This window comes from Dyadobacter sp. 676, assembly GCF_040448675.1.
GTDB lineage: Bacteria > Bacteroidota > Bacteroidia > Cytophagales > Spirosomataceae > Dyadobacter.
This window is the reverse complement of record NZ_CP159289.1, coordinates 7,223,177-7,280,847: the sequence shown is the minus strand read 5'-3', so window position 1 is coordinate 7,280,847 and position 57,671 is coordinate 7,223,177. Positions and strand designations below refer to the sequence as shown.

Genomic DNA, 57,671 nt, shown 5'->3' with positions numbered 1-57,671 from the left:
TTTTCTCCGAGGCAGTTCTCCGGCACTGGCATCACAGGATTGAATTCCGGAAACATCACAAGCTTAAACATTGACGCTATGGAGATAACCAAGGAGTTGGTCTTGAAGCTACATGAGCGGAAAGACCCCAAGCGCAAGCGAATGCTTTTTGAGCTTTATCGAGATCTGTTTACGTCCAGTATGTCCGCAAGGTTCCTTGTGGACGTGATTAACGAGAAGCTCTCGACCGAGGCGGTATCGCTGTATGACATCAAATACATCCGCGCTAAAATGAAAAAGTGGAGCGTGCAGCAAATGCCAGTTAAACAAAGTGAAAAGCCCGAAGCTGAGGCTCAACCGAAAGCGGCTATGAAATTTCCCCGCTCGGAGCCTGAGCCATATGTTAAACCATCTAAAAAATACTAACCGATGAAAAACTTACATTTTATAGTGCAAGCTAAAGGAGGCGTAGGCAAATCTATTTTGATGTACCTGTTTGCCCTCAAACACTACCAAGATCCCAAGTGTCTGTTTATAGACGTGGACGCTTCAACACAGACCAGTACACGTCAGCTCAAATTCGTCCATCAGGATCAATCCGATGTTGCCAGCTTATTAGACGAGAAAGGTCTTTTGATCCGTGACAATTTGCTAGCCTATTTGCAGAGCATCGCAAAGGAAGATTTCGAAGACGCTTATTTTGATTTCGGTGCTCCTGAAAGCGAACAGCTTCCAGCGTTAATTGAATACGACATCCCGCTGAAAGATTTTGCAGAAGGGCTCGGTTTTGAAATCACATTTCATATTGTGATTGGCGGTGGAGGTGCTTACAATCCATCCATCGACTATTTGCTGAGAATGTTTGATCTTATTAAAACGGACTTTGAAATCATCGTATGGCAAAGCATGGCCACTTTTCGCAAGTTTCCGCATTTGACCCAGGAGCTAAGGGAAAACTGCAAGGACTCAGGGCTCGTGTTTCGCAGGTTTGGAGATTTCGAGTCTGAGTCATTTCTAGGGGCAGAAATCCTAACTGGGATCCGCAAAGGCCTGGCGCTGGATACCTACACCATTGGGCCGAGACTAAGACTTCAAAGAGAACTTCAAATCAACTTTGCCGATGTCTAGCCAGCCGATCAATAGACAAACCCTGGCCAGGATCAAAGCGGAGTACCTGGCCAGGTACGAAATCGAAATGGACGACTGGTCGGCAATTATCTTGCTAGACAACCAGGCCCAGTTTCAAAACATGGACAGCCAGCTCCGGGCAGTTCTGGAGCAGAACAAACAGCTGAGCGGCAAGATCAAGGATTCCGTCAAGACGGTACAATTCGGCTCCATCCTGGAAGCTTTCATCCACGGCTTAGGTAAGGGATTGCCGTATTCGGTTATGGCACTTGTTCTTGGAATTCTGTACTACGTATACATGAGTACGTATGTGGATTACCAGCGGATCGAGGATTTTGTTACAGCTTACAAAAATGCACCGGACTATGTGGCCTTGATCCGAGAAGGTGAGACGGAAACGTCAGGTGGCATTGAGTATCTCATTCTCTCTCCGTCGAAACGCGGCAAATATGTATTTGGAAAGAGCTACGAATTCGACTCTCGACGAAAATTGGTCAAAGTGCCTTTGCAGAGGAAAAATTGATCCAAAAACGGTACGGAAAGGATCGAATGCGCTCCAAAGGAGTCTTTAAGGGGTATTAAGAGTCAGAAAGCGCTCCAAAGAGTCAAAAAGTAATCCAGAAAAATCATTAAAACGGAAAATTGAGCCAGAAACGGTCAGGAAAGATCCTGCACGGTGGTTTCCTCCACAGCCAGCTATCGCCGGTACGTCGCAAAAAGCGTCGGAGCGACGCTCGCCGACCGGCGGGAGCTGGCCATGGGAAACCCCTGGACCCCTGCTATTCGCCTCCGGCTCATAGCTAATCAAAAAAGATACGTGGAAAATCAGAAACTTGGGAGCGACCTTTTACTTGTCGCGGCAGTATCTGGTCATTGTCGCAACGGCGTTCCCGGGTCTTGCGAAGAAATGGCACCCGTTTAAGTACTGGGTAGGACGCTACTGAAATGGGAAGTCCCTAAACTTCACAAAGTGCATTGGAAAATGAGACGGGTGTTAGCAATGCTACGGCAAAATAAATCTGGCCAGTATATCAAAGGTTTGCTTGGCTACTCGGCTGCCACAGTTACCTTGCGTGAACACTGCGACGAGCTGCAATTGCTCGATAATGATGATGTACTGCCCGCCATTCCCTGAGGCGAAAACCATATTATAGCTGCCCGTTTTTGTCTTTATTACTTCATTGTACCATTGGTAGCCATAGTAGGCAGGCTGTGGCGTGGCAGCAGTCGAGCGGCTGCTTTTCACAAAAGAGCCGTCGGGAATCAGTATTTCCGCGTGAGTCGACTCCCTTATCCACTCGCGGGAGACAATCCGTTTTCCACGGAACTCGCCCCTGTTAAGTACCATCTGCCCGACTTTGAGCATATCCGCAGACCTGATATAAAAAGATCCAGCAGTCATACCATGCCCGCTCGGATCGATCGTCCATTTATAATTTGTGATGTCCAGCTTCGAAAACAGATATTCCTTAGCAAAACGCATGACCGACATGCCACTGGTTTTCTCGATGATACCACTGAGAATCATCGAGGCGCAGGACGTATAAGCCCACATGGCACCCGGCGCATTTTTCATAGGAAGCGCAAGCGAGAAATTTAACCCAGTCTGAGGCCTTTTCCAGTTCAGATTCACAGTCACGGGTACCGATCCATTCTTCGCAGTCCAATCCCGTTCGCATTTCAAGTAAGTTTCTGATAGTCATTTGCCGTTTGAGTGGGTCTAAGTTGAATGCTGTATCCCGGGGAAAAAAGGTACATACTTTCTGATCCACATTCTTGATCAGCCCCTTATCTATCGCGATGCCTACTAGCAAACTCGTAATGGACTTAAAAGAAGAGCGGGTATCATGCAGGGAATCTCTTCGGTAGCCATTGAAATATTGTTCGTAGATGATTTTGCCATTCTGAGAGACGAGGACGCTGTGAACTTTCGGATAGAAGCCGGCCGTAATAGCCTGCTCCATTTTTGTGAAGCCCCTTTGGGCATTTGAGCCAGTCGATATGGAAACCAGTAGTAGGAAAATGATCAATCTCATAAGCATAAAATTTACAAAAAGATAAACATGATCCTGGTATTGAATTTAGGCTGGAAAAAGAAAAGGCTGATTCTCTTTAGCCAGGAACCGGGTACATTCCCGATGAATTGTTTTTCCAGATCATTGCAAAAGCATCCTAATTAAACTTAATTTCATCCGTCCGCTGTCCAGCGAACAGGGAGTATTTCACACCAAGTACAAGAAATGAATCAACGAAAAGGCTGACCAAATAGGCCAGCCTTTTCGTTGAAGCGTTGAAATAGGAGTTACTTGCTGATCTTGAGGAGGTCCGTGACCAGCCCTCCGGCGGTCACATTCACGATTTTTTCGGACTTGCCTGTTGCAGGATCGTACTCGTAGTAACCATTCTGGTTCAGCGACGGGTTATAAACCGGCAGAAAGAATTTTCCGTCGTATTTGTGGGTGTTGGGGTAACCATAACCAGCCGTGAGCGGCAGATCGGCGATGACTGTAGCAGTTTGCGCGTTCAGGTCCAGCTTGGCCCAGCGCTGTACCGGACTGTAAAATGCCAGGTCCGAAAGCTCCTGATATTCCGCCGCGGTAATCGAATTCGCGGCCAGTTTACCGATCAGTTCCAGCAAACGCGGTGGGTAGGCGGCGGCAGAAATACAGGCATAAGCTACTCCGTTCGCGTCATATATCGCCCCCAGCAGCAGTTGGAACAAAGAATTTTGCTGCCCCACGGCATTGATCGGGTTGAACGCGTAAGTCGAGTCGAAATCGGTTTTACCGGCCGGAATTTTTAAAATTTGTGGCCTGGAGCGCTTGGCAGCGTTAGGTCCCAGTTGCCCATCCAATCCATATTGTCCCTGGGTGACAATGTAAACCTTGCCGTTTTCGTCCACAATGCTATTTTCCAGACCGCGTGTCACCGGGTAAGTGGCCTGTTTGAAAACCGTGGTTTTCTCCCACTTTTTAGTAGTCAAATCTACCACTTCCACATAAATATCCTGTGCATCGTAGAACTGGCCTGTCTTGCTGCTATTCGTGTAAAGCGTGGCGAAAAGCTTATTATCATTGGGCCGGTAGGACAGGTGTGCGTAGGTATTCGACTCATTTTCAGGAAAATTCTTAGCCTTCGACATATCGATCTGTCCAAGGCTTTCCATGGTCGTCGGGTTGAACAGGAACAGTGAGCGGTTTCCCGATGTAGAGTAAACGCCTAGGTTATCGTTGATGATTTTCACTGCTTGCAAATACTCCAAAAGCGGAATGCTGGCCACTTCCACCACCGCGCCCGACGATTTCAGGATCGCCTGTTTAGACATTTTTTTATTGCCATCCAGCGCGAAACTGTATAGATAATTTTTGTAAGATGCCCGGGTTAGCAAGGAGCTGTAAGCGGTGTTTTTAGTAAGGTCCACCTCACCGGAAGGCTGCTGGGCGAAAAATCCCGCGTAGTAACTGTACCCGGCAGTAGATTGCGAAATGCTGGACAATAAAAATCCTTCTTCCTGATAGAGCGACTGCGGTTCAGGCTCTTGTTTGGGATCGTCATCACTGCAAGAGAGCAAAGTGGCTGCCAGCAGAACAGATAATAGCAGATGAGTTTTTCTCATTTTTTGTTAGTTTAAAATAAAAGATGCTTTGGCCTTAGCCGGCGTTAAAAGTTCGAAATCTCGTAGATCAGTTTCACGTTGAAATTTGTCCCTGCCCTGGGCACCAGGTAGTTGTCAAAAAGTTTTGCATTGAAAACATTGATCACATTCAGCGAAGCCGTGAGCCGGTTTTGAGGGAATTTGTAGGAGAAACCCGCGTCCAGCCTGTGCTGCACTGGAACGTAGGCCTCGGGCGTATTTTCAATGCTGTTCCCTTTTCCCACCGTAATGTGGTTGAAAGGCGCGATGTAGTTATAAAAAAGGTAGGCGCGGAAACGGTCGCTGGTTTTCAGCAGGTTCCCTTTCTGCCACGACAGCTCCGAATTACCGTAGAAATTCGGATTGTTCGGAAAAGCGGTACCGAGCAGGAACTGGCTTTCGGCCAGCTTCATTTTAGTAAAGGTCTTCCGCAGGAAAGTCACATTGGTTTTCAGGCTGAACGCCTTCCTGAATGTCAGCGCCACGTCGCCTTCTACGCCCAGTGTCCGCACCGCATCGGCATTATCATATCGTTTGATGACGCCATTTCCGATGAAAATAATGTCGTGCTGCTTGCGGTAGAAGCCGTTGATAATGGAGGAAAGATCGAAATGGCTGCTCAATGTGCGGGTGAAGGCGACGCCCAAATTCAGGTTATCGCTGCTTTCCAGCAGCAGATCGGTATTCCTGACAATGTCGGCGCCATTACCTACAAATTGCGCAAACAGCGGAACGAGGTACCCTTTTTCAAATGAAGCCCGGGCGAAAACGCCTTCGGAGATGTCGTATTTGAGAGCTGCATTGTAGCCCCACATGCCGCCCTTCTTTTTGATCAACTCGAATGTGTTATTCTCTGCGCCATCAAGGATGTAGTCGAACCTTTTTAATGCGGCCGAAAAGTTGAGCTTATTCCAGAAAACACCCTCGTACTGGGCGCCAGCGACATTTTTGGTGAGATATTGCGGAATGCGCAGGTAATCTCCGGCCGGATCTTCTTCCAGATTGTCGACGCCCGTCAATTTTTGTTTGGCATATAAATTCGAAAACAACAACCGGTGGTTCGGACCGAGCTTGAATGTCAGGCTGGTGCGGTTGATCCAGCCGTGAATGTAGGTATCGGTGTTTGCCTCGTAATACTCGCCTGCGTTCTGCTTTCTGCCGATGATTTTGCCACTCCAACTGTACACATTCTTGGTCGTATCGACATAATTCAATGTCTGGCTGCTGTAATTGGCAGCCGTCGAAAATACCGCACGTTCCTTCCAGAATGATTTTTGGTAGCTCAAAAGCGCCGTTAGGTTCTCAGCTTTATAATTCACCTCACCGAATGCGGTGGAGCTCACCCGCGCGCCATTTTGCAGCTGCTTGCTGCCGCCGGAAACATTCACGGACAATTTCAGCTCATCCGTCCAGGCCTTGCTGTGGGTGCCCACCGTCACACCGCCGAAAAAGATCTTGTACTGATCGTGGAAGCGCTTGACGTGGGCGATTTTATTACCGTTTTCAAAAATTGGCGCGTCCATGCCGTAGCTGTTATCCGAATAATTAACCGCGCTGGTTACATTCAGGAAATAATTGTTTTTGTTGGCCAGCCCCAGGGTAAAATCGCCCAGGTGCGTGTTGTAAGACCCGACATTGTACGACGCCCGTAGCGAGTTATACGATTTCTGCTCGGTCACCAGGTTAATCCCGCCGCCCAGCGCATCCGTCCCAACGTCCACCGGAAGTACGCCTTTGTACACGTCTATGCGTTTCAGGTTGCCGATCGGCAAAGTAGAAATGTCGAAATTAGGATAGATGAATTCCATCGGCAGGCCATCGATATACAGTCGTACTGCATTGCCCCTGAGTCCATTAATCGAGATATCGGAAGGTTCGCCCAGCGAGCTCGACCGCCGGATACGCACGCCGGAAAGCCTATCGATCACATCGGTGATCAGCAAGTTCTGGCTTACCACATTCTTGATCTCCACACTGGCGATTGTAATCGGCTTGGTTTCCTGGACGCGGGTTTGCTTTTCGGTTTTGACCAAAACCTCTTCCAACTCTTTGGTATCGCTGGTCAAAACAATGTCTACCGTCAGATTGCGGCTGCCGATGTGAATGTCCTTTTCGAAATTCCTGAAACCGACATGACTGACTGCCAGCTTGTAGTCACCCGCGGGAACATGCGAAATCCTGAAAGTACCGTCCGCCTCTGAGGTAGTAACGTATTTTGTATTTTTTAAAGAAACAGAAACAAACGGCAAAACTTCCCCGTCACCGGTTACCACTTTGCCGGAGAGGACATACACCTGACCGAAAGAACTTCCGGCAGTTGTCAGTATTATAATCAAAAGTAAAATTGATCTCATAAGCGGGTTGACGTAAATTTTTGACAAATGTATGTACTTATTTGTATTTGGTATAAATAAAATCAATATTTGGAAAAATATTTTTTATGACGCAGTTTTATTTGATCCTGGCAGGGATGTACCTGTACTATTCCAATTCGAGGTATTTCCCGGACTTTCTTTTCAAGCCTGATTTACGCTGGATTCAGCTGATCGGCACCTTGCTGAGCGGCGCCGGTACGCTTTTGTATATATGGTCTGACGGTTGGGCGGGTGGCTTGCTGCTGGCGCTGACGGCCTGCACCCTGGCGATGTGTATAGTGCAACTGTTCGGCGTGCTCGGAAAGGCGTATTTCTACGGACTGGCAGCCGTTGTGCATTTTTTACTGATTCTGGACCTGCTTTCCTATGCCCGCTAAAAAAGAGTATCTGGCCTCGAAAAGCCAGCGCGCCCTGAAAATCACCGCCGGATTATTGGGCGGCTATTTCCTGGCGATCTCCATCCACATGCTCCTGGCCGTACTGCTGCCCTACCGGATCGAAGTCATCATTACCGGCGCATTCTCGGTTTTTTTGCTCTGGACGGCATTCATGGTCACCGCATTCCTGGTTCGAAATGGTTGGGTTGTATGGGGCATTTATCTGGTATCCATTCTTTTCTGCGCCTGGTTGGTGTATTTTCTTAAATAGCTATGAAACTGAAAGGTCTTCCTCCCCGGCTTTACAACATTACATTCAGCACCCACACGGTTTCCGGGATCGTGATCAGTTTTGCCTTGTATGTGATCTTTTTTGCTGGTGCATTCACGCTTTTCAAGGACGAGTTTTATCAGTGGGAAAACCCACTGGCCCGCCAGAAGCTGGCAACCCCGGTTGATTATGACCAGGTTTTGCTAAAACTCAAAACAGAAGAGCCGAGGTTTGATTTGTCGGAAGACATTTCAATCGTGTCCGAGTCAGAAGAAATGCCGCTGGTGAAGGTATACGGGCATTTGATCGTGCAAAAAGGCGAGCCCGAAGAACATTATTACACTACTTATTCTCCCGCGACTGGAAAATTCAGCCAGGAGGAAACGACGACGATCGGCGAGACGCTATACCGCCTCCATTTCTTTGACCAGATCCCAATCCTGGGCAGGTATCTGGCTGGTTTTGTGGCGCTTTTCTTTGCATTTGCCGTGGTCACGGGCGTCATGATTCACTGGCAGAATATCTTCACCAGGCTCCACGGGTTTTCACTGAAAGGATCTTTAAAAAATCTCTGGACGAGCTCTCACACGGTATTCGGCCTGCTTGGGCTGCCGTTTCAGCTGATGTACGCGATCACCGGGGCCTACTATATGCTGTCGCTCCTGGTGCTGCTGCCGGTCGTGGTCGCTTTTTACGGCGGAGACCAGGAAAAAGCGCTGAAAGCCATTGTTTCCGACAGGTATATGGAGGTCAACGCAAAGTCGCCGGTGACAGATCAGAAAGTTAAAATGACGGATTTGCTCAGCCAATTTAGAAAGCAAAATCCCGAGCTGGATCTAAAATATATTCAGGTCAAACGCTACGACCGGCAGGACGGTATACTTTCGGCTTCGATGGAAAACCGCATGGTTTTCGCAGGCAATGGCTCGATTACAGCGCGACTACGTGATGGTAAAGTAATCTCCGATCTTTTGCCTGGGAAAAGGACGTATGCGCAATCCGTTCTATCTGGGATCGGGAGGCTGCATTTCGCCACATTCGGCGGACTAGCGCTAAAAACCATGTTTTTCCTGATGGCGATTTTCACTTGTTTGGTCATCATCAGCGGCGTGCTGCTCTGGAAAGAAGCGCGGAACAACAAAAATTACACCGACAGCCAGAAACGATTCCACCACCGGGTAACCATGTGCTACCTGGCCATTTGCCTTGCGCTTTTTCCGGCTGTCGCCGTTTTGTTCAGCGCGGAATTATGGCTACCTAATGTCGAAAACCATGTTTTTCTCGTGCGGACCGTGTTTTTCGTTTCCTGGTTGGTGTTGGGCATCGCTGGTTTGCTGTTGAAAACCGAGTCCCGCCAGACCTGGTTTTACCTGTTGACGGGCGGAATCTTGTCGCTGTTGGTGCCGGTCACCAACGGGATTGTCACAGGAGACTGGATTTTCAAAACCTGGGCGAGTGGCAATTACAATGTAGCCATGACGGACTCTTTCTGGCTGCTCGCCGGCATTTTATCACTGGCCGTCACATTCGTGATAAAACCGCAAAAGGAAGTCAAGAGGAGCAAACACCCCAGAACTGTTTCAGTCGCCTAAGGTCGTTGCTTCAATTATAGTTCGAACGAGTGCATGTTTCGAATACCTCTGCCGAATGCTCGCAGACCGATTTACTTAGAACATAAACCTTTAAGACAATACGCTGACGTGAAAAAACATGGAATGCTTTCGTCAGTTCTTAGCACGGAAGCGTAAAGCGATCATGAAACGGGGTTAATCAGCCGACCTGGCATTCTGGATAAAGGTTAGAATTTTCCTTGCGGTATCCGAAGTAGACCTTTATGAACTTTTACGACCAAACGCTGGTATTTGTAAACTTTCGTATGCATAGAAAAGTCTCAGAAAAGCTATTTTTTCGACGGATGGATAGTGCGGTTAACCGCACAACGGGTTATAATATCTTTATAGTCAGCTGCTTTTTATGGCTAGATCATTCCCGATCATATCCGAACCCGGTTTTCGTCGGGCGAATAAAATAAGCATTCTTGCTTTCGGTGTACAGGCTCATCGTTCCCATAGCTTCCGCCATATCGGTAATATTTGCTTGCAGTACCTTAGCCACCGCCGAGCAATCAAAATCAAGACAATTTCGGTTGCCCATGTTAAAATAAGGGTAGACAAACCACAGTTTTTTAACCGAAGTGGCTGTTTTGGATACTTTCCAGTGCCCTTCCGTTAATTTGATGTTCTTATTGATCAGATCTGCGACTTCTTTTTTTAGCGTCCCTTTATAAAATAAACTGTCTATTTTTCCCTGTCTGGTCACTCGAAAAAAGAAAACTCCCCATGTTGCCAAACTGTCTGACTTTATTTTGTCAATGTCTTTCTCTAGAAAGGAATACATGTCCATACCCTTACCAGCTTCTTTACTAACATCTTCAATATAGAATTTTGGCACCGCCCAGTCTTGGGCGACAGCGAAATCAGATAAAAATAGAATTAGTGCTAATATTTTAAGGACACGCATGGCCATATTGATGATTATATCCATTATCCAAATTCTTAAACCTATCCCCAATTCCTTTGTAAGATAGCTGTTCGCTAGGCGACAAGGCGTTCCACGCCGGAGTGCCTTTGAGACCAGACCAAGCCAAACCCCTGGCGTCGGTAGGACTGAGCGAAAACCAAGACATTAGACCCTGCGCCATTGGTTCAACAAATTTTGTAGCCATTGTATTGTGATCGGCCTGATTTGTTTGTCCGTTAAGAAAAACATGCAAAGCTTCATGATAAATAACCTTGGCTATAAATTCTTGTGATGCATATGCAAGGGCGTTCGTGTTGAGAGTGATTAGCGGCCCGGCAGCCGATACTGTGACGGTAGCATTTGTATTCTTATCGGCCATAAAAGCTTCATCAATTGTAAATTTAAAGCTACTGGATAGATCGAAATTCGTAAGAATTTGCTGAACTTTATTGTCAAATCGTCCTTTCCGCATTTGATTGAAAACACTTGATAAACATGGATTGTCCAATAGATCAACGGCGTAAGTGCTGTATGGATAAATGACAGTGCCGTTGTTGTATGACTGATTCCCACCCCAATAGTCTGGAACAAATGGGTCGTTATTTGCGGGCGCTGTACCAATAATGGTTACTTCATCGAAGGTGTCCCACCACGCGTAGTTATGACAGCTTCCACAATTATGTCCTCCGGCTAACACCCGACCTCCTCTGGCACTATCAGAATGTCTGGGGAAGTGAATATATTGAACTGACGGGAGTAACGCACTATAAGGTGGACCAAAATTTTCTATTTTAATTGTGAACAAGTTTCGCCCGTTTATCCGCTTGGCTGTCAAAGTTCTCCGCTTGAAATTCTTTTCCTCAAATGGCACCTCGAAAACAGACGTGTCCCCCTTTGTCAACGAACGAGTCTGATCCCATATCGGATCTTCTGTATATTCTTTACTTAGCGGCAGAGACAACATATAGGTATGAAACTCTGATTGCACTCCTGCCATTTGTTCTTTTAAGGTCAAGGCTAATTTGGCATTTGGATCGCTATCTAAATTAACCGCATTAGACTTTTGTGATGGAGCCAGTGAAGCGTTCTCTTGACATGACGTGGTAAAAAGCAGCCCTAGAAAGCTACATATAAGTAGAATTTTTATCTTCATGGGGGATATTTTTATTTGGGACAATTATAAATAATTTTTTTATAATGGTAATAACGTAAGCTGAATTTTTATAAAAAAAATACTATAGAGCCCGTAAAATCCGGTAATCTAAATAATTGGAAAAGTTTGACCAACTCTTTGGGAATCTCCCGCCCACGACTACGGAGTGAACAGGCGGGCCAGATCGGCCCCCGGGCCGCGGTTGTGATACAACCGGACATCTGGCCGGACACGGAAACACAGGTGTTTAATGGAAGTTTAGGGCTTTGCGGACATAGAAGATCCTTTTTGGTCTAAATTGATCATCTTTTGATCAGAAATAGGCCAAACAAGTGTTTTGGACTGAAAATAGACGCTTTGAGATCAAAAATAAATTATTGAGTCCCATAATTGACTTTTTAAGAACAAAACTGACTTTTCGACACACGAGGGCATTTTTCTGAATGCCGGGTAGTACGGTGCAGAGTTTAACGGTGCTGGTTGCATCGATAATTTCTCAAATTTTTCTTACAACTCCCTCTCATGAGTACCCGGGGGATTGTAAGAAAAATTTGAGGCTATTGGAAAGATGGAAGGCGATAACTGAACCGTCCTAATACTTAATTGCCGACAGACAGATATCAGCTTATGCTGATCATTGCATTGATCGGTGTTAGTTTCGCCCTTAAGACAAGGTTTTTCCACTAATTTGCGGACCTCAATAAAGGTTGCACTTGGGAGTATGCTGGTGACAAACGACGGAGTTAAGAAATGCGATGAATCGAAAAGCAATTTTGGGAGTAAATACTTGCTTTCGCGAAAGTAATATATATTCGCAACAAACAATCAATCGCACTCATGAAGTTAAAGGCAATTAAATTCTTTTCCCCGGAGGAAAACGTGTTGAAAACCAAAGTGGCCTCTAAAGTAGCACCGCTTCCAACAGGCTACATTTCTAACTCCGGCAAGCTGGTTTTTCCCGCTGCCACATTACGCGATCTAGGAATTGATCCGGAATCTGCCTATTTTAAAATCGGTAGTCAGGAGGCGAAGCGTAAAATCAAATCCCTATACCTTATCACAGCTGCCAATTCGGATCAGACCTTTTCGTTCGAAAAAAGCGGCCGTGGCCATGTAATTCCGCTTTCCGGTATATTAAAAAAGGCGGAGTTGATTTTGAAAGTCAAAAGCTAATTTTCAAAATCTCGACTTTTGATTTCGACCAGTCCACCAAAGGTTATGAACTTGCTATTGAAAACGAAGTACCAAAACCAGAATATACCGGCAAGCCTCGGGGACGAAAGCCTCGGCAGTAAGGGTATTTACCAAATAACGAAAGCCGCGGTACCGTGGCTCTCGTTATTATTTATTCTTTAATAGCTCGATTTTCTCACGTTCGCTTTGAAGTAGCCGCTCATATAGTTCAACGATTTTCTCGATAGTGTTGAAAGTCGGCTGATAGTTTAGCGCGCTGGCGATGAGTGTTGAGTTGTCGTTACTGGTATTATTAAAAGTATTGGCAATAATATTAAACACAGCTTCTTCGCTGAAGTTCTTAATTCCTTCCGCTGAAACGCCGAGAATCTTACCGATCTGCTCGAGTAACTCCTCATCAACTGTCTCACTCTGCTCAATTTTTGACACGGTTTGCTGGCTAACCTTCAGTTCATGTGCGACAAACTCTTGCTTAAGACCGCGCAGTTCGCGAATGCGACCGATCTTGTAACCAATATGATTAGTTTTTGTTGCTGTGCTCATGGTTACAAATAAAAGAAATATCCTGGCTAAGGTCAACAGTCGCCGGCAAGTGTTTTACTGCGGCTGAATGGTAGACTACAACTGGATATGGTTCGCCACCCGGGCGGCGTCTCCGTTTTTTGCTTGAAAAAGACAAGGATATGGAGCCAGTTATTTCAGCATCGAACGAAAGTCCGCTTAGCAATGCGCAGAAGCTTGCGGACGCCCATCAGATAATTGTCGACGTTTTTCACGAATCCGATCTGGATCATATGCGCACAGAGCTGTGGTATTTGTTAAAAGCTGTTACCACTGATCAACCATTTTCATTTCAGGGCGACCCCTCCGCAGTCCTGTACCTTGGAAGGCAATTAAGTAGCATAATCAAGGCGAGCAAGCTCATGCTTGAAGTAGCGCGCGAGCAGAATGAAGTTTTTCCCACCGGTAGCTTCCCTGCGTTCAGTCCGGAGCGAATTGCGGCAGATCGTCAATACCTTAGGGACATAGGGGCTCTAAACGAACAGTACGGCGGGGCGATCCGCAGGTTAACGTTCGCGGAAGCCGAGCGGCCGATCCTGGCGATAAAGCGTGTTTTCGACAGTTACGACTATGACGACTGGCAGCGGATATTAGAGGACTGGATAGAATATGGGTTAGGAAGGGTCAGTATATGCGAAGCAACCGGGGAATGCGTAGAGGTTGTTCAGTATGAACTATTAGAAACACTTTTGGAAGCGATTTATCTTGTGCACTCACAAGGCGAGCGGAATTTATCCTCGGTCCATACTGCTGCATGGTCTGCCGCGAGCCGGGCGATAACCGAATTGCTGAAATCGGCACTTCAGCCAGAACTGCTATTCGAGATACGACATTCTGCTGTCTTGTCAGCGGCAGAGCAAACACCATACCGGGATCTGTTGATAGTGCTGCCAGACAACAATCATAAGCCTTTTAAAGAGCTGGAGCCCATTATTGAGGTGATCACCGCGGGTGAAGATAAAATCTGCTGCACCATCCGAAAGATGGCCGACTTGCGTCACTGCCTTGAAAGCGGGCATATCTATTTTTCGCTGGTGTGCACGGCAGAAAACCTGGTTTATCAGAAAAAGGGCACCGCCATACCCAAAATTGCGCCAGAAAAGCTAACCGAATTGATAGCGAAGTCCAGGCAAGACTTTTTCGCAGGCATGTCCAAAGCGAGGAATTTTTTTCACGGCGCCTGCTGCTACGAAGAGACAAGGGAATATGCGCTATCAATGTTTATGCTTCAGCAGACCGTGGAAATTACATACCGCAGTATGGTAATCTCACTGCTGGGCAATGAAAAGCGTACCCATTCGATCCGGTTGCTTAAAAACTTCAACCACCGGGTCGCGCCCCAGTTGAATGAGATCTTCCCTGGCGGTTCCCCGGAGGAAGAACGGCTCATACAACTTTTGGAAGATGCCTATCTGGAAGCCAGGTACAACTTTCATTACGAGCTTGACAAAGAAGATCTGGATGTGGTTTTCTCGCGTGTGTCCCATTTGCTGGAATTAGCAGAATCTGCGTTTGAAGAGAGAATAAATGCGATTGTCAAGACATCCGCATAGCGTTCCCGCTAAATATATAGCACTGGTTTTACCTGCCTGGAATTCAAGTATGTCTAGGAATTCCCCGTGGCTGCTTTTAGCTTTGGGTTCTTCGGAAAAATAAAACAGTAGAGAGATGGAAGGGATGAGGGGGACAGAATGGGCCAAAGGCGGCCTTTCGCCAGATCAATTAGTGACGCTTTCTGACCTGAGAGATGTCAGGGATGAGCTATTAGCAGAAATCAGAAAAGTCAGAGCGATTCCGATTGACAAGCCTGGGAAGAAATGGCTGAAATCGTCCGAGGTTAGAAAGCTGCTAAACCTTTCCACGGGCAAGTTGTTAGCCCTTAGGGCTAATCGTCAGCTTGCATTTGTTAGATTGGGCGGGGTAATTTACTACGACCGGGACGATATTGAAGCGATGATCCAAAAAGCTAAAATCCCGATCTTGACCGGAAAAGCATGAATCCCGGGCGTAAAAATTCCGGGCGCGGATGTGATGTTCCTCCCCAGCAGAAATACGTGGAGATTTACTTTCTTCAGTGTAAGAAGAGCAAAGAGCAGGCCGCTGAATTCTATCGGCATTACTCAAAGCGGTTTTGGCGCTGTCAGGGTGGAGAGCTCATCCGAGATTGGAAGCGCTCGGCATGGCAGTGGATCTGGAATAAAAGATAAGCGCGGGATGCGGAAGATCACAGGGAATTATTATCCATTCAATTGATCCAATGCCCAAGAACACAATACTTTGCTTACTTAGAAAATAGGCTTGCGCAAGACGGCAATCCGACTCGAACCATTGTCTATTCAATTTTTAGCGCGTTAAGGTGAGGTGTTTTTCTGGCGAATCTTGGATACAGTCCGAACCACTTGCCGGGAGATCCCAGGTCCCTAGTCGGTTTATTTCAGACAATACAATTGGTGCTCCACTTCTTGGGCTTTGATCCGAAGTATCGTTCAAACAACCTTCCAAAGTGCTTAAATTGGTATATTCCAACCGGTATCCGGCCTCAGAGACAGACACGCGCTTTTCTTGAGGAACTAATAGTACTCCTAAACCATTGCACGACTTCTCCGGAGTAAAATTATGATAGAAGGATTTGCCTATCTGGATCAATAGAGCTACTTTTCAATTCCATCGTATCCGCTGAAACTTCTACAATACAAATGCTGCAAGCTCACCCGACCAAGAACGGCACTGGCATATCCATATTCGGTGACTACACGGATCTTAAATGTCTTTACAAGACAGTTCATCAGATTGCCGAAGCGCTCGACCAGGGCAGTAAATGGCAAAATGCCCAGTTTAAATTGCTCATGAACTTTGCCTATGAAATCAGGAAGGCCTATTCAGGCAGCAGGCTTACAGAACAGATTCACATTCCGGGAGAAGATTATACCCTTCATTACTACAGTTTTCAGCTTGTCTGGACTGACGTGTTAATTTTTGTTGCAGTGCTGCGGCACCATGCAGGGTATATCAGACTAATAAGATGCAGCAAGCAAACATCTATTTATTGGAACACGTCGTGGAAAAAGGCCTAGACGATTATGATCCCAAGGGAGCGGCCGAAATCAGCAACTTCGTTGACCGTGGCATCCCCGTAACCACAGAGTATGCTTTTCTGATTTATCAGGCGCTCCACATAGATTATACTTTTGAAAAAGCCGGGAAAACCAGATTCAGGAAAATCCCGCAAATGCTCGTTGAGTATTTTAACTCACAATCGTCAAAATTTAAAGCCTTTGTTGCTTCTTGTCAGAAATCGGCGCTGGAACAGCGTTGTGAGATTACTGATCTTGAATTCAGAGATTTTCCTGAAATTAAGTGGTGACATCGGTAGCCAGTGTCGCCGTTAGAAGAGCCTCATCTCTTTAACGTTATTCAATCCGTGCTGCATTTTCACCTGGACTAGTTTTCTTTCAAATTACCCGGTAAGCGCCTTGCCTTCCCCCTTTCTGCTAAACTCTTTATTTGCTTTCAGAAAGTAGCTTGCCTGTATTTTTGTCGTTATTTAGCAAATTTTCAATTCTATTCACCCGTTCGTTCAATTGAGCAGTCAACTCTTTTTTATCGTTCTCCAGCAATGCCACTTTTTTTGTTAAACTCTTCCCTTTGCTCCAGCATTGCTTGGTTCAAATCTTGTATGGATTGTACCAGCATTGGAACCAGCTTGCTGTAATCTACTTGCCATGGATTGGTCTGAGTACTGTCCCCACCGACCTTAACGGCTTGCGGATAAACCTTGTGCAGCTCCTGGGCCAGAACTCCTGTCGATAGAGCCTTTTTGGTATCTGACTTAAAGTTGTAGTCGTACACTTTAACTTTATTTAGTGTTTCGAGTCCGAATTTCGTTGCACGAATGTTCTCTTTTAGTCGTTGGTCGGAATTTTGGTTGAAGGAGACACCGGTGCCATCGTAGGTAATTGAACCTACACCTGCGTTGTTCACAGTGAATTGCAAGAAAGCATCACCGCTGTTAGCGCTGGCAGTTTTGGTTAGCAACAGACAGGCGCCTCTTCCCGAACGTTGTATACCGACATAGGCATCACCTGTCGCAATATCGGTCACTATCTGGGTGCCGTTACTGTTGGAAGTTCCATTCCAAGTAGCGCCTGTTTGAGGATTGACACTGGCAAGAAATTTCGCACTTCCCCCACGCACATCCAGTCGGGCCTCCGGTAAGGATGTGTTAAGGCCCACATAGCCAGCGCCAGTTCCACTGGCTCCCCCGCCTGACAGCACGAATGCATTAGCAAGCAATGCACTGCTGTTGTCTTTTACTTGTAAACAGATATCGGTGCCTTCATTCCCCCTTATATAGGTGCGCTTGCGTGGCGAGCCGATCTCATAACCCCATGCGGCGCGCGCATTTAATAGGATAGAGGCATTCTCTTCAATATCCGGCCCGCCAGCAGGATCCAGGCGTAAAATAACTCCATTGGCTAGGGCATGGTTTTCAGCCGCGATAGCACGTATAGTAGTAGTGTAGCCCGGTGCTGTGGTACCTATGCCCACACGGCCACTCTGCATGACGACCATGTGTCTATTGCTTACGCCTTCGACATCTAAATTTGCGCCGGGGGTGATCACGGTCGGATTTAGCCCAATTTTTACTTGGGCATAACTAATTTGACTTACAGTTACAGAAGCTAAGACAAAAAATGCCGCCGGAAGTCGAGCTGTCTTCATAGTAAAATTGATTAAAAGGTTCGCTTATTTTTAATAAAAATGAGGTTGTAATACATATTTTGAATGTATCGTCATGACTATCTGCAAAATTTGTAACATCGCAAACCTATCTAATTAGATTGAATCAGCCAATTCATGCGGGATAATAATAGTATAGAACTATCCCTATGATTTGTTCTATTGAATCAGCAAAACAATCTGGAAGTTTGATGCATTATGTTTTGAAGGCTTTGTGGTTTCCTAGGGTTGGCTGATATAATACAAGTCGCTGCTTCTTTGGAATAGGTTTTTAACCTTGTACATTGTGCTTAATAGTCTAGTATGTTATCAAAAGCAAAAAAGCCGAGCTTCTTTGAAGTTGGGCTTTTTACTTTTTGATATCTTACCACACCGAATGTTTTAATCTGGTGACGGTAACCGATAAATGCAGCAGGAATATTGACAGTTTTTTTGAGCGGATGTTGAACCCACGATTTCATCGTGTTACCGAGTACGGGTCTGGATTTCACATTCTCCGCATGAAAATGCCTGATCCTTTCAATACGGTCCCACATCTGTTTAGTGATCAGGTTTTTCATTGAAAGTCATCCTAGAACAACTGCCGTACAGGGAGTACTGATCGCACTTCCGGGTAACGACCACAAGCCGTTTAAAGAGCTCGCAAAGGGATCTGACTGATAAACACAGGGGGAAAAGTGGAACTTCACGAGTTGTCGGACTTGCATAAGCTGTTAGAAAACGGGCATAATGTATTTGTGGTTGACCCTATCCCGAAAAACCTCTCTTTACCAGCGAATTGTTGGACTGCTTCCCCGAACATCGGCCGAGAGATTGTAACAGACTGTACGAGAATCGAAGCAAGATTTTGCAACAGGGCTGACCAAAGCGAAAAAGTCCTTCTATGGAGCCTGTTGTTACGAGGAAGAAGACAGCGCGCCTTGCACATATCTATGCTGAAGCTCAAGCGATGGAGTTTATATATTTCGGACTGAACTACTCCCTATTTTTAAGACCAGCGATTGGCTATTGTTAATTTAAATTAAGCTGCACTCAAATAAAGGTTCATCGGTTTCTTGCGGCCAATACCCTGATGCTTCCTTGCATTGTAATGTGATACAAATCGATCTATCCCTTGGTAAAGGTCAAGGCCATTTTTCTCCGGATTCAGATAGATATATTTTTGTTTTATTGTGCGGAACCACCGTTCGATATGTGCGTTGTCGGTTGCTCTCCCTTTCCCATCCATACTGATCCGGATTTTTAGATCATTTAGTGTGCTAACCCAATGCTCGCAGGTGTATTGTGCCCCCTGATCGCTATTGATGATTTCCGGCTTGCCATGTTGGGATATTGTTGCGTGTAAAAGCTCTGTCTGGGTTTCTTTTTCCAGGCTGTTGGATAGTTGCCAACCGACAATGTAACGGCTGTACAAATCCATAACCGCAGTCAGGTACATAAAGCCGTGCTTCATAGGAATATAGCTGATATCCAAAGCCCAAACCTGGTTGGGGCGGGTGATTTCAAGGTTTCTCAACAGATACGAATGGATATATTTTGCCTTGCCCAATCGACTCAGGTTTCGTTTGGGGTAAATTGGCTCAATAGCCATTTTCCGAAGTAACCGACGAATGCGCTTGACGTTGTAATTCATGCCCATTTCTGCTAGCTCATCTTGCATACCCAGCACGCCCAAAGTTGGGTCCGATAGGAAAATTTTGTCCATTTTTTCCATCAACGCCAGATTCTCTTCTCTTTCACCAGCAGGCCGGTAATATAACTGACTGCGGTTAATGCTTAGAATCTGGGCTTGCCGTCGAATGCTCAATGGATGACTGTTGTCGATCAATGCCATGCGCTCCTTCATAGACCGGCTTTTTTCAAGCTTTTTTTAAGAAGTCGTTCTCCACCTGCAACTGGCCGATCTGCTTAAAGAGGTTGTCAACGTCAACAGATTCCTCCTCTTTTGACGGCTCTTCTCCGAAAGCTTTTTCTGCCCGCTCTAAAAACTCCCGCTTCCATGCCGATACCTGGGTTGGGTGAATCTCAAATCTGGTCGCCAATTCACTCAGAGACTCTCGTTCTTTCAAGGCCTCAACAGCGACCATTGCCTTGAATTTTGCTGTGAATTTCCTCCGGCTTTGTTTCATTGTCTTCATCGGTTTAATGTCAAGTTACTAAACTTAACCGATGGCCTCAATTCTGGGGAGTATTACAGTTATGATTGGAAAGGCGACACTCGGCAGCTACGCCAAAGGGTTAATTGAATATTGCTACTACGACAAACACGTCTCCACAAGGATGCGGCAAAGCCTGGATGAGCAGGATGTCCGAGGGGAATTGGTTTATATCCAGAACCTGGGTATAAAAATGCAGGCAGACGGGAAGTTGGACCTGGACTATTTGATCAACCAGTTTAACAGTAATCATATGCAAAATACGAACCTAAAAAAATTCATGTGGCACCAGTCATTTAGCTTCGCGCCGGGCGAGAAGCCCGGCAACGAAACGATCGCAGAAATCTCCACGGAATATGCAAAGGAGTTTGGGTTTGAACAGAACCAGATGCTGGTTTTCAAGCATGAGGATAGCGCCAATTTGCACTTTCATATCGTTGCCAATCGCATTAATTTCAATGGCAAAAACACCTCCAAGCATTTTCATAACTACGCCAGAACAGGCGAATTCTGCCGAAGAATGGAGCAACGGCTTGAATTAATCCAGGCACCGGAAATGAGGATCAATAAGCGGCTAGGGCTTGAAAATGTCCTGACCGACAAGCAGCATCTGAAGCTCAAGTCATCTATTGACCAGCTATTAAATACGGCAGCATCGATCGATGAGATCAAAGCGAAATTGTTAACCCAGGGGTATAAGACTTATGTTGGAAGAGGGATCGCATTCTATCATATGCGGAAAAATATCAAGATTAAGGGCTCCGACTTAGGGCGCAGCTATTCGCTAGCCTCCATTGAAAAACGACTGGCTCAAAACATCGGAATCGAGGTAAAAGAGCAGTTGCAGCAGGTGCAAAAAAAGACAGAAAAAGCAGGGCCTTGGCATTTAAGTGCCAGTTTCTAGGGAGAATGACTTATTTTAGCCTAAAATAACCCATAACACCATGAAACTGAAAGCTATCAAATTCTTTTCCCCAGAAGAAAACGTTCCCGAGGTCAAGACCGCTCAAAAAGCAGCGCCGCTTCCGACGGGTTACATTTCTAACTCAGGCAAGCTTGTTTTCCCGGCGGCCGCGCTTCGCGACTTAGGAATAGATCCAGAGTCGGCCAATTTTAAAATCGGGACACAGGAAGGAAAGCGGAAAATCAAATCCGTATACCTTGTTCCGGCTGCCATTTCGGATCAGACATTCTCATTCGAGAAAAGTGGCCGGGGACACGTTATCCCGCTGGCCATTATATATTGAAAAAAGGCGGAGTTGATTTTGAAAGCCAAAAGCTGATTTTCAAAATCTCGACTTTTGATTTCGATCAGGCTACCAAAGGATTCGAGCTGGCTATTGAGACGGAAGTACCAAAGCCTGAATACACGGGCAAGCCGCGCGGGAGAAGGCGTCGTCAGTAGGTAGATTCTCATTATAAACAAAGAAGCCGCGTCAACGCGGCTTCTTTGTTATTGCTTGTTTCTAAGTAACTCAACTTTTTCTCGCTCGCTTTCAAGTAGTCTCTCATAGAGCTTTTTGTTTTCTTCGAAAAGTTCAACCAACTTATCTATCGGGTTAAACGTGGGGAAATAATTGAACAGTGAACCATTATCATGGTTGTTAACTGTATTTCCGATGATGTTAAACACAGCGTCTTCGCTAAAATTTCTGATCCCTTCAGCAGGAACGCCAAGGATCTTACCGATCTGTTCAAGCAATTCTTGATCAACAGTTTCACTCTGTTCGATTTTCGAAACAGTTTGCTGACTGACCTTCAGTTCGTGTGCCACGAACTCCTGCTTCAGTCCGCGCAGTTCACGGATGCGTGAGATCTTATGACCAATATGATTGGGTTTTGTTGCTGTGCTCATGGTTACAAATAAAGGAAATATCTGCGCTAAGGTCAACAGGCAAGAGGAAGTGTTTTACCAATGACCGTTGGTAGTATACAACTTGTTGTGGTTCGGTACGCGGAGTCGCAGCTTCTCTTTTGTCAAAAAAAGAAGCCTATGGAGACTGGAAATTTAACAACAAGCGAAAATTGGGGCTCGAGCGAGCAGAAGCTTGCCGATGCTCGTGATCTGATCGCAGAATTCTTTCACGCGACTGATCTTGAATTCGTACGTATCGAACTGTGGCAATTCCTAAAAGCAGTGACGACGGAGAAACCCTTTTCATTTCTAGGAGATCCGTCGACGGTGCTTTGCCTGGAAAGGCATTTAAAGAAGATCATCAGAGCTTGTAGGTTGCTGCTAGATGTTGCCGAAGAAGATGACATCGAGCTGAATACCAGCGATTTTCAGCCTTTCAGTCATGCGCAAATTGAAGCCGATCGGCAGTATATGCGGCATGTCCGGGAGCTCAACGACCGCCATGGCGGCATGATCCGTAGGTTATCCCTCGCTGAGACTGAGCAGCCCCTTCTGGCGATCAAGCGCGTTTTTGATATTTACGGCTATGAGCAGTGGCAAGAGATTCTGGAAGACTGGGTGGACTATGGACTGAGCAAGGTGAGTATCTGTGAAGCTACCGGCGAATGCGTTGAAATCATCCAGTACGAGTTGCTGGAATCGCTTCTCGAAGCCGTTTACCTCATTTCAAGAAGCGATCAAGGGATTCCATTTCAGAAACGTCGGCTTGGGAAGCTGGCGGGGAGCAAAGCCATCATAGAATTACTAATCGCAGCACTCGACCCACTTCTGATATTTGAGGTCAAGCATCCCGCCACTGAATCAACGGAGCAAAAGCCGTACAGGGATCTGTTGATTGTGTTTGCCGATGATAACCAAAAGCCCTTCAAAGATCATCAGCCCATCGTTGAGCTATTCAGTGCCGGTGATGAAAAGCTCTGCTGCTCAGTTCACAAATTGTCTGATATTCATCAGGCGCTTACCAGTGGGCAGGTGTATTTCTCTTTGGCCTGTACTACCGAAAATCTGGTATACCAACGGAGTATTACGCCATTACCGAAAATGCTCCCCGACACCCTCAGGCAACTGATCGAGAAGTCAAGACACGCGTTTGTAGCCGGAATGAACAAAGCCAGAAAGTTCTTCGAGGGAGCAGCGTACTACCAACAAGTAAGGGAGTATGCGCTATCGATGTTTATGCTACAACAAGCCGCTGAAACGACATTTCGTAGCACTGCAATTGCGCTCTACGGAAGCGAACGGCGCACCCATTCCATCAGATCACTTAAAAGGTTTAACCATAGATTAGCACCTCAACTGAATGACATCTTTCCTGGCGGTTCACCGGATGAGGAAAAGCTTTTGCAGTTTTTGGAAGACGCATATCTGGGGGCGAGATACAATCCGGACTATCAGATCGGCGAACAGGAAGTTCATTCAATTTCTTCCCGGGTGTTACGCTTGTTTGAATCGGCTGGAAGCGGTATTTGAAGTGCGAATGAATGCAATTAAAATTTAGCGGGAGAGGTGACTACATGCCTTTTTTAAGTTGCTCGGATTGCTGAAAAGAATCACTAAAAGATGCGTGCAGTGCAAACGAAAATTACAAAGCAAAAAATGACGGTTGCAAGCCTACACTTTGTCATCCGGCTTTTTAGCTGAACCCGCATTAGCCAGCCGCGCCTTAAACCGCCGGATGGGCTTGCAACCAAGGGGACGAGCCCCGTCATTTTTTCATTGAGTGGAAGGCAGCGATTGCCCTGAGCACAAAGCCGGGGCCTTAGCTACTTAAATGCCTTTCAATCATGAAAAATCTCGAAAATGCTCCAAGAATCTATGTAGGAACCTATGGTCAGTACAACAGCGGGTCGCTGTTCGGTAAATGGTTTGATCTTACAGATTATGCAGACATTAAAGAATTTCTGCAAGATTGCCTCGAGTTTCATCGGAATGAGTTCGATCCCGAACTAATGTTCCAAGACTGGGAAAACATCCCGGATTTTTTGATATCAGAATGTAGCCTTCAAAAAGAAGCTTTCGCCTACTTTGAGGCCACCGGTGAAATGGACGATGAGACTGCCGAAGCATTCGAGATTTATTGTAAGCAAATCAACTATTGGCCATCTAACGGGTACGAGCTGGAAGACCAACTTGAAGTTTTCCGGGAAAGCTACCGTGGATTCTTTGGTGGATCGATGAAAGATCCAGAGCTTGAGTATGCTTACCAATACGTCGAGGAGACCGGCTTGTTGTCAGGTGTTCCACAGGCTCTCGAACGTTATTTCGATTACGAAGCTTTCGCGAAGGATTTATTTTTAGATGGCTACAGTGCCTACGAAGGCCATGTATTCGCGGATTATTAAACTCAAAAGGCAGTTCGATGTCTCTGGCATCCAACTGCCTTTCATTCTTTTTGTTCCGCTGGGAAAAAGAGGAAAAAAGTATCAAATGCTGCTCATTATTTTCCGGTCAAAAACATCAACTGCATGTCATAATCGATGTTTTGGATTGGTAACGTAAAATAATGAGCGATGGAAAAGAAGGGCAAACAAACTGAGGAGAGTTCAGCGTTATACACGTATCAATTAGTCACTTTGGCGGATCTGGAAAAATTCAAGGAGCAAATGCTATCGGAAATGAGAAGACTACTTTCAGGCGGAGACACTCAGCATTCCAAACAATGGCTCAAATCTCGTGAAGTTAGGAAGTTGCTGGATGTATCGCCCGGCAAGCTGCATGCCATGCGAGCGAGCCGGCAGCTCAGCTTTATGCGTATCGGCGGTGTCATTTATTATGATCGGGCAGACATCGAGAAAATGTTCGCGAAGTTCAAAACTCCTGCGGTCAAATGAAGAAGAAACTATCTTTATTGGGCTTTGGAAGCCAGTGTCCCCCTGACGAAATTCACGTCAGGGTTTATTTTTTGCAACAAGGATCAACGATTGAAGAAGCAACTGAATTTTTCAATAACTACAGTGCGACGCTGTGGAAGGCAAGGAATGGTTTGATCGTTCGAGATTGGAAACAAATCGCCTGGTCCTGGATCTGGTATCGCTAAGTTAAATTTGCAAGCTGTGTTATTTCCCTTGGGCGCTCTATCTGTATCTCACTCCTTTTAAACAGAACGACTTCATTGCGAGGCAGTAATCTTCTAGGCAGCTCCCTTCTTCGTGCATGGCGACTATATTAAGATGGTATTCCCGGCTATCCAATGTCTCGCGCCAGCCTCGCTCCATTCGGCTGCGCTAAACGCATTTCTGCCTGGTTGTTTAGCTGGGTCAAAGCCAGGTAGCAACGCTGGAACAACCTCATGCCATTTAAATGAGTTTCACCGCGCAAGGCAGAAAAATCGCATTTACTTGTTGATACCTTAACTTATTATCAAGGGGTGAAAGAATTAGGTAAAATGGATTAGTACTTAGATTCATTTGTTTCAACGAAAGGTATCCAAACGGAAAACGTATGTACAAATTGAAATTCAGGATGGCGTTGGAAAGCTCCACCGACAAGTTTGTCTCCTATGTCCCGAGAACATTTTTGGGTTCAATCAAATATTAAACTTGAAGCGTTTTGATAAACAAATCAAAATATGTTCAAAATTTGACAAAATAAATTCTTAAATATAGATTCGGAAATCATAACCAAATTAGTTTCTTTTTTAGCAGGTACAAAACTCTCATTTGTCATATAAAATGCCGTCACTAGTCGATAAAAATCATTCATTGGTCGAAAATTATGAATATTTTCAATTTTAATTATTCCATTGAAATAACCATAATTATACATTTGCTCATCGCCCGATAAACATGTTTAAGGTGTGTTATCTAGGCGCCAAAAAACTATCGTCAACATCAAACACAATCAAACATGAAGTAAAATCGTCAGCCGAAAGTAAGAGAATCAATTATTTAATCATTTTTATTCTTAACGATGAATAGACAGGAATTCGTAAAAAACATACTCGCTTTGACCGGCACCGCGTTTGTACTGGGGTGCGACGACAATATTGACTTTCCATCCATTGGCGAAGAGTTGCCGGAAATTTCACTGGATGAGTCTAAATCCTGGTTTGAAAACACTTACCTACCGCAACAGAAAAGTGCTAACAAGCGCAGTGAAAGCCCTTCAATTAGTCGTGGGCTAAGATGGAGGACGGGGTAAAAGTCAAGAAAGACAAAACTGATGTCGTTTGGGTTCCTGTGTTTTATACTTCTTCAAATCAGCTTCCCACTCTAATAACATGGCAGGATGGTCAAGAATATATCCCGAAATTGGCCGCATACCTGAAGTGGAGCATCGCTGAGGGATTTATTGTCTTTAAAAACAAGAAAAACGAGACCCAAGGGCACCTTATCCAAGTCGCCTATGACCCCTTTAAACATAAGCCTGGAACTGTCATCGATAGTGCACATTTTACCGGAATGATAATCCATACTGACTGGAATGAGGAGCCGGCCCGAGTATGGCGTTACTTAGATGGTCATATTGATACCTACTATGATAGAGAGCAGAGTAGCGGCTTAAAAATAACTTGTCAGAACGTATACTTCTCATACCAGACGGTAACTGGTCAAAGCTGTGGCCCTAATTGCTGGGATGTTACTTACCATTTGCACCGGGTACCTTATCCGATTTGTAACACAGGTGTTAACGGTTCTGGCGACGGATACCCGTACACCGGCGGCGGGGGCGGTGGTGGCGGCACGGGAGCCCCCACTCCCCCCACAAACAGCGTCTATTCGCCATTTATTAATCACAACTACGTTAAAGTTGCACAGCACTCGACTCCTGATTACCAGATATTTATGGAGCGCCTGAATACCACGCTTAATGTCTTGAACGTTTCGGTGACCACATTCGGCTTGTCTGCTACTTATGCAGACGTGTTTGTGAAAACATTGGGCATGGAAAATGCTACAGTCTTGAAGACATCAAATGCATTGTCAACGACGGCCAGGGCACTTGGTGTTGCAGGGGTACTTGTAGGTACCGTCCAAGTTGTTATTGCAATTTCAGACGGCCAGATTGTCGAAGCTGACTATTACAACATTGCGGCTATTGGCCTTGGCGTCGTGGCAACGGCAACACCCATCGGATGGCTGGCCTTGACTGCAGGTGTCGCATCAGCCGCAGTAGGTTTTTATGCGACATCACTGACACCAACAAATCCATAAGGAGTATCTTTGTTCCGTGTGTCTCACACGGAACAAAGTTTTATGTAACAGCTATAAAATGGGAATTTTAAAGAATTTTGTAAATGACTTATATGCAGGCATTTACTTCCATTCATTAAAACATGAATCAATACAGGCAGCAAAGAATGCTGTTGGGTTCAGGATGATGGCAACATTGTTCCTTTATTATTTTTCATTGGAAATCATCTTGTTATCGGTATATGTGAGAATTTCAGGGAGATTCAATCTTTCGGTTGTCAGCGCAGCTTTTCTGATATTTGGGCTATACTTTTTGATATACAGTAACTTGGTGAGTCCATTAATCGAAAAAGAGAACCTGGGGAAAAGTATGGACTTAGATACCAAAAATCAGCTTATCGCTAAAAGTAATCGAACGCTAATATCCGGAATAGCATTTCTTTTCGTTTCTTTTTATTTAGTCACATTAATACAGCGATCTAAGAGTTAATCCATAGTCGACCTAAATATCATATAGAAAATGTCCACGAATACCAAGACTAATTTAAAAGATGTAACATTTATAATTCCCGTCAGGGTCGATTCGCTTGAACGATTAGAAAATCTCAAATGTGTAACGACTTATTTATTGGGATATTTTGATACGAATATCATTGTTATGGAGGCCGATAGCGAAAACAATGGACTGCTAAGAGAAATATTACCAACGGAAGTTGAAGTCATTTTTGAAAAAGACAACAATAGAACATTTCACAGGACAAAATATCTCAATTTCCTGACCCTGCAAACGACAACGCCCTACATTGCTATTTGGGACGCAGATGTTGTCGTCTATCATCATCAACTGTTGTCAGCGGTCGAGAGTCTTCGTGCCGGGGCGTATGATTTCATTTATCCGTATGACGGCAGGTATATGGAAACGGGTGTGACGTTCAGAAGAATTTTCTTATCGAATCACGATCTCAAACCGCTTGAAGAAAATGCAGACCGGATGGTAGCCCCATACACAAAACTTGCATGCGGTGGAGGCTTCGTTGCAAAAAAAGAGGCATACGTGGAAGCCGGAATGGAAAATGAAAATTTTACTGGCTGGGGCCCGGAAGATGCAGAAAGATTGAGACGTTGGCAGGGGCTTGAGATGCGGGTAGGAAGGGTCAAGGGTTACATGTTTCACCTTTTCCACCCTCGGGGCGAGAATAGTACCTTTGAGTCGGCTGAAAAACGTATAGAACTAAAAGGTGAATTGAATCGTATTTCCGCAATGTCCAAAGCCTCATTGGTTGATGAGATTCGTACATGGAATGCAAAACGCACTTCACGCTAATAGAACACATTAGTCAAGGGCTGGGGATGCGAGAGCACTGGCCACTTCATTCCGCGGCAGATTGACAACCTGTTACGATTCGGGTAATCTGGTGTAACTTGTTGATGAAAAGAAAATAGAGTGGTCAATTGTGGCCGAAATGACATGATGAGGCTAAATTGGAATCGGCGGGCCAGCCGGCGGTGGTCACTCTCGCTGCCACTTTCACTTTACTGGAAGATGACAATAGCTGGGACAAAGTCAGCGCAACCATTGTATTTGTTGATTGTCTGGTAGCCAGTTGCCACCCTGCTTCCTGCGAATCCACACATTTGTCAATCTTCGTTTAACTCTATCTTGCTGAGTTGAACCAGCTGCCATCTGACTTCCCACCACGATCGCCAAATTATGATTGAAAGTACTTTTCTCATTGGTTCTTTCAACTTCAGGAAATTTCTGTGCATTTCTGATTGGAGCTATAATATCAGCAACTCCCGAAATCTTCCCATTGGGATTGTTAACAATATAGTCCTTTGTCCGAACATGTAACAGAGCAGTAGTGTCGTCTCAGTTCAGTAGCTTAGTCCACTCGACTCAAATCGCCGGATTTCTTCTTCGTCGCTTTTTGCGCGTGTGAACTCTGATAAATGCAAGGAGCAAAAGTAAAAAAACAGATGAGTTTCGTGAGGTTTCTGGTTTTTGTGGAAAGTAGTAATTCAAGGTAAATCTCGCCGTCTTCTTATGTTCTGGAAATCGATCGAAGGTATATTATGCCCGCTGTTCCCGAGAGAACCGAGGCTAGCAAAATCCCGTATTTAGCTGCATCAATGTGGACTGGATCGCCAAACGCCAGGTTTGTCACAAAAAGCGACATGGTAAATCCAACCCCGGCCAGAAGCGCGACGCCGAAAATGTGCTTCCAGTTGACCAGCCGTGGAAGATCGGCGATCCCTAGTTTGACCATCATCCATGTAAACCCGAAAACGCCTGCCAGCTTACCGACCACCAGACCGGTCATCACCCCAAAACTGACAGGATTGACAAGTGCAGTAAAAAAGTCACTTCCGATGTGCATACCTGAATTGGCCAAGGCAAAAAGCGGCATGATCAGAAACGCGACCCAGGGATGCAGGCTATGTTCGATCTTTTGCAGGGGAGTTTGGGCATCCAGGCTGATGCTTTTGATTTCTTCGATGATGTGGTGTTGGTTCGCTGTCATCAACGGACCATGTAATGGAATGGCAATTTCGAACTGATGAGCGTGTGAGCGAATTTGCTTTACATACTCCTGCTCGTCGATTTTAGTCCGTGCCGGGATGGTAAAGGCAACCAGTACGCCTGCAATGGTGGCGTGGACGCCTGAAAAAAGAAAGCAAGCCCAGACAGCAATGCCTATTAGCAGGTAATACAGGCTGTGCCGTATACCGAGTAGATTTCCCGCCAGCAGTACCGCAAGCAAACCAAAACCAAAGAGTAGATAAGTGAAATCGATATGAGCCGTATAAAAAAAAGCAATGACGAGCACCGCACCTAAATCGTCGGCTACAGCCAGGGCAGAAAGAAATACTTTAACAGAGGTCGGGATGTTTTTGCCCGACAAGGAGAGCAACCCCAGTGCGAAGGCAATGTCGGTAGCCATTGGAATTCCCCAGCCGCCAACCGATTCAAGCCCTAGATTAAGAGCAAAATAGATACCGGCAGGCACCAGCATTCCGCCTAATGCCGCAACCATCGGCAGGGCAGCTTTTTTGATGCTGGATAGCTCGCCTGCCATAAATTCTCGTTTCAGTTCGAGCCCAATCACGAAAAAGAAAATGGCCATAAGCCCGTCGTTGATCCATACGTGTAAGGGATGGTCGAAAGTATTCCCGGCAAAGCCTATCGAAAGGCTGGTTTCCCATACATGGTGGTAGGATTCGCCAGTGGGGGAATTTACCCAAATCAATGCCGCGATAACGCAGAGAAAAAGTATGATGCCGCTAGTGTATTCTTCGTGAATGAACTTGCTAACCGGTTTCATGACGCGGTCGATAGGAGTTCTTGCCATTTTTATTGAGTTGCTTCCAGACAAATATAGGCCGCAAAAAACAAGCAGGCACGTAAATCGTGCCGATATCTGAATTTGGAATTTAAGTTACAACCTAATGGCATCTTATCGGCAGGATTTTGCTTTCTTTGGTACTTGCCCAATAATATTTCTAAAATCTTAATATATCCCAATTTAATGGAGGAAGTTGTCAATTTTATCAATAGTTTGATATGGAGTAATGCACTTATAGCCCTTTGCCTTGCGACAGGAATTTACTTTTCAATAGTTACCCGTTTTTTGCAGGTCAGGTACATCAAGGATATGGTTGCACTGCTTTTCGGTGGTAAATCCTCCGATGTTGGCGTTTCTTCTTTTCAGGCATTTGCCATCGCCATTTCCGGCAGGGTAGGCACAGGCAATATCGCCGGTGTAGCCACGGCAATTGCCATGGGCGGGCCTGGCGCGGTATTCTGGATGTGGGCCATTGCGTTTTTGGGGGCGGCGTCGGCTTATGTGGAAGCTACGTTGGGGCAAATTTATAAAACCGTGCAGGATGGTCAGTACCGTGGCGGCCCGGCTTATTATATTGAAAAAGGGCTCGGTATCAAATGGTATGCCAACCTTTTTGCATTCGCTACGATTCTAAGCTGTGCCCTTTTCTTGCCGGGCGTGCAGAGTAACAGTATCGCCACCAGCGCGCTCAGCGCATTCGCTATCCCAGTCGAAATGACCGGCGGGGCGGTGACTATTTTGCTGGGACTAATCATCTTCGGCGGCGTGAAGCGCATTGGCAAAGTCGCTGAATTCGTAGTACCATTTATGGCAGGAGCCTACATTCTGATGGCGCTGATTGTTATCGGGCTAAATATCCGCGAAGTGCCTTCCGTATTTGCGTTAATATTCCGTTCGGCGTTTGACCTGGAACCTGCTTTTGGCGGGATTTTCGGAATGGCGGTTTTGTGGGGCGTCAAAAGGGGAGTTTATTCCAATGAGGCCGGACAGGGGACCGCTCCCCATGCGGCAGCTGCGGCCGAAACAAGCCATCCGGCCAAACAAGGTTTGGTACAGGCCTTTTCGGTATATGTCGATACGCTTTTTGTTTGCACCGCCACCGCGCTGATGATTCTTTTTACCGGCCAGTACAACGTTGCCAATCCCAACGGCGGCTTTCTGGTCGAGAACATTCCCGGCGCGGCTATGGGCGCAGCATTTACCCAGAGTGCTATTAATGTGCATTTTCCTGCATTGGGCAGTGGTTTTGTAGCCGTAGCGTTGTTGTTTTTTGCATTTACCACCGTCATGGCCTATTACTACATTGCCGAGACCAACCTAAGTTACCTGCTTAGGGGAAGAAGCAGCAAAGCATACCTATGGGGACTTCGCATCCTGATTATGGCCGCTACATTTTACGGCTCGGTCAAAACCGCAGAATTGGCCTGGACGGTGGGTGACATTGGCGTGGGGCTTATGGCCTGGCTGAACATCATCGCCATTCTGCTCCTGCGCAAACCGGCTTTGGCGGCATTAAATGATTATCAAAGGCAAAAAGACGGGGGCCAAGATCCTGTGTTTAAGCCTTCGGAACTTGGCATTAGAAATACCCGGGAGTGGGATTGAGAAGGGGCGCTGCGGATGTAATGTAAATGAGAAAATTTAAATATAAATATCTATCTTGATATATCATCAAGATCAAAACCGCTCGCTTATGTTAAGTGATAGAACGATCTACGGTCTGATAGTCCTTGTCTACTCTTGTCTTCTACTCGCACATTTGTGGCCGTATTTGGTCCAGGCCTCGCATGCGTGCAGAGTCGCCAAACCATTGCGCGAGATTCCCAGACCAGCCAAAAACAAAATCTTTACGGGCGGGCTGGCGTTTTTGAGCGGCGTACTTTGGACTTGGCTGTATTTTAGGCATTAACAATTTATAGAACATGGATCAGACCCAAAAAGAAGAGTTGTCACGGGATTGGTGGCGCTTTATGGTTATTGGAAGTTTTTTGTATTCGATGTTTTATACAGTAGCCGAGAAAATCGTGGCGGTTGAAAGGCTACCGTTCCGATACTTTGTATTGTCTGGAGTGCTAGCTTTTGCTGTAGAAGCTGCACTATATTTTTCCATACGGAATTGGCCGAGACGCAGAAAGACCGCTTTGGTCTGGGGGATCGGATTTATCTGGCTAGGGGTTTGTTTATTTGTTGGTCGCTAAATTAAAGCGTATGAATTGGGTATTGGCATCGGTAGGTATTTTGGTAATTTTGCTGGGTATAGCTATCTGGCGTTTCGGACTAGTTGGTTGGTTGAGCAATGTCCCTAAGGGAGGTGAAATCATTGACAAAGAGAAAGCAGCCAGACTTGGTGGGGGGTATTTAGGCCTGTTAGGGATATGCTTCATTGCTTTTGGATATGCTGTCGAAAATCTGCCAAATCAGACGATCATGGTGATTGTAGCTTGCTATATCCCGGTCAATATGGTCATACTGGTTTCGTACCTGGTAGCGCAAAGCAAGAACATGCGTAGGTAGTATACGATGACTGGATTTGAAATTTAACCAGTATGGACGGGGAATTACCATTGAACCGGTTTGGTTTGAGGAGGAAACCACGTCACTCTAACATGTTAACAAACAATACTAAATTCAACATTACAGTCCTAATTGGCGGCGATAATGCACAGCCAAAGCTAATTAAGCAGATCTTGAAGAAGTTGCCAAGTACGTAAAGCAACAATAAGAAGGATTTATGGAGACTGAGACCAAGACTTTCATAAATAATCCAAGGATAAATTAAATTTACAGAAGAGCGATGAAAATTTTTGCAAATTATCTTTGATGCAAAATTTTTGTAACCTATTTTTATCAACAGACGACCAAGCCGCACAGGTCTGCTAATACCTTATCTGCCACGTTCAGGCAGATGTTTTCCATTTCTATTTGCTCGCTAAATAAGTGGGCTCTACTTTGCCGCAAGAAGCAGATAGTTGACGGTATTTTCATTTGTGTATTTATGATTTGTTTCTTCAAATGCTATCGCATTTGCGTCGGTTCTGTTACCGACCAAGCGTTGTGGGCCCAGTACCGGTCTTTAATGATGCATGTTAGAATGCCTGATGATCAAGGTTTGACCAAAACAAATATGCGACAACATCTGAGTGTCTTACTTGTTTTGGTTATTTCGACGGCATCGATCTACCCGCAAGAAATCAATGCCGCAGAACCAGCCATGACGTGCGACTGTAATATCCCGAACTTGGGACCGGCAAAAAGTCAGGGATATTCGAAAGATACCAATAATTTACCGGCACCAGGTAAGCCGTCCCGCGATAGCAGCCGGATGCATGAAACAGCCAAACCCACGCAATTGGATCAGTCTCAGATTTTGCCATCCCGGTCAATTGTCAAACCTGTATTGAAACAGTCCAACAATTCTGTCAGGGCCTCTGAACAGAGTAGTAAATTTCTGAACTACCGGACACAGTCTACAATTCAGACTGTAACGCCGGCAAATATGGGTGGCGGCAGTTTCAACACCTTTTCGAATGGCCAGAAAAAGGACAGTGCCCAAAAAATAGAGCTTAAGGCTCCGGTGATCAGATTTCAGCCCAGCCATGAATCTCCGGTCCTGTAGAAATCCCCCCCCCCCTTTGTTTTTACAGAAATTTATTTACGTATATACATACACGTCACAATAAATCTATTTGTAGCTTATTCCAAAATATTTCCCATGATAGCGCTTCGCTCATTTCTCAACGGATTTCTTTCGGCCGTGCTAATATGCTCGGTGGCAGCCGGCCAACATCAGTATTCGGTAGATTTGCAGTTTCCTGATTCACTAAAGACAAAGCAGCTTAAAGTCTTTGTCGATGATGGCACCAACGACAACATACCGGTAAAAGACACCCTTCAATCAAACATATTGCACTTATCCGGAAGCTCGGTTGCCAAATTCACCACCATAATGGTAGGCTATCAGGGAAGTTCTTTCCGGTTTTGGGTAAACCAAAAGCCCGCGGTCATTAAATTTGAAAAGGACGGCTCCAGCATCAAAGCAGGCATGCTAAAAAATACCATTGATGTCGACAAGTCGGCGGATGCGGTGGCAATCAACAAATTTACGGCCGCTGAAACAGCCGCAATAGACTCATTCAAGGCCAACAACAAATCGTGGTTCCGACAAGATTCCCTGATCGCTGTTTTCGAAAGCCTTAACCGGAAATTAGCCGCCAAGAAAGTGGATTACGTCAGAAACAAACCCGAATCCTACTATGCTTTCTGGCTGTTCCGAAGAGAGCTGGTTTATCTTGATCATGATATCGGTGATCTGAATGCGGTTTTTGATCAAAAGTTTGACCAGCAGCGCAAATCCAGCAAGGAAGGAAAAGAAATCCAGCTCAGATTAACCGGTCGCTCACTGACAAAAGGCAAAAAGGCCGTCGAGTTTGTCGCTACTGATATCCACAATCAAACCATTGATCTCAAAAATTTCAAGGGGAAAAATGTGCTCATTACCTTCTGGGCAACGTGGTGTGCGCCGTGTATTGAGGAATTTCCGAAAATAAAGGAACTACGCAGCAGCTATCCTGCCGATTCGCTGGAGTTTATATTTGTCTCATTGGACGCGGACCCCAAGAAGTATCGCGCTGCTCTGCAAAAGTACGATCTGCCGGGCTTACATATATACAATGACATAGAAGTACTGAAAAAATACGGTGTGCTTGCAATTCCACAGGTATACCTCGTGGACAAAAAAGGAACTATTTCTTATTCCCGGGCCGATCAGGCCGACCCCAACCTTCGTCTTCTGGAAAGAACCCTTGCAGAGAACTTTGGCGCTGTAAAATAGTATCTCTTCTGACAAACCGGTCAACAAGTAAATAGCTCAAAAAAGCTGAACCGGGAGACCTATGGAGAGCAAATCACCGAAGGCAAAGCACAGTTCAATGATCCTCACTCAGAAACCTGGTATACAATGGCTTACACCTTTAATACCGAGCTAAAGTCAGTCGCTTTTACGTACGCAAGGCTGATGAATGTCAAAATCTCCCGAAATACGCTGGCTAATGCGCTTGAAGAAAACCCGACTTTCCCAAGTCTACTGTCATTAAGTGACGTTTTCCACAAATTCCGCGTCGAGAATGCCGCTATCAAAATCCCCAAAAGCAACTTCATGGAGCTGGCCGGGCAAACGCCATTTATAGCGTATTTCAAAACAAGTGAGATCGGACTGGATTTTGTAGTCGTCGAATCGATAACCGAAAGCAAAGTTGGCTTTTATCACAAAGGACGCAAACCAGCCTATCTGCCCTATGAAGAGTTCGTAACCAGATACCGCGACGTTGTCTGGAAAATATTTGATCCCGAAAAAGGAGGAGACGTCTCGTTCAAAGAAAAACGCACGAGTGAACGCAACTCATTGCTTCTAAAGACGCTTTGTGTGCTAATGCTAGTCGGTTCGCTGGCTGCATGGGTAGACATTGGCAAATTGTCAAGGCTATTCTCTGAAAGCTGGTTTCCCCTGTTTGTAAAGGCATTCGGCCTTTCTGTATCTGTTCTGCTATTGGCCTTTGAGGTCGACAGGAATAACAGCTTTGTTAAAAACATATGCGCTTTGAATGGAAAAACTAACTGCGACGCAGTCCTAAGCAGCAAAGGCTCCAACATTCTGGGTATTTCCTGGGCCGAAGTTGGCTCCATCTACTTTGCTGCGACTGCACTGATATTGTGCAACGACAATATCGCACCATCAACCAGGTTCTCTTTTGCAAGCCTATTCTCCGTGCTGGCCGCGCTTTACATCCCTTTCAGCCTGCTTTACCAATGGAGAGTTGTCAAACAATGGTGCGTATTATGCCTTGCGATTCAAGGAGCGCTTTTTTGCGAACTGGCCTACTGGCTGTCTGCATTAGATTACGTTTATTTTGCCTTGCCGGAAGATCCGGTTGAATATATAATAGCAACGGCCTGTTTTCTGCTTCCGGCCGCAATGCTAATTCTGTTCAAGCCCCTGTCCGAGAAAGTGCACGAACATCGCCTTTTCCGTTCGGCTTACCGGCGCTTGCAATATAATCCCGAGGTCTTTGACGCCTTGCTGCACAATCAGGATACCGTCCCTGCTGGCTGGGAAAACATTGGAATTGATGTGGGTAATCCTTCGGCCACCAATACAATCATCAAAATCTGTAACCCCTATTGCAGCCCCTGTAGCAAATCCCATTCGGTGCTCGAGAAAATAATCGAGCGAAACCAAAATGTTAAAATGAAGATCATTTATATATCCCAGAACACCGCAACGAGCATGGGAGCCCGGGTAGTGAAATATTTTATTCTGATAAGGAACGCTCTGGGTACTTCGGCTATGAACCATGCACTTCACTATTGGTACAGCACAGAAGAAAAGAGCTTTGAGGGACTTTCAGCGAAATTCCCCGTCAAGGGTGATTTGGCCACTGCCGACACCGAGATTGACTCGATGAGTACGTGGTGCATACTTGCAAACGTCACGCATACACCGACAATTTTCATAAATGGCTACCGTCTTCCAGAAAACTACAAAGTCGAAGAAATTGAACATATCCTATAAGATTTTCTTGCAAGGAAAGGTGGTTGCCCAAAAACCTGTAACAGAGTAGGCAAACAACTCAATATTTCAACCAAATGAAAAAACTTAGTCTGGAGAACGTCAAGCGTCTGAGCAGAAACGAAATGAAAAAAATTATGGCCGGCGACTCTGAAGGAAGCTGCTCGGGAAGCTGCACTATCGGAACAAATACCGGTGAATGCTATACGCCAGTAGGAGGCGGATGCCGCTGCAATGCCGTAGGTATCGGCATAGGTAGCTGCGGAGGATAATTACCGTCAATACAGATCGTCATAACGGTCGGCCCCTTGCAGCCGGAACATGGATCCGGTTGCAAGTTTTTTCGAAATCGCCAATTCTTAATTGGTCTTCATGACAGGCAGAGCAACGCAATGCGAAACTTCCCCCATTACTTCCAGCTAGACCAAATGGACTGCGGTCCGACCTGTCTGCGCATTGTGGCTAAGTATTATGGCCGCCACTATTCCGCACAAACAATCCGTGACAAAACTGACATCGGCAAGACGGGGGTATCGATGATGAGTTTAGCCGACACAGCCGAACAGATTGGGTTTCGCACGGCCGGAGTCAGATTAAACCTGTTTCAGCTCATTGAACAGGCTCAGCTCCCCTGCATACTGCATTGGGAGCAAAATCATTACGTAGTCTTGTACAAAATCAATGGCGATTGGCCCTGGCTAGGCCGCGATCTTTTGAGAAATATCCGGGGAGGCAGAAAAAGTGGCGTCTCACACGCAACAGACGCCCGGCGGCATGAGCAGCACCCTCATTTACCAAATACAAACACCCGAAGGCAGTACCGTTTTTTTATCTCTGACCCGGCAATGGGTCTGGTCTCATACTCATCCGAAGAATTCGAACAAAAGTGGCTATCAGCAAGGAGCGCAACTGGCCGTGACGGTATTTCCCTTCTTTTAGAGCCCGATGAAAATTTCCCGACGCTCAGCGGGGAAACACCCCATGGCACCAATACCGCGCGGCTCATTTCCTACTTGGGAAAATATAGAAAATTAATCGCACAGCTGGTTCTGACAATGTTTATCGGAAGCTTTCTTTCGATCCTGCTGCCGCTCTTGGCGCAGGCAGTAGTAGACATCGGAATTGGTACTCAAGACTTATCTTTTGTCAACCTTGTATTGGTAGCACAGGCAATTTTGCTCACCAGTATCACATCCGTTGATTTCCTCAGAAGCTGGATTCTTCTACATATCAGTTCCCGGATTAACCTGACGATCTTATCAGACTTTTTGGCAAAGCTCATGAAGCTGCCCATTTCCTTCTTTGATACAAAGATGTTTGGTGACATCATGCAGCGAATCGGGGACCATCAGCGAATTGAGTCGTTTCTTACCGGGCAGGCTATCAGCAGTGCATTATCTATGGCGAACCTGGCAATTTTCGGGGCGCTTTTGGCCTATTATCAAATTCAGGTGTTCACGCTCACCGCTCTTTTTTCTGTTGCATATTGCCTCTGGGTCATATTCTTCTTTCGCAGAAGACGCAGCATCGACATGAAACGCTTTGAAATACAGTCACAAAACCAAAGCGAAGTTATTCAGTTGATACAAGGGATGCAGGACATTAAACTCGCTCGCGCCGAACGGGTTAAACGTTGGGCTTGGGAAAGGACCCAGGCCCAACTGTTTCATTGGGGTGTAAGGAGCCTTTCAGTCGCCCAGTTTCAACAAGCCGGCGCGCTGTTTATCAATAACAGCAAGAATATTCTGGTAACCTACCTTACGGTTTCTTCTGTCATCGACGGCACGCTCACGGTTGGTCAGATGGTTTCAGTACAATACATCATGGGTCAATTCAATGCCCCTATAGAACAGCTTGTTTCATTCCTGCAGGGCTGGCAGGATGCCCGGATGAGCATGGAAAGGCTCAACGAAGTTCAGCACCTGAGCGATGAAGAACCGCACGATGCTGAGCTGCGACGAGTTTGGGGTTCCCGGTTCGATATCTGTTTCGATGGATTGACATTCTCCTATCCAGGTCAGGATTCAGATCCTGTTCTCAATAACATCGACCTGAAAATTCCACATGGCAAAATCACCGCACTTGTCGGAGCCAGCGGAAGCGGGAAAACAACGCTTCTAAAGCTGCTGCTTAAATTTTATCAACCCAAGTCGGGCAGCATCAGACTTTGTCCTCCCGCGCAAGACACAAATAAAGAAGATGCACCGGGCGAAGGATTGAGTTTTGCAGCTATATCTCACAGCGAATGGCGTGGACAATGTGGTGTGGTTATGCAGGACGGCTTTATTTTCTCGGACACGATCGCGCGAAATATTGCTGTCGGCGAACAGCGAATTAACCCACAGAAATTATATCAGGCTGCATACACGGCAAACATTCATGACTTCATCGAAGCTCTGCCGCTGGGTTATCAAACCAAGATCGGCGCAGAAGGTAACCCACTCAGCCAGGGGCAAAAACAACGGATCCTGATCGCAAGAGCGGTCTACAAGGATCCTCGAATAATTCTCTTTGACGAAGCGACCAACGCGCTCGATGCAACAAACGAGGCTACCATTGTGAGAAATCTGAATAAATTTTTCGAAAGCAGAACCGTTGTCATTGTTGCCCATCGCCTTAGCACGGTCAGGCATGCCGATCAAATCGTTGTTATTGAGAGGGGAAAAATTCAGGAAATCGGCAAGCACGACGAATTGATAAAAAAAAGGGGAAAATACCATGCTTTGGTCAGCGCACAGCTTGACCTGCCAAATAACTGATAATGGAGAGATATTTCTAATGAGCAAACCGTAAAAAAATGAACGACAGTGTTTTCGAAGACCACTGCGAGGAAGTCCAGCAGATTATATCCAGGCCTCCGGGTTGGCTTATCAGCTATGGATCGGCTCTTTTCCTATTTTTTTCACCTGTTGCATTGCACTCACATGCTGGATTCAATATCCGGATGTAGTGACAGCAAGCTTTATTTTGACTACGAAAGATCCTCCCAGAAGCATGGTAGCGACGGTTAATGGAAAACTTATCAAAATCAACAATTTAAACGGAGATGTCGTCGCAAAAGGCGGAATCGTTGCTATGTTGGAGAGTCCGGCGGACTACAAACAAGTGCTTGCACTTGAAACCTTCACCGCTCAGGCCGAGCAATGGGTCCATCACGACAAGTGGGATGAACTTGATAAGCTTGATTTGCACCAATTTAGCCAACTCGGTGAATTGGAGACCCCGTTCCAAGACTTTTTCTCCCAGCTGGAGGAGCTTCAGTCCTCACTGGGTAAGAACTTTTATTTACAAAGGAGGCGACTCCTGCAAAACGATATCGATGCTCTTGCAAACCTTGAAGACAACCTTCGGCAACAGATGCAGCTTACCGAACGACAGTTGGATCTGGCCAGGGACGACCACGAAATTCAAAAGAAATTATTTGAGCAGAAAACCATCTCGAAATTGGAGTATGGCAGAGAAAAGGCAAAATTGGTTGAGAAAGAATTGCCTCTGGCAATAACCAAATCAGCATTTATTGAAAATTCTGTCAGGCAGACCAGCAAAAAAGCCGAAATGATTTCGCTCGATAATACTGTGCTCATCTACAAGAATAAGGTCAAAAAGTCACTCAGAACATTAACGACCAGTCTGCGGGCATGGAAAATCAAATATCTGATAACCGCCCCGGTGAGTGGGACACTCTCATATAAGATACCTTTGCAAGAGCAAATGCAGGTCGCTTCGGGTGATCAGTTGTTTGATATTGAACCAAAAACAGAAAATTACCAAGGGATCATTCAAATCAAACAATTCAATCAGGGCAAGTTGCAGGAAGGTCAACGCGTTTTCGTTCGCCTGGATGGTTTTCAATATCGTGAGTATGGGTTGTTACAAGGGAAATTGGGGAGCATCTCTGCCACTGCCGACAAACAAGATATCTACTGGGGATTTGTCGATCTGCCTTCTAAACTAAATACCACGTATGGCAAAAAGCTTAAATACCGAAGCGGTCTTCGCGGTACGGCCGAAATAATTACCGACGACAAAAAACTGATCTGGCGCCTGATCGAGATCTTCCAATCCGGGAAATAGCGATCAGCAGTAGATTCTGCTAACACTTATCCTAAAACGCTTTGGTATAATAGCAGGTTTCCTGGCAGGAAAATAAACCCGCTTGAAATGATAGAGGTGATAAAGAATCGCTTCAAACCGGTTCTGGTAGATAAGTCTACCCCTATCATACTTGATCCTGCCCGGAAGCCCCTCGATCAGAATAAAATCGAAATGGGCTCTGATACGCTCTCCTGCCTGCTCCTTGCGGACTACATGCGTAAAGCTCTCAATTTCAGTAAATTTTTTAAACAGGTCACCCCCATTGGTCAAATAGTCCATAGTATAATTACACTGATCAAAACAATAATTCCCTGGGCTCTGATAAACCATTTCATAATCCTTACTGAGCATAAACAGGCGGTTTACCCAATCTAGGTTTCTGAAAACTGAGAAGCACCCGGACGTATAATCGTGCCTTACACTTACGTAGTCATACTGGCTCAGGAAATCCGGGGTTAAAAAAGATGACAATTTTCCAAAAATCACATCAATATCGGATTGTGCCCAAAATTGATAATCCGCTATAAAATCCGAAAAGATCAGGCCATATGCAGGCTTAAAATCACATAATTTGTAAGCCTTACTTAGTTGAACGGGAAAGCCAAGTTTTGTACATATCAATTCTGCCAACTCATTCAGATTCATTGGAACAATCATAACATTAGCCGGGCAATCGACAGCGTCAAAACTGTCGCCGATCAACAAGAAGTGAAAATCAGGATTATTTTCACAACTTTTAATAAAGTACCAAAAATACCAGGGCAGCTCTCCAAAGTAGGGAACGATTACCACAGTATTACATTTCACCAAACCAGAAACCATTGATTGATTTTTTGAATGCTACCGCTTATCAGGATATATCCAGACCGTTGAAAGTAATCGTAATATACGCAAATATGAGCATCATCAGATACGTTGCTCGTGTTTTATAATACTGTGTCGCATTACAATACCAGAAGATTGTATTCGGCACTAAACTACCAAAATCCGGCAGCTTTTGAAGCTGAATATTACGGACAAACTGGATAAGAATTGAGTTTTTAATATCTACAGACCCGCAAAAGTATGAACCAAAAAGGAACCACGTCATTCGGTCTGATTATGATGAGTAGCGCAATTCCTATTCCAAACATAAAGAGAATAAACCAGGGGCTCGGATGCGAGGTGTCCTTCACTTGTGCCATGCTCAAAAAATTTCAGTAATGCCTAAGATACATTTGTCTCCTCATCATCCGTTCGAAAAACGTTGCGCCCCCTATTATAAGCCTGAGGATTGGTATCGAATCCACTGAAAGGCTCACCGGCTTGCCTCCAAGAAGAATTTTTGATATCATCAATTATGAGACGTAAGCGAAGGGTAATTTGTAAACGAATAGTTCACAAGTTAAGCGCTAATTTATTTCCAGTGCAACTGACAAGCTACATATTAAGCTGGGTCTTAGGTTCTACCTGAGTCTTCAGTGTTCTGGCTGTCAGTCGGGAGATGGTCCCGACCGCGCAGCCAGAATACTGACCGTCAAGAGGCTTGCCGAAGTTTACCTGCCTTGGTAAATAGCTTGTTTTTCACTAATGCAACGTTCGCGCTAATCCTCGACTTTCTCACTCGACAGTAACGCATCGTTGTTCTAATGCTTCGGTGGCCCAACATTTTGCTGACATCTTCCAGAGGAACGCCATTGTTGAGCATCATATCTGCGAAGAAATGTCGTGCGTCATGCGTATCCAGCCTTCTGATACCTCCACTAACATCCCGGATTTCACATAGCTGAGCAATGTCCTTCAAATATACGTTGTAGCGGTAATTGCTGTTAACTGGGATCAGCTTGCGGTTTGCTATACAGTAAGGATGGTCTTGATATTTTATTATGAGTTGATCCACGATCGGCAGGATCGGCACCATTTCACCCACTTCTGTCTTCCCTCTGTGCTTCACGAGCCAACGTTCTTTTCTATGCCCAACCAGAACGACGTTTTCCGGACTGAGGTCATAAATGTCCTGATAGGCAAAGCCGGTGAAACATTGGAAAATGAATGCATCCCTAACCTCAGAAATCCGGTCAACGCTAAACTGCTTTTGCTGGATTTTCTCGACCTGCCAGAATTCTAGCGGGATTACCTCCACATCGCCGCCAGAGCACTTGAAGCCTTCCATGGGATTGGAAGGGATATATTTCTTCTTAACCCCAATTTTGACGATTTGACGCACCCATTTAATTTCCTTTCGGGCCGTCACCTCTGCAAGCGGTTTCGAAACATGTAGGGTTAAATAATCGTACAAATCTTCGGCAAAGGTGTCGGGAAGAGAAGAAAAGTGAACATCCTCGCGATCGAAATGATATTTGATGAAACCGGCCACCTTCTTTTTGGTGCTTCGCCAATGTTTCAAGGTCTCAAATGAAGCGTTCTCCCGTTCTACCCGCTTCTCAAACTTTGCGATGAACTCATCAAAGACTTCCAGCACGGTTTGCTCGCTTTTGGCAGCAGGTTTGGCTAGTTTAGGCTGGTCGACCGCAGGTTTACCTAGGTAAACGTTCTTGACCATCGCCGGGGTCACCTCAGGGAACTGAGTTTGAAGGCCGTTGAAAATCCGTTCGACGTCAGTTTGCAATTGGGCCAGTTTCTGGTTCGCCAGTTTTACTTCCAGTCCCGAGCCAGTGACCTGCTTGACATCCAAGTCCCAGCAGACCGGGTTTACTTTTTTGCCCGTTGAAATTTCGGTGTACTTACCGTCGATTGTGATTCTGGCGTAAATAGGAGCTTTGCCGTCTGCTTTCGCTTTTTGTCTGTACAGCCAGAAGAGTACAGTCAGGTTCTGTTTGAAATTCATCATCCTCACAGTTTAAGGTTAGAAAAACATTGATGTTTGAGAAACCCTGGTCAAAATCGCCTCCGTCAAACATATCCATTCGGTAACCTAATTTAGTAAGCAAAGCAGGTTACCGAATAGGTTACCGAATGCTTTGATCTGGAATGAATCAGAATGATATGCTTATCTTCGAAAACAGTGAAAAAATGACGTTTTTAAACGAAAAAAGCGCCCTTTGAGGCGCTTTAAGTGATCCCGCTGGGAACAATTTGAATTTTGAAAACGCTTGTATATCAATTATTTGCAACTCCCTTCAAAATAGGTAACTGAAACGGTAATCGATTTTTTTGGCTTGTTTTGATGCATTTTAAGCATCGGTTTGTCAAGTCGAAGATACGAAAAACATTATAGGAGTATAAGGCCGTTGCAGTTGCTTGACTAATCCAAGGCAAAACTAATGAGCTTACATAGCCTTGGGTCGCCTTTCTGCCGCAGTACTTCCCTGTCCAAGATCACCTGTATGATAACGCCCCCTTAGTAGAAGAAGTCTCAAATTCTTGTGCGAAATCGGCGCTGGAGAACTCGGTTCGATTAAATATCAGCTTCCATGGCCAAAACGACGATCGATAGAATATCGGTCTATTATTTAAAGCAGGTTTCAACCAAATTATTACCGTGGTCAATTTCCCAAAACAGAACGGACCTAGAATTCGATCCAGGGTAACTAGTGGGTCCGAACTCTCTGTTGAATCAACATCGCTATCCTATCCAGTATAGATTTTCCTTAACAAGTTTCGTGAACTGTCAGTCAAGAATGTGTCGATCATATTTCAGTATGCATTTGAATGCATCAGCCACATGAAAACTATAGAGGCCCGCCTGCAGACACCTCAATGTTGCACGGTACATTCTATACAAGTTTCTTTTTAAGGGAGAATATTCTGGATATAATCGGTAATCTCAAGTTGAAGCGTGCATCCTTGGTCGCTTCGCCACTCTTGGTAGTGTGAGCTTGCTTCCACATCGTAGGGCGCCAACCTAGTTCGTCAATGAGATAATGTAGTACCTCCTTCCGTTTTTCCAAAAAGCCCGGTTTAGTCCAAGAGGCATGTTCATCCCTTCCATACTCGATTTTCAAATTTCCAGAGTTGATTGGACTTGTTTGCATCGGAACGATTGTACGTATGCCTGCCCTAATCTTGCAGAGAGCGGACAAATGCATGTCTTCCGAAATTTCTAATGTGAAAGGAGATGTTTCCCAAAAATACCTTAACCATTGTTGCTGCAGGAACCACCCATTGCAACCATAGTCAACGATTGAATCCTCCGCGCACGTATTTGAATTTCCAGTTTGAGGAACGTCTCCGAAGAAAAACTTGCCAATATTGTTACTTCGCTCGGGCAAGTAATCATTTTCGGGTATAATTCTTCCCGCACTACTTACAATGGCGTTTTCAGCTTCACAAATCATTAGGCAGGTCTTCAACCAGTTAGGGGATGGTATTTGATCATCATCCAAAATCCAAATAAACTTTGCCTTAAGGTGCCTGGCGATGGAGAAACGACCAAAATATTTCAAATTAACAGATGAGTGTACATGCTCAACTCCTGGGAATTCCGACAATATGGCTCTGACATCAATAAAGTTTTCATTCTGACAAACCCATATCTCCTTTGGCTGTACTGTTTGCGCCATAATCGCTAGTAGCTGTTCACGTAAATTATCACGCCGCCATACAGTAAGAATCACAGCTACGTCGGCGTTAACTGTGCAACGCCCTAAAATTTCAGAATCCATTCAAAAGTTGTTATTTGGATAAACCGTTAAAAGAACGGAGAAAGGTGGAAATTTCGTAAAAATTGAGTTATAATTTCTTTTTACAAAATTACTATTCGGTTTGTTTTAGTCAACAAGTTGATTGTCAGTTTATTTCTGCCGCAGTCATCAGAGAAAATTTACTTTGTATTTTCATCAAATATATTTCAATTGCTATAATTTTCAAATGTTCCTTAATATTGTGCTCGACTTTCAATTATCAAATGCAAAAAGTAGCACTTTTTCTTCCCGCATCGATCAAAAGCCATGTTTTCCCTCTTTTTAGCTTTTGTGATGTTTTGTCAGAGGAGTTTGATGTCTACTTCTCAGTGTCGAATGAGGTCTTGAAATCAATAGTAGCGTCGCATGGTTATAAGGCATTACTTACAACTGACTACCGAGTCGGAGTAGGTATGGAAGATTCCTTTGTTGCTTCAACACTAGGCAAATCTGGGTGGTGGTCGACATTAAAGTGCGTTTTGGGAGATAAAGTCCTCAAACATAGGCAAAAAGAATTAAGTGAAGTAATTTCAAAGATTTCGCCAACTCTAATTTTTATTGATATATTCAACAGTACTGACCTATTGGTACTAAATTCGTTAGGCGTTCAAGCCCAGTACATTTTAATTAATCCCATGCTGTCGACGCTGAGAACACCAGGCTTTCCAAATGTTGACCAAGATTTTTATCCAAAGACTGTCCCTGCTGGCGCAGGTAAAGATACTAGATTTGTAAATTTGATTAAAGCCATGGTTGTTCAGCCGAAGTCGCTGATTTTGAGACTTGCGAGAGAATACCGGTTTAAGCACATACTAAGACATAACGAATTTTCAACTCGCCATCCGATATCGAAAGACTGTACTAAGGCATTAATATTCAATAATTTTAGAGAATTTATTTTAGCTCCGCTTGAGCTGGAGATATCGCCGTCAATTCGTCGAGAACACCAAGTTTATTTAGGATTATCGGTCAATGATCAGCGTCAGAGCCCAGAAGAGGATGAACTATTTTCCAGTGTTTTCAGAAATATTGTTCAGGGTTTGAATGGGAGAAAGTTGATTTATTGCAGTTTTGGTACATTTTATGAGGGTTCAGATCGCGCACTTTTTGATTTTTTAGAGAAACTGATTTCTGCGCTAGAGAGAATTGATGATGTGGTTGTAATATTCTCTGTTAATCAACTTGTTATTGATACAATAGTGCATAATATGACAATTAAAAAGCCATTTTACTTTTTCAAAAGTGTGGCACAGTTGGAGGTTCTAAAAGTAGCTAACTTATTCGTGACGCACGGGGGATTGGGATCTGTCAAAGAGTCTATTTTTTGCGGAACACCAATGCTCGTTTATCCTTTGGACATGCGGTATGACCAAAATGGAAATGCATTCAAAGTTGTACATCATGGAATTGGCCTAAAAGGAGAATTCAGGCATGAAAGGGCGAGTGATATATATGACAAAATTAATCGACTTCTCGGAAACGGCGTATATAAGAAAAATATTGACGAGATGAGTAAGAAATTAAGGGCTACGTATTCCCCCAAGGAAATTAAGAAACTGTTAAAAAAATACATTGATGAATCCGAATGCCTCTGAAAAAAATGCGATGCTTGCATCCCTGGACTTGATTCGGCGTGCAGATATTCGCGCTACCTCTCATACCGTCAAAAATCTGTTATGGAATCATCCTGATTTTCCTAGATTAACGTCCATTTCGGATACTTTACAAGACTTACATGTCAAAAATATCTCCGTGCGCTTATCAATAGAGCAACTCCAAACCGCCCCAATGCCAGCTCTCGGCTTTATGAATGTCGGAGGTGGAGTGCTTGCGACGATTATATCCGCGGATGAGAACAAAGTGGAATGGATCGATACAACCCTTGGGAGACAGGTAGATGCCATTGATAGTTTCCGGCTAAAGTGGTCTGGAATCACTTTGTTATTGGAGCGAACGGAACATTCCGGCGAGCCGGAATATACAGAGAAAAGAAGGAATGAAGTTTTAAGTTCCTTGCGGAAACCCACTGCAATGGTATTGGGCTTAGTTGCCGTATCGTGCGTTGTGGCGCTCGCTGTCATAGGAGGAGTCGATCCGAGTTTAGTTCTACCGCTATTGTTTTCAAAAATTTGTGGTACAATTGTTTGCTCAATGCTAGTGTGGGCTGGGATTGATTTGAGTAACCCCGTTCTTAGAAAGGTATGTAATCTAAGCGGTAAATCTAGTTGCGGAAGCTTACTGAGTTCAAAATCAGCACGGCTTTTTCGAGTCTTCAAATGGTCCGAAATTGGACTGATTTACTTTTTCGGTACTTTGTTGACCATTGTTACTGCAATGCTGACCGGTTCTATCAGCGAAGTCCTACCTTGGATTGGCGCTCTGAGTGTTTTGGCGTTTCCATATGCTATTTATTCGGTATCCTACCAGGCATTTATTTGGAAAAGCTGGTGTGTCATGTGCCTCGTTGTACAACTTTTGCTGCTTCTTGAACTATTATTTGTGATCTCTACCCCGGCTCCCGTCTTTTCTCACATTTCATATCAAGTTGTCGGCACTTTTATAATCGGTTTTTCAATATCTATTGCCTCTTGGTTGGCGTTCCAATCTACTCTTGTAAAGTCAATAAAATTCGCTGGTGTTAGTCGCTCTTTCGAGCAAATGAAATTCGCCTCAAACTACCTGAAATCCTTGATGGAAATGCGGGAGCCTATTCCGCCATTTTTTAATGGAATGAAGGTTGGCGGCATTGGAGACATTGAATCCGATAATGTGTTGACTGTGGTGCTGACACCTAAGTGCCGCTCATGCGCAGATATGTATGAGCAAGTAGTCAAGCTTAAAGGTCGTATGGACGATTTACGTGTCAATTTTCTTTTTGCGGCGTACAATGACATTCAAGACGAATCCGGAAAGATTGCTCGAAACTTACTGAGCTTACCAGTCGAGGAGATTAACGGAGGGTTGGCTAGATGGTTTGCGAAGCAAAACATGACGGCTGACCAATGGATAGGTGAGAACAGGAGGAATATTTCAGAGATCGAGACGGGGATAAGTCAGCTTGACTTGCATGTTAGATGGAGTGAGTTAGCCGGCATTACCAACACTCCGTTTATGATCTTTAACGATATTAAACTTCCACCATTCTATTCTGTTTCGGACATTGAAAAGCTGAGCCGATATCTACAACCTACTGGATTTGATCAAATCACATAAATTATTTTTTCACTTAATTCTATTTAAATCATGAATTTATCGTCTTTTAGCGCTTTCGCGTTGACAAGAGCAGAAATGAAAAATGTCTTGGGCGCGGGATGTGGCGCGTCATGTTACTCAAACGGAGGATCGGAGCCAATTTCTGGCTATGGTACTGTTTCCAAGAAAAAAGCAAAGAAGTTTGCTAAGCAATGTGGAGAAGCCGGTGGTCGTGGCTACTGGTGCTGCACAAGCTGTTAATCAGTGACAGGCAAAGGGGAAACCCTTTGTCTGATTTACATAAATCAATCAAATTAGCAAGCACAATAGTTATGCATTTATTGGTGAAGATCGTTGTTGCAATGATAGTCGTTGCTCCATTTGGACTTGCAAACGGGAAGTGTAACAATTTCCAACACTCGGACAATTTTATTGTAGTCGACGTAAAATTGACTGATGGAAATAGGCTTTACTATATTGATGATTTCGGAAACTTGGAATTTTTAAAAAGCGGAGTAAACAGGTTCGATGACACATCCGATCTTCAAGTCACAGATAATCGATTCAAAATAGACTATTTCCTTAAGAAAGGTGACCGAATCACAGTTACTAAATCAAATGAGTTTGTCAAGTTAGCTTCACAAAATAGTGAAAGGGACAGGGAGCTAATGTTCCCACTCGCCTTTTTTAAGAAGTTTGATTCAGAGTCATTTAATCAATTGTCTTTTCAACGTTCCTTCTTGGGTAAGGAATATGTTGCCAATCCCAAATCTCGTAACAACGCTTTCGAAAGTCAGTATAGAGATTACGATGGCTTTATAAAGCAATACGCAGCGGAAAATCATCTTAACAATCACTTTGTGCAATTTTATGAAGCTGTGGAGCTCTTTAATGTCACCGAGCGAAAGCTACGTTTTGGAAATGTGGTGTTTCCAGCCCAGTATATCAAAGACATGACGCAAGAAGCGGAGACAAGCCTCAAAGAAGACCGATTCCTTTTTTTAAGTTCGTATAGGAACTCGGCAAACGCTTGTTTGTTCGCTCTTAGGAAACTATATCCCGAGACAGCTGTACGAGATATTTTGGCGAAGCATTTTTCCGGTCAGACGCGAACCTACTTAGTTGTAAGTATATTGAATAGTCCGAGAAATACTGGCCCCATGTTTAAGCTAACTAAAAAAGAGCGCGACCAGTTAGTCGCTGATGTTGCGGCTACTCATGAAGATTCAAAGTATTCAAGATATTTGTCCACTATAGACAGGATCAGCTCGATTAGTATCCAAGGCGACGATGTCATCACTTCGTCCGGAAAAAAATCGACTTTCGGAAAAGCCACTGGCAATAAGATAACGTACGTTGATTTCTGGGCCTCTTGGTGTGCGCCTTGCCGAGAAGAAATGCCTGCATCCGCTAGGCTCAGTGATCAGTATTCAAGTAAGGGAATTAACTTCGTCTATATCTCAATCGACAAAAATCCAGCTGCTTGGCAGAAGGCGGCGCATCAGATCGGCCTTAATAAGGACGCAAGCTTTCTTATGCCCAAAGGAATACAATCCGCCATTCTCCGAAAATATGGTGTAAAGTCGATCCCGAGATATATGATTATTGATAAAAGCGGCAAGGTGGTCGATTCTGATGCACCGCGACCGTCAGATCCGGCAATTAATCAAATCTTTAATCGACTCAGTTTCTAATCAGGCTAAGCGGATATTCTGGAAGACTTGTTGTCTTTTTCGTATCGGCCTGACGTATGAGTGCTCGGTTACAAGAATTTCTTTCGACTTCGACAAAGTACCTTATGTTTGCATCTGGTGCTTGAAGTAGGTTTGTTCATTTTGATACTTAGAATGAAATCTTTCCCTTTTTTTAAACAGCTTGATCAGATGGATTGTGGCCCAACATGCCTCCGGATGATTGCACAGCATTATGGAAAGCATTACACAGCACAAACACTTCGGGAAAGGGCACAAATTAGTCGAGAAGGCGTCTCAATGTTGGGCATTTCAGAGGCCGCCGAATCGATCGGGCTTCATTCCTTAGGCGTTCGCATTCCGATAAAAGTCCTAATTGAGCAGGTTCCCTTGCCTTGTGTGTTGCATTGGGGGCAGAATCACTTTGTTGTCCTACACAAGGTGTCTAAAAAGTTACCGAGATCAGGTAGTTCATGGCCCAATCTAATGAGGCGTCATCGAAATGACGAGAGTCCAAGATCAGGCAGACCAAGCGGCGAAGGGTCAAATTTGAATGACGAAAAAATTATCTTCCACGTCGCCGATCCAGCCCAAGGATTGATGAAGTATACGTTTCAAGAGTTCGAGAAGCGCTGGTTGGGCGAAAATGAGCTAGGAAAAGAGGGACTGGCTATGGTCGTGGAACCCACACAAGCTTTTTTTGCCGACGAGGGAGAAAAAGCTAATGGCCTCCAGCTTAGTCAACTTGTCTCATACCTCTGGAAGTACAAAAAGCTACTGGTTCAGCTTGGACTGGGCATGTTGGTTGGAAGTGCATTGATGGTGTTGATGCCTATCCTAGCTCAATCCGTTGTAGATGTTGGTATAAATGGACAAAATCTTCCATTTATTTATTTGGTCCTAGTTGCACAGATGACGCTAGTTTGCGGAACTGCGTCCGTTGATTTTCTCCGAAGTTGGATTTTGTTGCATATTAGCACTCGAATCAACCTTGCTATTTTATCTGAATTTCTTGCGAAGCTGATGAACCTGCCGATTTCATTTTTTGAAGTGAAGCAGTTTGGTGATATCATGCAAAGAATTGGCGACCATCACAGAATCGAAGCTTTCTTAACGGGACAAACTCTCAATATTCTTTTTTCATTTGTTAACCTGCTGGTATTTGGGGTCCTTCTTGCCTTTTATCACGTATCAATTTTTTCCGTGGCCATTATCTCGGCTGTTATTTACTCTCTTTGGATTGCTGCTTTTTTAGGTAAACGGAGGACAATTGATTCACAACGTTTCGATGTACAATCGAAGAATCAGAGCCAGATAATTCAACTGATTCAGGGAATGCAAGACATTAAGTTGTCGGGAGCGGAGATTTCTAAACGGTGGGACTGGGAGAACGTGCAAACTACCGTGTTCAAATGGAACGTCAGGTCACTATCTCTTTCCCAAATTCAGCAGGCCGGCGCTTTGTTTATCAATCAGGGTAAGAACGTGCTAGTCACATTTCTTGCGGCAAAGGCTGTTCTAGATGGTCAGCTAACGATTGGTGGGATGATGTCCATTCAGTACATCCTAGGCCAATTCAATTCACCGATTGAACAGTTGATTGGATTTATCCAAGCTTTGCAAGATGCACGCATGAGTTTAGAACGGCTTAATGAGGTGCATTCGCTCCCTGACGAAGAGAACGCAAGCCTGCCTGGTCGAACGGTTTGGGAGATTGCACAGGATATCAATTTTGAAAATATCACTTTTGCCTACCCAGGTGCTGGCAATGAGCCAGTGTTAAAAGATATTACTTTAAAAATCCCTTATGGCAAAACAACTGCGATTGTAGGGACAAGTGGAAGCGGTAAGACCACCCTGCTAAAGCTTTTGCTCCGATTTTATCAACCGAATGAGGGCGCGATCGTCTTATCAAATCAGGGTAAATTTACTAGTTCGAGTGAAAGAGAAGTTCTAAGCAATCATGTTGGGTTTGATAGGATGGCCCTCGACCTTAAAAATATTTCGCATAGAGCGTGGCGTCGACAGTGCGGCGTAGTAATGCAAGATGGATTTATTTTTTCTGATACGATTGCTAAAAATATTGCTGTAGCCGACGAAGTCGTTGATATGACAAAGTTGCGCCAAGCTGCGATGCTTGCCAATATCCATGAATTTATTGAGTCGCAACCACAAGGATATTTTACAATTATTGGTGCAGCAGGCAAAGGGCTGAGTCAAGGACAACGACAGAGAATTTTGATTGCGCGGTCGGTTTATAAAGATCCAAGCTTATTGTTGTTTGACGAGGCCACCAATTCGCTCGATGCCAACAATGAGGCGATGATTGTAAGGAAATTGGAGGAGTTTTTTAAGGGAAGGACAGTTGTTGTGGTCGCTCATCGTTTAAGTACGGTAAAGCATGCAGACCAGATTATTGTACTTGAAGGAGGCCAGGTTGTTGAAACCGGCACCCATTCTGAGCTAGTTGCAAGACAGGGTAAGTATTTTGAATTAGTAAGTAACCAATTAGAGTTAGCTGTATAGAAATTGTGAATGGTATCGTTTATCCAAAAGATTTTACATCATCGGAAGAGCAAAGTAGGCAGCTTGAGGAACATCATATTGAGAGGTTGCCCGAACATTCGGTAAAGATGCAAGCTGTCCTGGGACGCCCCCCGCATTGGCTTATTCTTTGGGGCAATACGATGTTTATCTTATTAATATTATTACTATTCACCGCCATGTGGTGGATCCGTTATCCTGATGTAATTACCGCACCTTTTCTACTCTCTTCAGCCAATGCTCCCAGACGGGTCGTTGTTAGAACAGAAGGAAGGCTAGAAAAATTATCGGTAGCGGATGGAGAGTTAGTAAAACGGGGGCAGATTATTGGATACTCGGAAAGTACTGGAAATCCCAAACAAATTCTAAGACTAGAGGAGCAGATCGACGACGTTTATCGACTCATTATGACAGGTGATTGGGAAAAGCTAAATGTTTTGGTTTTGAGTACTTTTGACACCTTGGGCGAAATTCAGTTAGACTTTCAAACTTTTCATCAAGAGCTTTTAAAATTACAGGCGGTTTTAGCTGATGGCTACTACACGCAAAAACGGCATTTGTTAATTGAGGACCAAAATGACCTAACTCAGATGGACGAGCTGATTAATGAGCAATTAACAATACAAAATCAAGATCTGGAGCTCGCGGCAGATGAATTTAGGATACAATCTAAGTTACATGATAATAAAGTCATTTCTAGTGTAGATTTTATGAAGGAAAGAGCAAAATTATTAGCTCGGGAGATGCCGGTCAAAAGCTTAAAGTCAGCAAAGATACAAAACCAGTCAGCCCGAAAACTCAAACAAAAAGAGCTTCTCGAACTCGATGCTACGGTCAGAAGCCAGAAGCTAAGCTTTCATCAATCGATTCAGACATTGAAAAGTTCTATTCAAACTTGGAAAAATAAATATTTAATATTTGTACCAGTCGATGGGAAAATATCATTTTCAGAGCCATGGCAGGAGCGTCAATTTCTAAATGCAGGTCAAGAATTGATGACGGTAGAACCTTTACATGGTAAGTACCTCGGATTAGTCAAGTTGCCTCAGCCAAACCTAGGTAAATTGCGCGAGGGGCAAACGGTCTTAATAAAACTTGACGGCTATCCATTTCGAGAATATGGTATTCTTGAGGGATCCCTCGCAAAACTTTCCATCACTCCTGGTAGCGACAGCGCTTTTTGGGGCTACGTCACACTACCCAACAAGCTTGTGACCAAGCATGGCCATCAATTACCTTTCAGGAATGGAATGAAGGGCAGTGCAGAAATTATTACTTCCGATAGAAATTTATTGCAAAGGCTCTTTGCCACTTTCCGGCCCGGCAACTTTTAATGGATATTAGGCGAGGCGGATATTGTCAACGTTTAGCTCAGGCGGAGAACCGACGGATAACCCATATATTGAAGCACTTAATGACAAGTATCGAACAAGTGTTTGTCCAAAGAAATAATTGAAGACTTTCAATCATACTTCAACCACCTTAGGAAACAGCACACTGAATGATTTAACCTGGAGAAAGAACTTGTTAATTTGCATCAACAAATGTATCCGGCCTATCAAGTGCATATTTTTTAGCAGCGGCCGCCTGATTACTTTTGGCAAAAACATAACGCATTATGGATCAGTCAGAAGAAATGTTCAAATTAGTGAGACAATGGCGTAAAAGTGGCCTGAGCCAAAGTGAATTCTGCAAGTTGCACGGCATGACAGTAGCTAAATTTGGCTATTGGGTCGGAAAGGAAAAGTTGGTTGAAAAAGCGACGGGTTTTGTTCGTATATCCGCCCAGCGTTCGGCCATGGACAATGCTTATGAAGTCATTTATCCAAATGGCGTGCAGGTAAATTATCAGGGCGGTGATCTGACGGTGCTCTCTGAGTTGATCCGGCTTTACTAATGTTTAGTCTGGGTTCATCCCACCAATATTATCTGTACCGAGGCGATTGCGATATGCGTAAAGGTTTTGATGGACTCTGTGGCCTGGTGGATTCCGAGTTAGGTAGAGTGGCCACCAGTGGCGAAGTTTTTATCTTTCTTAACCGAAGACGGACCCATCTTAAAATGCTGCATTGGGAGCCGGGAGGCTTTGTACTTTATTATAAAAGACTGGAAAGTGGCACCTTTCCCTCCCCTAAAAAACAGGCAACCGGAAGTATTTCTTGGAGCGAACTGGTGCTGATGATCGAAGGAATCCAGGTACTGAAAAGCAGTCGTAGAAAGCGTTTTATTTTACAGCAATAAGTGCTTTTGCTAGCTTTAAAGGCTGTTTTTCCGTACTTTTAAGTATGCAAAATGCCCCGCTGGAAACGCTGGATAAAGACCAATTGCTCGCTCTTTTAAAAGAACGGGATCAGCAGATATCGGGTTTAACCCAGCAGAACGCATACCTGGAATCTCAGGTAGAGATGTACAAACGGATGCAGTTCGGTCAAAAGCGTGAACGCTTTGAAGGAGATCCGGCCCAGATTGCGCTTCCCTTTGAAGCTCCTAGCGAACAGGCTGCTGCACAAGAAGAAATTCTGCATGAAAAAATCAGCTACATCCGTAAAAGGCCAAACCATAAGGGCCGTGCAGCACTGCCTTCTCATTTACCCGTCGAAGAGATCGAGATTTATCCTGCCGGTGATCTTTCTGAAATGGTATGTATCGGCAAGGAAGTTACTGAAGAGCTGGATTACGAACCCGCACGCTTTTTGATCAAAAGATATATACGCTATAAATATGCACCCAAAAATGGTGAAGGGGTCAGAATCGGTCAACTTCCCGAGCGGGTCATCGACAAAGGAATACCATCTGCGGGACTGCTGGCTAGCATTTTAACCGATAAATACCAAGACCACCTTCCACTTTACCGGCAGAAGCAGCGTTTTGCCAGGGAAAATATCCAGATCGCATCTTCAACACTTGAAGGATGGACCAAAGAAGCGCTGATCAAGCTGGAACCGCTTTATGAGCAACTGGTCTTTGATATGAAATCGAAGGGCTATTGGCAGGTGGATGAAAGTCCGATTAAAGTACTGGAAACTGACAAGAAAGGCGCTTGCCATCAGGGATACTATTGGGTCTACCACAGCCCTTTGGATGATGTCGTTCTCTTTGATTACCAACCGACAAGAGGCTCAGCAGGAGCGAAGACGATGTTGGAAAGCTTTAAGGGCTATCTACAGACGGACGGCTACGCAGTTTATGAAAAGCATGGGAAGCGGAAAGATGTTATCCATCTTGCTTGCTGGGCGCATGCGCGTCGGGAATTTGAACGGGCCCTGGACAACGACAAAACCAGGGCGCAAAAAGCACTATCGATGATCCAGCAACTGTACGCTGTGGAGCGGAAAGCCCGCCAACTGATGCTGGATGCTGTTGAAATCAAAGAGCTGCGGCTAACAGAATCCCTTCCAGTTATCAACGAGCTGGGCAAATGGATCTTCGAACAAATTAAAAGTACGCTCCCAAAAAGCCAGATCGGAAAGGCGATGCAGTACAGTTACGGCCGTTGGGATGCACTCAGTGCCTACTTATACGACGGAAATCTGTTGATCGATAATAATCAAATTGAAAATTCTATACGCCCGTTGGCCCTGGGCCGGAAAAACTATTTATTCGCTGGCTCACACGAAGCAGCACAGCGGGCTGCTATGATCTACTCCTTCTTTGCTATCTGCAAAAAACACAACGTCAATCCCTACAATTGGCTAAAAAACACTCTACTAAACATCTCCACAATCAATCATAAAAACATCACTGACCTGTATCCGCAACACTTTAACAAGGTTCACCAATTAACAAATACGTAGTTGATAGGCCGGATACGATGTAGCTGATTTTTTCATGCAGAATTTCTTCTTGTGCAGCAGCCTGTTCGCTAGGAGCTTCAAAGGGAAGCGCAATCTGGGCCGGATCTCCTTCAAAGCGTTCACGCTTTTGACCGAACTGCATCCGTTTGTACATCTCTACCTGAGATTCCAGGTATGCGTTCTGCTGGGTTAAACCCGATATCTGCTGATCCCGTTCTTTTAAAAGAGCGAGCAATTGGTCTTTATCCAGCGTTTCCAGCGGGGCATTTTGCATACTTAAAAGTACGGAAAAACAGCCTTTAAAGCTAGCAAAAGCACTTATTGCTGTAAAATAAAACGCTTTCTACGACTGCTTTTCAGTACCTGGATTCCTTCGATCATCAGCACCAGTTCGCTCCAAGAAATACTTCCGGTTGCCTGTTTTTTAGGGGAGGGAAAGGTGCCACTTTCCAGTCTTTTATAATAAAGTACAAAGCCTCCCGGCTCCCAATGCAGCATTTTAAGATGGGTCCGTCTTCGGTTAAGAAAGATAAAAACTTCGCCACTGGTGGCCACTCTACCTAACTCGGAATCCACCAGGCCACAGAGTCCATCAAAACCTTTACGCATATCGCAATCGCCTCGGTACAGATAATATTGGTGGGATGAACCCAGACTAAACATTAGTAAAGCCGGATCAACTCAGAGAG

General features: G+C 44.8%; 54 protein-coding genes and 1 pseudogene (1 of these 55 cut by a window edge). 35 read left to right on the top strand and 20 right to left on the bottom strand.

The window, feature by feature from the left end:
• The first annotated feature begins 78 nt into the window (after positions 1 to 78).
• The 3 genes from ABV298_RS31945 to ABV298_RS31935 are packed head-to-tail and all read left to right on the top strand — an operon-like array spanning position 79 to position 1,630.
• Positions 79 to 405, top strand: a complete 327-nt coding sequence (locus ABV298_RS31945; RefSeq protein ID WP_353720154.1) for a hypothetical protein — start codon at positions 79 to 81, stop codon at positions 403 to 405.
• A 3-nt stretch (positions 406 to 408) separates the two neighbouring features.
• Complete coding sequence (locus ABV298_RS31940) at positions 409 to 1,107, top strand: hypothetical protein (protein WP_353720153.1); 699 nt, start codon at positions 409 to 411, stop codon at positions 1,105 to 1,107.
• Positions 1,100 to 1,630, top strand: a complete 531-nt coding sequence (locus ABV298_RS31935; RefSeq protein WP_353720152.1) for a hypothetical protein — start codon at positions 1,100 to 1,102, stop codon at positions 1,628 to 1,630. Before ABV298_RS31940 ends, ABV298_RS31935 begins: the two co-directional genes overlap by 8 nt.
• A 480-nt stretch (positions 1,631 to 2,110) precedes the next feature.
• On the opposite strand, the gene ABV298_RS31930 is transcribed toward ABV298_RS31935, so the two are convergent.
• The 4 genes and pseudogenes from ABV298_RS31930 to ABV298_RS31915 all read right to left on the bottom strand — a co-directional run bounded on the left by ABV298_RS31930 (position 2,111) and on the right by ABV298_RS31915 (position 7,095).
• A complete protein-coding gene (locus ABV298_RS31930; protein WP_353720151.1) occupies positions 2,111 to 2,740 on the bottom strand; it encodes a serine hydrolase in 630 nt (209 codons plus the stop codon).
• Positions 2,741 to 2,780: 40 nt separating this feature from the next.
• A pseudogene (locus ABV298_RS31925) lies at positions 2,781 to 3,071 on the bottom strand (serine hydrolase domain-containing protein); the annotation flags it as partial.
• Between the two features lie 338 nt (positions 3,072 to 3,409).
• On the bottom strand, positions 3,410 to 4,723 hold the full coding sequence (locus ABV298_RS31920; RefSeq protein WP_353720150.1) for a hypothetical protein: 1,314 nt from the start codon (positions 4,721 to 4,723) through the stop codon (positions 3,410 to 3,412).
• 44 nt (positions 4,724 to 4,767) lie between these two features.
• On the bottom strand, positions 4,768 to 7,095 hold the full coding sequence (locus ABV298_RS31915) for a TonB-dependent receptor (protein WP_353720149.1): 2,328 nt from the start codon (positions 7,093 to 7,095) through the stop codon (positions 4,768 to 4,770).
• Between the two features lie 86 nt (positions 7,096 to 7,181).
• Here ABV298_RS31915 and ABV298_RS31910 point away from each other — a divergent pair, with 86 nt between their 5' ends.
• The 3 genes from ABV298_RS31910 to ABV298_RS31900 are packed head-to-tail and all read left to right on the top strand — an operon-like array spanning position 7,182 to position 9,356.
• Positions 7,182 to 7,493 carry a hypothetical protein gene (locus ABV298_RS31910; RefSeq protein WP_353720148.1) on the top strand — a complete coding sequence of 104 codons (312 nt, stop codon included), beginning with the start codon at positions 7,182 to 7,184 and terminating at the stop codon, positions 7,491 to 7,493.
• Positions 7,483 to 7,764, top strand: a complete 282-nt coding sequence (locus ABV298_RS31905) for a hypothetical protein (RefSeq protein WP_353720147.1) — start codon at positions 7,483 to 7,485, stop codon at positions 7,762 to 7,764. The genes ABV298_RS31910 and ABV298_RS31905 overlap by 11 nt, the downstream gene beginning before the upstream one ends.
• Before the next feature lie 2 nt (positions 7,765 to 7,766).
• Positions 7,767 to 9,356 carry a PepSY-associated TM helix domain-containing protein gene (locus ABV298_RS31900; protein ID WP_353720146.1) on the top strand — a complete coding sequence of 530 codons (1,590 nt, stop codon included), beginning with the start codon at positions 7,767 to 7,769 and terminating at the stop codon, positions 9,354 to 9,356.
• Between the two features lie 391 nt (positions 9,357 to 9,747).
• Here ABV298_RS31900 and ABV298_RS31895 read toward each other — a convergent pair whose 3' ends face one another.
• Positions 9,748 to 10,308 (bottom strand): hypothetical protein, encoded by a 561-nt coding sequence (locus tag ABV298_RS31895; protein ID WP_353720145.1) that lies wholly within the window; start codon positions 10,306 to 10,308, stop codon positions 9,748 to 9,750.
• Positions 10,271 to 11,437 carry a hypothetical protein gene (locus tag ABV298_RS31890; protein ID WP_353720144.1) on the bottom strand — a complete coding sequence of 389 codons (1,167 nt, stop codon included), beginning with the start codon at positions 11,435 to 11,437 and terminating at the stop codon, positions 10,271 to 10,273. The genes ABV298_RS31895 and ABV298_RS31890 overlap by 38 nt, the downstream gene beginning before the upstream one ends.
• An 837-nt stretch (positions 11,438 to 12,274) precedes the next feature.
• Here ABV298_RS31890 and ABV298_RS31885 point away from each other — a divergent pair.
• Positions 12,275 to 12,610 carry a hypothetical protein gene (locus ABV298_RS31885; protein ID WP_353720143.1) on the top strand — a complete coding sequence of 112 codons (336 nt, stop codon included), beginning with the start codon at positions 12,275 to 12,277 and terminating at the stop codon, positions 12,608 to 12,610.
• Positions 12,611 to 12,778: 168 nt separating this feature from the next.
• Here ABV298_RS31885 and ABV298_RS31880 read toward each other — a convergent pair whose 3' ends face one another.
• The gene (locus ABV298_RS31880; protein WP_353720142.1) at positions 12,779 to 13,174 is read right to left on the bottom strand and encodes a helix-turn-helix transcriptional regulator; all 396 of its coding nucleotides are present in this window, start codon (positions 13,172 to 13,174) and stop codon (positions 12,779 to 12,781) included.
• A gap of 140 nt (positions 13,175 to 13,314) precedes the next feature.
• Here ABV298_RS31880 and ABV298_RS31875 point away from each other — a divergent pair, with 140 nt between their 5' ends.
• From ABV298_RS31875 to ABV298_RS31865, 3 genes are all read left to right on the top strand, one after another.
• Positions 13,315 to 14,745 carry a HEPN domain-containing protein gene (locus ABV298_RS31875; RefSeq protein ID WP_353720141.1) on the top strand — a complete coding sequence of 477 codons (1,431 nt, stop codon included), beginning with the start codon at positions 13,315 to 13,317 and terminating at the stop codon, positions 14,743 to 14,745.
• A 115-nt stretch (positions 14,746 to 14,860) separates the two neighbouring features.
• Entirely contained in the window at positions 14,861 to 15,190 is a 330-nt protein-coding gene (locus ABV298_RS31870; RefSeq protein WP_353720140.1) for a helix-turn-helix domain-containing protein, read from the top strand.
• Positions 15,191 to 16,214: 1,024 nt separating this feature from the next.
• Complete coding sequence (locus ABV298_RS31865; RefSeq protein ID WP_353720139.1) at positions 16,215 to 16,556, top strand: hypothetical protein; 342 nt, start codon at positions 16,215 to 16,217, stop codon at positions 16,554 to 16,556.
• A 236-nt stretch (positions 16,557 to 16,792) separates the two neighbouring features.
• On the opposite strand, the gene ABV298_RS31860 is transcribed toward ABV298_RS31865, so the two are convergent.
• The 4 genes from ABV298_RS31860 to ABV298_RS31845 form a co-directional block, all read right to left on the bottom strand.
• Positions 16,793 to 17,914 (bottom strand): tail fiber domain-containing protein, encoded by a 1,122-nt coding sequence (locus tag ABV298_RS31860; RefSeq protein ID WP_353720138.1) that lies wholly within the window; start codon positions 17,912 to 17,914, stop codon positions 16,793 to 16,795.
• A 308-nt stretch (positions 17,915 to 18,222) separates the two neighbouring features.
• Positions 18,223 to 18,492, bottom strand: a complete 270-nt coding sequence (locus ABV298_RS31855; RefSeq protein WP_353720137.1) for a hypothetical protein — start codon at positions 18,490 to 18,492, stop codon at positions 18,223 to 18,225.
• 461 nt (positions 18,493 to 18,953) lie between these two features.
• Positions 18,954 to 19,778 (bottom strand): IS3 family transposase, encoded by an 825-nt coding sequence (locus ABV298_RS31850; RefSeq protein WP_353720136.1) that lies wholly within the window; start codon positions 19,776 to 19,778, stop codon positions 18,954 to 18,956.
• 13 nt (positions 19,779 to 19,791) lie between these two features.
• Positions 19,792 to 20,061: a transposase gene (locus tag ABV298_RS31845; protein WP_353720135.1), complete on the bottom strand. Its 270-nt coding sequence runs from the start codon at positions 20,059 to 20,061 to the stop codon at positions 19,792 to 19,794.
• 40 nt (positions 20,062 to 20,101) lie between these two features.
• On the opposite strand from ABV298_RS31845, the gene ABV298_RS31840 reads away from it, so the two are divergent.
• From ABV298_RS31840 to ABV298_RS31830, 3 genes are read left to right on the top strand one after another with little or no spacing between them, the layout of a single operon-like run.
• The gene (locus ABV298_RS31840; protein WP_353720134.1) at positions 20,102 to 20,992 is read left to right on the top strand and encodes a relaxase/mobilization nuclease domain-containing protein; all 891 of its coding nucleotides are present in this window, start codon (positions 20,102 to 20,104) and stop codon (positions 20,990 to 20,992) included.
• Between the two features lie 40 nt (positions 20,993 to 21,032).
• On the top strand, positions 21,033 to 21,335 hold the full coding sequence (locus ABV298_RS31835; RefSeq protein WP_353720133.1) for a hypothetical protein: 303 nt from the start codon (positions 21,033 to 21,035) through the stop codon (positions 21,333 to 21,335).
• Complete coding sequence (locus ABV298_RS31830) at positions 21,332 to 21,493, top strand: hypothetical protein (RefSeq protein WP_353720132.1); 162 nt, start codon at positions 21,332 to 21,334, stop codon at positions 21,491 to 21,493. Before ABV298_RS31835 ends, ABV298_RS31830 begins: the two co-directional genes overlap by 4 nt.
• Before the next feature lie 48 nt (positions 21,494 to 21,541).
• Here ABV298_RS31830 and ABV298_RS31825 read toward each other — a convergent pair whose 3' ends face one another.
• Positions 21,542 to 21,943, bottom strand: a complete 402-nt coding sequence (locus ABV298_RS31825) for a helix-turn-helix transcriptional regulator (RefSeq protein WP_353720131.1) — start codon at positions 21,941 to 21,943, stop codon at positions 21,542 to 21,544.
• Positions 21,944 to 22,081: 138 nt separating this feature from the next.
• On the opposite strand from ABV298_RS31825, the gene ABV298_RS31820 reads away from it, so the two are divergent.
• The 6 genes from ABV298_RS31820 to ABV298_RS31795 all read left to right on the top strand — a co-directional run bounded on the left by ABV298_RS31820 (position 22,082) and on the right by ABV298_RS31795 (position 28,459).
• Positions 22,082 to 23,473 carry a HEPN domain-containing protein gene (locus ABV298_RS31820; RefSeq protein ID WP_353720130.1) on the top strand — a complete coding sequence of 464 codons (1,392 nt, stop codon included), beginning with the start codon at positions 22,082 to 22,084 and terminating at the stop codon, positions 23,471 to 23,473.
• A 314-nt stretch (positions 23,474 to 23,787) separates the two neighbouring features.
• Positions 23,788 to 24,345, top strand: a complete 558-nt coding sequence (locus ABV298_RS31815) for an antirestriction protein ArdA (protein ID WP_353720129.1) — start codon at positions 23,788 to 23,790, stop codon at positions 24,343 to 24,345.
• 168 nt (positions 24,346 to 24,513) lie between these two features.
• Positions 24,514 to 24,834 carry a helix-turn-helix domain-containing protein gene (locus ABV298_RS31810; protein ID WP_353720128.1) on the top strand — a complete coding sequence of 107 codons (321 nt, stop codon included), beginning with the start codon at positions 24,514 to 24,516 and terminating at the stop codon, positions 24,832 to 24,834.
• Positions 24,831 to 25,040 (top strand): hypothetical protein, encoded by a 210-nt coding sequence (locus tag ABV298_RS31805; RefSeq protein WP_353720127.1) that lies wholly within the window; start codon positions 24,831 to 24,833, stop codon positions 25,038 to 25,040. Before ABV298_RS31810 ends, ABV298_RS31805 begins: the two co-directional genes overlap by 4 nt.
• 1,087 nt (positions 25,041 to 26,127) lie before the next feature.
• The gene (locus ABV298_RS31800) at positions 26,128 to 27,156 is read left to right on the top strand and encodes a hypothetical protein (protein ID WP_353720126.1); all 1,029 of its coding nucleotides are present in this window, start codon (positions 26,128 to 26,130) and stop codon (positions 27,154 to 27,156) included.
• A gap of 499 nt (positions 27,157 to 27,655) precedes the next feature.
• Complete coding sequence (locus ABV298_RS31795) at positions 27,656 to 28,459, top strand: galactosyltransferase-related protein (RefSeq protein WP_353720125.1); 804 nt, start codon at positions 27,656 to 27,658, stop codon at positions 28,457 to 28,459.
• 240 nt (positions 28,460 to 28,699) lie between these two features.
• Here ABV298_RS31795 and ABV298_RS31790 read toward each other — a convergent pair whose 3' ends face one another.
• Both ABV298_RS31790 and nhaA read right to left on the bottom strand, forming a co-directional pair.
• On the bottom strand, positions 28,700 to 28,990 hold the full coding sequence (locus tag ABV298_RS31790) for a nuclear transport factor 2 family protein (protein WP_353723281.1): 291 nt from the start codon (positions 28,988 to 28,990) through the stop codon (positions 28,700 to 28,702).
• A gap of 187 nt (positions 28,991 to 29,177) precedes the next feature.
• Positions 29,178 to 30,485 (bottom strand): Na+/H+ antiporter NhaA, encoded by a 1,308-nt coding sequence (gene nhaA / locus ABV298_RS31785; protein WP_353720124.1) that lies wholly within the window; start codon positions 30,483 to 30,485, stop codon positions 29,178 to 29,180.
• A 177-nt stretch (positions 30,486 to 30,662) separates the two neighbouring features.
• On the opposite strand from nhaA, the gene ABV298_RS31780 reads away from it, so the two are divergent.
• The 8 genes from ABV298_RS31780 (at position 30,663) to ABV298_RS31745 (ending at position 41,118) form a co-directional block, all read left to right on the top strand.
• Complete coding sequence (locus ABV298_RS31780; protein ID WP_353720123.1) at positions 30,663 to 32,084, top strand: alanine/glycine:cation symporter family protein; 1,422 nt, start codon at positions 30,663 to 30,665, stop codon at positions 32,082 to 32,084.
• Between the two features lie 317 nt (positions 32,085 to 32,401).
• The gene (locus ABV298_RS31775) at positions 32,402 to 32,677 is read left to right on the top strand and encodes a hypothetical protein (RefSeq protein ID WP_353720122.1); all 276 of its coding nucleotides are present in this window, start codon (positions 32,402 to 32,404) and stop codon (positions 32,675 to 32,677) included.
• A gap of 10 nt (positions 32,678 to 32,687) precedes the next feature.
• Positions 32,688 to 32,993 (top strand): hypothetical protein, encoded by a 306-nt coding sequence (locus ABV298_RS31770; RefSeq protein WP_353720121.1) that lies wholly within the window; start codon positions 32,688 to 32,690, stop codon positions 32,991 to 32,993.
• A gap of 577 nt (positions 32,994 to 33,570) precedes the next feature.
• Positions 33,571 to 34,095: a hypothetical protein gene (locus tag ABV298_RS31765; protein ID WP_353720120.1), complete on the top strand. Its 525-nt coding sequence runs from the start codon at positions 33,571 to 33,573 to the stop codon at positions 34,093 to 34,095.
• A gap of 288 nt (positions 34,096 to 34,383) precedes the next feature.
• A complete protein-coding gene (locus ABV298_RS31760) occupies positions 34,384 to 35,310 on the top strand; it encodes a TlpA disulfide reductase family protein (protein ID WP_353720119.1) in 927 nt (308 codons plus the stop codon).
• Between the two features lie 126 nt (positions 35,311 to 35,436).
• Positions 35,437 to 37,047 (top strand): vitamin K epoxide reductase family protein, encoded by a 1,611-nt coding sequence (locus ABV298_RS31755; protein ID WP_353720118.1) that lies wholly within the window; start codon positions 35,437 to 35,439, stop codon positions 37,045 to 37,047.
• Between the two features lie 389 nt (positions 37,048 to 37,436).
• Entirely contained in the window at positions 37,437 to 39,803 is a 2,367-nt protein-coding gene (locus ABV298_RS31750) for a peptidase domain-containing ABC transporter (RefSeq protein ID WP_353723280.1), read from the top strand.
• A gap of 103 nt (positions 39,804 to 39,906) precedes the next feature.
• Positions 39,907 to 41,118, top strand: coding sequence for an HlyD family efflux transporter periplasmic adaptor subunit (locus tag ABV298_RS31745; protein ID WP_353720117.1), 1,212 nt, complete (start codon positions 39,907 to 39,909; stop codon positions 41,116 to 41,118).
• Between the two features lie 3 nt (positions 41,119 to 41,121).
• Here ABV298_RS31745 and ABV298_RS31740 read toward each other — a convergent pair whose 3' ends face one another.
• The 3 genes from ABV298_RS31740 to ABV298_RS31730 form a co-directional block, all read right to left on the bottom strand.
• On the bottom strand, positions 41,122 to 41,961 hold the full coding sequence (locus ABV298_RS31740; RefSeq protein ID WP_353720116.1) for a DUF6625 family protein: 840 nt from the start codon (positions 41,959 to 41,961) through the stop codon (positions 41,122 to 41,124).
• A gap of 694 nt (positions 41,962 to 42,655) precedes the next feature.
• On the bottom strand, positions 42,656 to 43,966 hold the full coding sequence (locus ABV298_RS31735; RefSeq protein WP_353720115.1) for a site-specific integrase: 1,311 nt from the start codon (positions 43,964 to 43,966) through the stop codon (positions 42,656 to 42,658).
• Between the two features lie 889 nt (positions 43,967 to 44,855).
• On the bottom strand, positions 44,856 to 45,743 hold the full coding sequence (locus ABV298_RS31730) for a glycosyltransferase (protein ID WP_353720114.1): 888 nt from the start codon (positions 45,741 to 45,743) through the stop codon (positions 44,856 to 44,858).
• 242 nt (positions 45,744 to 45,985) lie between these two features.
• Here ABV298_RS31730 and ABV298_RS31725 point away from each other — a divergent pair, with 242 nt between their 5' ends.
• The 8 genes from ABV298_RS31725 (at position 45,986) to ABV298_RS31690 (ending at position 56,982) form a co-directional block, all read left to right on the top strand.
• The gene (locus ABV298_RS31725) at positions 45,986 to 47,356 is read left to right on the top strand and encodes a glycosyltransferase (RefSeq protein ID WP_353720113.1); all 1,371 of its coding nucleotides are present in this window, start codon (positions 45,986 to 45,988) and stop codon (positions 47,354 to 47,356) included.
• Positions 47,337 to 48,974, top strand: a complete 1,638-nt coding sequence (locus ABV298_RS31720; protein ID WP_353720112.1) for a vitamin K epoxide reductase family protein — start codon at positions 47,337 to 47,339, stop codon at positions 48,972 to 48,974. The genes ABV298_RS31725 and ABV298_RS31720 overlap by 20 nt, the downstream gene beginning before the upstream one ends.
• Positions 48,975 to 49,240: 266 nt before the next feature.
• Entirely contained in the window at positions 49,241 to 50,647 is a 1,407-nt protein-coding gene (locus tag ABV298_RS31715; RefSeq protein ID WP_353720111.1) for a TlpA disulfide reductase family protein, read from the top strand.
• Positions 50,648 to 50,800: 153 nt separating this feature from the next.
• Positions 50,801 to 53,170, top strand: a complete 2,370-nt coding sequence (locus tag ABV298_RS31710) for a peptidase domain-containing ABC transporter (RefSeq protein ID WP_353720110.1) — start codon at positions 50,801 to 50,803, stop codon at positions 53,168 to 53,170.
• A 5-nt stretch (positions 53,171 to 53,175) separates the two neighbouring features.
• Entirely contained in the window at positions 53,176 to 54,522 is a 1,347-nt protein-coding gene (locus tag ABV298_RS31705; protein WP_353720109.1) for an HlyD family efflux transporter periplasmic adaptor subunit, read from the top strand.
• 284 nt (positions 54,523 to 54,806) lie between these two features.
• A complete protein-coding gene (locus ABV298_RS31700; RefSeq protein ID WP_188939487.1) occupies positions 54,807 to 55,085 on the top strand; it encodes an IS66 family insertion sequence element accessory protein TnpB in 279 nt (92 codons plus the stop codon).
• Entirely contained in the window at positions 55,085 to 55,429 is a 345-nt protein-coding gene (gene tnpB / locus ABV298_RS31695) for an IS66 family insertion sequence element accessory protein TnpB (RefSeq protein WP_262892458.1), read from the top strand. The genes ABV298_RS31700 and tnpB (ABV298_RS31695) overlap by 1 nt, the downstream gene beginning before the upstream one ends.
• Positions 55,430 to 55,473: 44 nt before the next feature.
• A complete protein-coding gene (locus ABV298_RS31690) occupies positions 55,474 to 56,982 on the top strand; it encodes an IS66 family transposase (RefSeq protein WP_353719830.1) in 1,509 nt (502 codons plus the stop codon).
• On the opposite strand, the gene ABV298_RS31685 is transcribed toward ABV298_RS31690, so the two are convergent.
• The 3 genes in view from ABV298_RS31685 to ABV298_RS31675 are tightly spaced (at most 44 nt apart) and all read right to left on the bottom strand, a layout consistent with a single transcriptional unit that may run on beyond the window.
• Positions 56,951 to 57,256: a transposase gene (locus tag ABV298_RS31685; RefSeq protein WP_353720108.1), complete on the bottom strand. Its 306-nt coding sequence runs from the start codon at positions 57,254 to 57,256 to the stop codon at positions 56,951 to 56,953. The genes ABV298_RS31690 and ABV298_RS31685 overlap by 32 nt on opposite strands.
• A gap of 44 nt (positions 57,257 to 57,300) precedes the next feature.
• Complete coding sequence (tnpB, locus tag ABV298_RS31680; protein ID WP_262892458.1) at positions 57,301 to 57,645, bottom strand: IS66 family insertion sequence element accessory protein TnpB; 345 nt, start codon at positions 57,643 to 57,645, stop codon at positions 57,301 to 57,303.
• On the bottom strand, positions 57,645 to 57,671 hold the 3' portion of the coding sequence (locus ABV298_RS31675; RefSeq protein ID WP_188939487.1) for an IS66 family insertion sequence element accessory protein TnpB. It continues 252 nt past the right edge of the window; the window shows 27 of its 279 coding nt (coding positions 253–279); its start codon lies beyond the right edge, outside the window; it ends in the stop codon at positions 57,645 to 57,647. The genes tnpB (ABV298_RS31680) and ABV298_RS31675 overlap by 1 nt, the downstream gene beginning before the upstream one ends.

Coding starts and splice junctions, on each gene's coding strand:
- ABV298_RS31945 (WP_353720154.1), top strand. CDS start 79: ATGGAGATAACCAAGGAGTTGGTCTTGAAGCTACATGAGCGGAAAGAC.
- ABV298_RS31940 (WP_353720153.1), top strand. CDS start 409: ATGAAAAACTTACATTTTATAGTGCAAGCTAAAGGAGGCGTAGGCAAA.
- ABV298_RS31935 (WP_353720152.1), top strand. CDS start 1,100: ATGTCTAGCCAGCCGATCAATAGACAAACCCTGGCCAGGATCAAAGCG.
- ABV298_RS31920 (WP_353720150.1), bottom strand. CDS start 4,723: ATGAGAAAAACTCATCTGCTATTATCTGTTCTGCTGGCAGCCACTTTG.
- ABV298_RS31915 (WP_353720149.1), bottom strand. CDS start 7,095: ATGAGATCAATTTTACTTTTGATTATAATACTGACAACTGCCGGAAGT.
- ABV298_RS31910 (WP_353720148.1), top strand. CDS start 7,182: ATGACGCAGTTTTATTTGATCCTGGCAGGGATGTACCTGTACTATTCC.
- ABV298_RS31905 (WP_353720147.1), top strand. CDS start 7,483: ATGCCCGCTAAAAAAGAGTATCTGGCCTCGAAAAGCCAGCGCGCCCTG.
- ABV298_RS31900 (WP_353720146.1), top strand. CDS start 7,767: ATGAAACTGAAAGGTCTTCCTCCCCGGCTTTACAACATTACATTCAGC.
- ABV298_RS31895 (WP_353720145.1), bottom strand. CDS start 10,308: ATGGATATAATCATCAATATGGCCATGCGTGTCCTTAAAATATTAGCA.
- ABV298_RS31890 (WP_353720144.1), bottom strand. CDS start 11,437: ATGAAGATAAAAATTCTACTTATATGTAGCTTTCTAGGGCTGCTTTTT.
- ABV298_RS31885 (WP_353720143.1), top strand. CDS start 12,275: ATGAAGTTAAAGGCAATTAAATTCTTTTCCCCGGAGGAAAACGTGTTG.
- ABV298_RS31880 (WP_353720142.1), bottom strand. CDS start 13,174: ATGAGCACAGCAACAAAAACTAATCATATTGGTTACAAGATCGGTCGC.
- ABV298_RS31875 (WP_353720141.1), top strand. CDS start 13,315: ATGGAGCCAGTTATTTCAGCATCGAACGAAAGTCCGCTTAGCAATGCG.
- ABV298_RS31870 (WP_353720140.1), top strand. CDS start 14,861: ATGGAAGGGATGAGGGGGACAGAATGGGCCAAAGGCGGCCTTTCGCCA.
- ABV298_RS31865 (WP_353720139.1), top strand. CDS start 16,215: ATGCAGCAAGCAAACATCTATTTATTGGAACACGTCGTGGAAAAAGGC.
- ABV298_RS31860 (WP_353720138.1), bottom strand. CDS start 17,914: ATGAAGACAGCTCGACTTCCGGCGGCATTTTTTGTCTTAGCTTCTGTA.
- ABV298_RS31855 (WP_353720137.1), bottom strand. CDS start 18,492: ATGAAAAACCTGATCACTAAACAGATGTGGGACCGTATTGAAAGGATC.
- ABV298_RS31850 (WP_353720136.1), bottom strand. CDS start 19,778: ATGAAGGAGCGCATGGCATTGATCGACAACAGTCATCCATTGAGCATT.
- ABV298_RS31845 (WP_353720135.1), bottom strand. CDS start 20,061: ATGAAACAAAGCCGGAGGAAATTCACAGCAAAATTCAAGGCAATGGTC.
- ABV298_RS31840 (WP_353720134.1), top strand. CDS start 20,102: ATGGCCTCAATTCTGGGGAGTATTACAGTTATGATTGGAAAGGCGACA.
- ABV298_RS31835 (WP_353720133.1), top strand. CDS start 21,033: ATGAAACTGAAAGCTATCAAATTCTTTTCCCCAGAAGAAAACGTTCCC.
- ABV298_RS31825 (WP_353720131.1), bottom strand. CDS start 21,943: ATGAGCACAGCAACAAAACCCAATCATATTGGTCATAAGATCTCACGC.
- ABV298_RS31820 (WP_353720130.1), top strand. CDS start 22,082: ATGGAGACTGGAAATTTAACAACAAGCGAAAATTGGGGCTCGAGCGAG.
- ABV298_RS31815 (WP_353720129.1), top strand. CDS start 23,788: ATGAAAAATCTCGAAAATGCTCCAAGAATCTATGTAGGAACCTATGGT.
- ABV298_RS31810 (WP_353720128.1), top strand. CDS start 24,514: ATGGAAAAGAAGGGCAAACAAACTGAGGAGAGTTCAGCGTTATACACG.
- ABV298_RS31805 (WP_353720127.1), top strand. CDS start 24,831: ATGAAGAAGAAACTATCTTTATTGGGCTTTGGAAGCCAGTGTCCCCCT.
- ABV298_RS31800 (WP_353720126.1), top strand. CDS start 26,128: ATGGAGGACGGGGTAAAAGTCAAGAAAGACAAAACTGATGTCGTTTGG.
- ABV298_RS31795 (WP_353720125.1), top strand. CDS start 27,656: ATGTCCACGAATACCAAGACTAATTTAAAAGATGTAACATTTATAATT.
- nhaA (WP_353720124.1), bottom strand. CDS start 30,485: ATGGCAAGAACTCCTATCGACCGCGTCATGAAACCGGTTAGCAAGTTC.
- ABV298_RS31780 (WP_353720123.1), top strand. CDS start 30,663: ATGGAGGAAGTTGTCAATTTTATCAATAGTTTGATATGGAGTAATGCA.
- ABV298_RS31775 (WP_353720122.1), top strand. CDS start 32,402: ATGGATCAGACCCAAAAAGAAGAGTTGTCACGGGATTGGTGGCGCTTT.
- ABV298_RS31770 (WP_353720121.1), top strand. CDS start 32,688: ATGAATTGGGTATTGGCATCGGTAGGTATTTTGGTAATTTTGCTGGGT.
- ABV298_RS31765 (WP_353720120.1), top strand. CDS start 33,571: ATGCCTGATGATCAAGGTTTGACCAAAACAAATATGCGACAACATCTG.
- ABV298_RS31755 (WP_353720118.1), top strand. CDS start 35,437: ATGGCTTACACCTTTAATACCGAGCTAAAGTCAGTCGCTTTTACGTAC.
- ABV298_RS31750 (WP_353723280.1), top strand. CDS start 37,437: ATGCGAAACTTCCCCCATTACTTCCAGCTAGACCAAATGGACTGCGGT.
- ABV298_RS31740 (WP_353720116.1), bottom strand. CDS start 41,961: ATGGTTTCTGGTTTGGTGAAATGTAATACTGTGGTAATCGTTCCCTAC.
- ABV298_RS31735 (WP_353720115.1), bottom strand. CDS start 43,966: ATGAATTTCAAACAGAACCTGACTGTACTCTTCTGGCTGTACAGACAA.
- ABV298_RS31730 (WP_353720114.1), bottom strand. CDS start 45,743: ATGGATTCTGAAATTTTAGGGCGTTGCACAGTTAACGCCGACGTAGCT.
- ABV298_RS31725 (WP_353720113.1), top strand. CDS start 45,986: ATGCAAAAAGTAGCACTTTTTCTTCCCGCATCGATCAAAAGCCATGTT.
- ABV298_RS31720 (WP_353720112.1), top strand. CDS start 47,337: ATGAATCCGAATGCCTCTGAAAAAAATGCGATGCTTGCATCCCTGGAC.
- ABV298_RS31710 (WP_353720110.1), top strand. CDS start 50,801: ATGAAATCTTTCCCTTTTTTTAAACAGCTTGATCAGATGGATTGTGGC.
- ABV298_RS31700 (WP_188939487.1), top strand. CDS start 54,807: ATGGATCAGTCAGAAGAAATGTTCAAATTAGTGAGACAATGGCGTAAA.
- tnpB (WP_262892458.1), top strand. CDS start 55,085: ATGTTTAGTCTGGGTTCATCCCACCAATATTATCTGTACCGAGGCGAT.
- ABV298_RS31690 (WP_353719830.1), top strand. CDS start 55,474: ATGCAAAATGCCCCGCTGGAAACGCTGGATAAAGACCAATTGCTCGCT.
- ABV298_RS31685 (WP_353720108.1), bottom strand. CDS start 57,256: ATGCAAAATGCCCCGCTGGAAACGCTGGATAAAGACCAATTGCTCGCT.
- tnpB (WP_262892458.1), bottom strand. CDS start 57,645: ATGTTTAGTCTGGGTTCATCCCACCAATATTATCTGTACCGAGGCGAT.